This is a genomic window from Clostridium sulfidigenes (assembly GCF_052067195.1).
Classification (GTDB): Bacteria; Bacillota; Clostridia; order Clostridiales; family Clostridiaceae; genus Clostridium_J; species Clostridium_J sulfidigenes.
Map to the genome: position 1 here is coordinate 57,672 of NZ_JBQHQR010000009.1, position 57,671 is coordinate 115,342.

61 protein-coding genes (1 of these 61 only partly in view) are annotated in these 57,671 nt (G+C 29.6%); 53 read left to right on the forward strand and 8 right to left on the reverse strand.

Features of this window, described 5'->3' with window-relative positions:
* Positions 1–31: 31 nt before the first annotated feature.
* On the reverse strand, positions 32–940 hold the full coding sequence (locus tag ACTNBA_RS11755) for a patatin-like phospholipase family protein (RefSeq protein WP_441074278.1): 909 nt from the start codon (positions 938–940) through the stop codon (positions 32–34).
* A 244-nt stretch (positions 941–1,184) separates the two neighbouring features.
* Between ACTNBA_RS11755 and ACTNBA_RS11760 the strand changes: the two genes are divergently transcribed.
* The 21 genes from ACTNBA_RS11760 to ACTNBA_RS11860 all read left to right on the forward strand — a co-directional run bounded on the left by ACTNBA_RS11760 (position 1,185) and on the right by ACTNBA_RS11860 (position 20,947).
* On the forward strand, positions 1,185–1,838 hold the full coding sequence (locus tag ACTNBA_RS11760) for a pentapeptide repeat-containing protein (protein ID WP_441074280.1): 654 nt from the start codon (positions 1,185–1,187) through the stop codon (positions 1,836–1,838).
* A 65-nt stretch (positions 1,839–1,903) separates the two neighbouring features.
* Complete coding sequence (gene yaaA, locus ACTNBA_RS11765; RefSeq protein WP_441074282.1) at positions 1,904–2,677, forward strand: peroxide stress protein YaaA; 774 nt, start codon at positions 1,904–1,906, stop codon at positions 2,675–2,677.
* Between the two features lie 162 nt (positions 2,678–2,839).
* Complete coding sequence (locus tag ACTNBA_RS11770) at positions 2,840–3,745, forward strand: alpha/beta hydrolase (RefSeq protein WP_441074283.1); 906 nt, start codon at positions 2,840–2,842, stop codon at positions 3,743–3,745.
* Positions 3,746–3,808: 63 nt separating this feature from the next.
* Positions 3,809–4,756, forward strand: a complete 948-nt coding sequence (locus tag ACTNBA_RS11775) for a patatin-like phospholipase family protein (RefSeq protein WP_441074285.1) — start codon at positions 3,809–3,811, stop codon at positions 4,754–4,756.
* A 154-nt stretch (positions 4,757–4,910) separates the two neighbouring features.
* On the forward strand, positions 4,911–5,189 hold the full coding sequence (locus tag ACTNBA_RS11780; protein ID WP_441074287.1) for a chorismate mutase: 279 nt from the start codon (positions 4,911–4,913) through the stop codon (positions 5,187–5,189).
* Positions 5,190–5,226: 37 nt separating this feature from the next.
* Complete coding sequence (aroE, locus tag ACTNBA_RS11785) at positions 5,227–6,039, forward strand: shikimate dehydrogenase (RefSeq protein WP_441074288.1); 813 nt, start codon at positions 5,227–5,229, stop codon at positions 6,037–6,039.
* Positions 6,040–6,057: 18 nt separating this feature from the next.
* On the forward strand, positions 6,058–6,501 hold the full coding sequence (gene aroQ, locus ACTNBA_RS11790; RefSeq protein WP_150846162.1) for a type II 3-dehydroquinate dehydratase: 444 nt from the start codon (positions 6,058–6,060) through the stop codon (positions 6,499–6,501).
* 52 nt (positions 6,502–6,553) lie between these two features.
* A complete protein-coding gene (locus tag ACTNBA_RS11795; protein ID WP_035130165.1) occupies positions 6,554–6,832 on the forward strand; it encodes a hypothetical protein in 279 nt (92 codons plus the stop codon).
* 534 nt (positions 6,833–7,366) lie between these two features.
* Positions 7,367–7,906 (forward strand): helix-turn-helix domain-containing protein, encoded by a 540-nt coding sequence (locus ACTNBA_RS11800; protein WP_441074290.1) that lies wholly within the window; start codon positions 7,367–7,369, stop codon positions 7,904–7,906.
* A gap of 63 nt (positions 7,907–7,969) precedes the next feature.
* On the forward strand, positions 7,970–9,019 hold the full coding sequence (potA, locus tag ACTNBA_RS11805) for a spermidine/putrescine ABC transporter ATP-binding protein (RefSeq protein ID WP_035130170.1): 1,050 nt from the start codon (positions 7,970–7,972) through the stop codon (positions 9,017–9,019).
* Between the two features lies 1 nt (position 9,020).
* On the forward strand, positions 9,021–9,857 hold the full coding sequence (locus ACTNBA_RS11810) for an ABC transporter permease (protein WP_035130173.1): 837 nt from the start codon (positions 9,021–9,023) through the stop codon (positions 9,855–9,857).
* Positions 9,851–10,633 (forward strand): ABC transporter permease, encoded by a 783-nt coding sequence (locus ACTNBA_RS11815; protein ID WP_346847365.1) that lies wholly within the window; start codon positions 9,851–9,853, stop codon positions 10,631–10,633. Before ACTNBA_RS11810 ends, ACTNBA_RS11815 begins: the two co-directional genes overlap by 7 nt.
* Positions 10,634–10,637: 4 nt before the next feature.
* The gene (locus ACTNBA_RS11820) at positions 10,638–11,687 is read left to right on the forward strand and encodes an ABC transporter substrate-binding protein (RefSeq protein WP_346847366.1); all 1,050 of its coding nucleotides are present in this window, start codon (positions 10,638–10,640) and stop codon (positions 11,685–11,687) included.
* A gap of 223 nt (positions 11,688–11,910) precedes the next feature.
* On the forward strand, positions 11,911–13,341 hold the full coding sequence (locus ACTNBA_RS11825) for a potassium/proton antiporter (RefSeq protein WP_441074293.1): 1,431 nt from the start codon (positions 11,911–11,913) through the stop codon (positions 13,339–13,341).
* 181 nt (positions 13,342–13,522) lie between these two features.
* A complete protein-coding gene (gene gcvT, locus ACTNBA_RS11830) occupies positions 13,523–14,629 on the forward strand; it encodes a glycine cleavage system aminomethyltransferase GcvT (protein ID WP_441074295.1) in 1,107 nt (368 codons plus the stop codon).
* Positions 14,630–14,641: 12 nt separating this feature from the next.
* A complete protein-coding gene (gene gcvH, locus ACTNBA_RS11835; RefSeq protein WP_035130183.1) occupies positions 14,642–15,037 on the forward strand; it encodes a glycine cleavage system protein GcvH in 396 nt (131 codons plus the stop codon).
* A gap of 1 nt (position 15,038) precedes the next feature.
* On the forward strand, positions 15,039–16,379 hold the full coding sequence (gene gcvPA, locus ACTNBA_RS11840) for an aminomethyl-transferring glycine dehydrogenase subunit GcvPA (protein ID WP_441074367.1): 1,341 nt from the start codon (positions 15,039–15,041) through the stop codon (positions 16,377–16,379).
* Positions 16,379–17,833 carry an aminomethyl-transferring glycine dehydrogenase subunit GcvPB gene (gene gcvPB / locus ACTNBA_RS11845; RefSeq protein WP_441074297.1) on the forward strand — a complete coding sequence of 485 codons (1,455 nt, stop codon included), beginning with the start codon at positions 16,379–16,381 and terminating at the stop codon, positions 17,831–17,833. The genes gcvPA and gcvPB overlap by 1 nt, the downstream gene beginning before the upstream one ends.
* A gap of 159 nt (positions 17,834–17,992) precedes the next feature.
* Positions 17,993–19,372: a dihydrolipoyl dehydrogenase gene (gene lpdA / locus ACTNBA_RS11850; protein ID WP_441074298.1), complete on the forward strand. Its 1,380-nt coding sequence runs from the start codon at positions 17,993–17,995 to the stop codon at positions 19,370–19,372.
* 53 nt (positions 19,373–19,425) lie between these two features.
* Positions 19,426–20,409 carry a lipoate--protein ligase gene (gene lplA, locus ACTNBA_RS11855; protein WP_441074300.1) on the forward strand — a complete coding sequence of 328 codons (984 nt, stop codon included), beginning with the start codon at positions 19,426–19,428 and terminating at the stop codon, positions 20,407–20,409.
* Between the two features lie 160 nt (positions 20,410–20,569).
* Complete coding sequence (locus ACTNBA_RS11860) at positions 20,570–20,947, forward strand: PH domain-containing protein (protein ID WP_346877270.1); 378 nt, start codon at positions 20,570–20,572, stop codon at positions 20,945–20,947.
* A gap of 163 nt (positions 20,948–21,110) precedes the next feature.
* Here the strand turns inward: ACTNBA_RS11860 and ACTNBA_RS11865 are convergent, their stop codons facing one another.
* Entirely contained in the window at positions 21,111–21,800 is a 690-nt protein-coding gene (locus ACTNBA_RS11865; RefSeq protein ID WP_441074302.1) for a YjjG family noncanonical pyrimidine nucleotidase, read from the reverse strand.
* Between the two features lie 94 nt (positions 21,801–21,894).
* Between ACTNBA_RS11865 and ACTNBA_RS11870 the strand changes: the two genes are divergently transcribed.
* Positions 21,895–22,587 (forward strand): Crp/Fnr family transcriptional regulator, encoded by a 693-nt coding sequence (locus ACTNBA_RS11870; protein ID WP_441074303.1) that lies wholly within the window; start codon positions 21,895–21,897, stop codon positions 22,585–22,587.
* Between the two features lie 95 nt (positions 22,588–22,682).
* Positions 22,683–23,195 (forward strand): ferritin family protein, encoded by a 513-nt coding sequence (locus tag ACTNBA_RS11875; protein ID WP_346879492.1) that lies wholly within the window; start codon positions 22,683–22,685, stop codon positions 23,193–23,195.
* Positions 23,196–23,293: 98 nt separating this feature from the next.
* Here ACTNBA_RS11875 and ACTNBA_RS11880 read toward each other — a convergent pair whose 3' ends face one another.
* Together ACTNBA_RS11880 and ACTNBA_RS11885 are read right to left on the reverse strand one after the other, a co-directional pair.
* The gene (locus ACTNBA_RS11880) at positions 23,294–24,319 is read right to left on the reverse strand and encodes a DUF3885 domain-containing protein (protein ID WP_441074304.1); all 1,026 of its coding nucleotides are present in this window, start codon (positions 24,317–24,319) and stop codon (positions 23,294–23,296) included.
* 11 nt (positions 24,320–24,330) lie between these two features.
* Positions 24,331–24,801 carry a hypothetical protein gene (locus ACTNBA_RS11885; RefSeq protein ID WP_441074305.1) on the reverse strand — a complete coding sequence of 157 codons (471 nt, stop codon included), beginning with the start codon at positions 24,799–24,801 and terminating at the stop codon, positions 24,331–24,333.
* A gap of 256 nt (positions 24,802–25,057) precedes the next feature.
* Between ACTNBA_RS11885 and ACTNBA_RS11890 the strand changes: the two genes are divergently transcribed.
* The 6 genes from ACTNBA_RS11890 (at position 25,058) to ACTNBA_RS11915 (ending at position 32,719) form a co-directional block, all read left to right on the forward strand.
* A complete protein-coding gene (locus ACTNBA_RS11890) occupies positions 25,058–25,480 on the forward strand; it encodes a GNAT family N-acetyltransferase (RefSeq protein WP_441074307.1) in 423 nt (140 codons plus the stop codon).
* 183 nt (positions 25,481–25,663) lie between these two features.
* Positions 25,664–26,698: a M42 family metallopeptidase gene (locus ACTNBA_RS11895; protein ID WP_441074308.1), complete on the forward strand. Its 1,035-nt coding sequence runs from the start codon at positions 25,664–25,666 to the stop codon at positions 26,696–26,698.
* A gap of 197 nt (positions 26,699–26,895) precedes the next feature.
* Positions 26,896–28,272: a hypothetical protein gene (locus tag ACTNBA_RS11900; RefSeq protein WP_441074309.1), complete on the forward strand. Its 1,377-nt coding sequence runs from the start codon at positions 26,896–26,898 to the stop codon at positions 28,270–28,272.
* A gap of 282 nt (positions 28,273–28,554) precedes the next feature.
* Complete coding sequence (gene hydE / locus ACTNBA_RS11905; RefSeq protein WP_441074310.1) at positions 28,555–29,607, forward strand: [FeFe] hydrogenase H-cluster radical SAM maturase HydE; 1,053 nt, start codon at positions 28,555–28,557, stop codon at positions 29,605–29,607.
* Positions 29,608–29,625: 18 nt separating this feature from the next.
* The gene (hydF, locus tag ACTNBA_RS11910) at positions 29,626–30,816 is read left to right on the forward strand and encodes a [FeFe] hydrogenase H-cluster maturation GTPase HydF (protein ID WP_441074312.1); all 1,191 of its coding nucleotides are present in this window, start codon (positions 29,626–29,628) and stop codon (positions 30,814–30,816) included.
* 241 nt (positions 30,817–31,057) lie between these two features.
* Positions 31,058–32,719, forward strand: a complete 1,662-nt coding sequence (locus ACTNBA_RS11915; protein ID WP_441074369.1) for a SulP family inorganic anion transporter — start codon at positions 31,058–31,060, stop codon at positions 32,717–32,719.
* Between the two features lie 53 nt (positions 32,720–32,772).
* On the opposite strand, the gene pdxR is transcribed toward ACTNBA_RS11915, so the two are convergent.
* Positions 32,773–34,323 carry a MocR-like pyridoxine biosynthesis transcription factor PdxR gene (gene pdxR, locus ACTNBA_RS11920; protein ID WP_441074313.1) on the reverse strand — a complete coding sequence of 517 codons (1,551 nt, stop codon included), beginning with the start codon at positions 34,321–34,323 and terminating at the stop codon, positions 32,773–32,775.
* Between the two features lie 224 nt (positions 34,324–34,547).
* A complete protein-coding gene (pdaA, locus tag ACTNBA_RS11925) occupies positions 34,548–35,564 on the reverse strand; it encodes a delta-lactam-biosynthetic de-N-acetylase (RefSeq protein WP_441074315.1) in 1,017 nt (338 codons plus the stop codon).
* A gap of 369 nt (positions 35,565–35,933) precedes the next feature.
* Between pdaA and nagA the strand changes: the two genes are divergently transcribed.
* The 7 genes from nagA (at position 35,934) to ACTNBA_RS11960 (ending at position 41,902) form a co-directional block, all read left to right on the forward strand.
* Positions 35,934–37,043: an N-acetylglucosamine-6-phosphate deacetylase gene (gene nagA / locus ACTNBA_RS11930; RefSeq protein WP_441074317.1), complete on the forward strand. Its 1,110-nt coding sequence runs from the start codon at positions 35,934–35,936 to the stop codon at positions 37,041–37,043.
* A 34-nt stretch (positions 37,044–37,077) separates the two neighbouring features.
* Positions 37,078–37,389: a hypothetical protein gene (locus tag ACTNBA_RS11935; protein WP_441074319.1), complete on the forward strand. Its 312-nt coding sequence runs from the start codon at positions 37,078–37,080 to the stop codon at positions 37,387–37,389.
* A gap of 125 nt (positions 37,390–37,514) precedes the next feature.
* Positions 37,515–38,255: a tRNA pseudouridine(38-40) synthase TruA gene (gene truA, locus ACTNBA_RS11940; protein ID WP_441074320.1), complete on the forward strand. Its 741-nt coding sequence runs from the start codon at positions 37,515–37,517 to the stop codon at positions 38,253–38,255.
* Between the two features lie 89 nt (positions 38,256–38,344).
* Positions 38,345–39,619 carry an MFS transporter gene (locus ACTNBA_RS11945; protein WP_441074322.1) on the forward strand — a complete coding sequence of 425 codons (1,275 nt, stop codon included), beginning with the start codon at positions 38,345–38,347 and terminating at the stop codon, positions 39,617–39,619.
* A 141-nt stretch (positions 39,620–39,760) separates the two neighbouring features.
* Entirely contained in the window at positions 39,761–40,771 is a 1,011-nt protein-coding gene (locus tag ACTNBA_RS11950; RefSeq protein WP_441074323.1) for a substrate-binding domain-containing protein, read from the forward strand.
* 26 nt (positions 40,772–40,797) lie between these two features.
* Positions 40,798–41,553 (forward strand): exodeoxyribonuclease III, encoded by a 756-nt coding sequence (locus ACTNBA_RS11955; RefSeq protein ID WP_441074324.1) that lies wholly within the window; start codon positions 40,798–40,800, stop codon positions 41,551–41,553.
* Positions 41,554–41,629: 76 nt separating this feature from the next.
* Positions 41,630–41,902, forward strand: a complete 273-nt coding sequence (locus ACTNBA_RS11960; RefSeq protein WP_441074326.1) for a hypothetical protein — start codon at positions 41,630–41,632, stop codon at positions 41,900–41,902.
* An 82-nt stretch (positions 41,903–41,984) separates the two neighbouring features.
* Here the strand turns inward: ACTNBA_RS11960 and ACTNBA_RS11965 are convergent, their stop codons facing one another.
* On the reverse strand, positions 41,985–42,356 hold the full coding sequence (locus tag ACTNBA_RS11965; RefSeq protein ID WP_035130245.1) for a hypothetical protein: 372 nt from the start codon (positions 42,354–42,356) through the stop codon (positions 41,985–41,987).
* A 423-nt stretch (positions 42,357–42,779) separates the two neighbouring features.
* Here ACTNBA_RS11965 and ACTNBA_RS11970 point away from each other — a divergent pair, with 423 nt between their 5' ends.
* From ACTNBA_RS11970 to ACTNBA_RS11980, 3 genes are read left to right on the forward strand one after another with little or no spacing between them, the layout of a single operon-like run.
* On the forward strand, positions 42,780–43,142 hold the full coding sequence (locus ACTNBA_RS11970) for a DUF2089 domain-containing protein (RefSeq protein ID WP_035130549.1): 363 nt from the start codon (positions 42,780–42,782) through the stop codon (positions 43,140–43,142).
* 16 nt (positions 43,143–43,158) lie between these two features.
* On the forward strand, positions 43,159–43,551 hold the full coding sequence (locus tag ACTNBA_RS11975) for an SHOCT-like domain-containing protein (RefSeq protein ID WP_035130552.1): 393 nt from the start codon (positions 43,159–43,161) through the stop codon (positions 43,549–43,551).
* Between the two features lie 27 nt (positions 43,552–43,578).
* Entirely contained in the window at positions 43,579–43,848 is a 270-nt protein-coding gene (locus ACTNBA_RS11980; RefSeq protein ID WP_441074329.1) for a hypothetical protein, read from the forward strand.
* A 58-nt stretch (positions 43,849–43,906) separates the two neighbouring features.
* On the opposite strand, the gene ACTNBA_RS11985 is transcribed toward ACTNBA_RS11980, so the two are convergent.
* Positions 43,907–45,025, reverse strand: coding sequence for a hypothetical protein (locus ACTNBA_RS11985; RefSeq protein WP_441074330.1), 1,119 nt, complete (start codon positions 45,023–45,025; stop codon positions 43,907–43,909).
* 490 nt (positions 45,026–45,515) lie between these two features.
* On the opposite strand from ACTNBA_RS11985, the gene ACTNBA_RS11990 reads away from it, so the two are divergent.
* The 14 genes from ACTNBA_RS11990 to eutD form a co-directional block, all read left to right on the forward strand.
* On the forward strand, positions 45,516–46,649 hold the full coding sequence (locus ACTNBA_RS11990) for a 1-propanol dehydrogenase PduQ (protein WP_441074331.1): 1,134 nt from the start codon (positions 45,516–45,518) through the stop codon (positions 46,647–46,649).
* Between the two features lie 245 nt (positions 46,650–46,894).
* Positions 46,895–47,242: an ethanolamine utilization microcompartment protein EutS gene (eutS, locus tag ACTNBA_RS11995; RefSeq protein ID WP_346884772.1), complete on the forward strand. Its 348-nt coding sequence runs from the start codon at positions 46,895–46,897 to the stop codon at positions 47,240–47,242.
* Between the two features lie 8 nt (positions 47,243–47,250).
* Positions 47,251–47,682, forward strand: coding sequence for a EutP/PduV family microcompartment system protein (locus ACTNBA_RS12000; RefSeq protein ID WP_441074333.1), 432 nt, complete (start codon positions 47,251–47,253; stop codon positions 47,680–47,682).
* Between the two features lie 21 nt (positions 47,683–47,703).
* Entirely contained in the window at positions 47,704–48,276 is a 573-nt protein-coding gene (locus tag ACTNBA_RS12005) for an ANTAR domain-containing response regulator (RefSeq protein WP_441074335.1), read from the forward strand.
* Entirely contained in the window at positions 48,269–49,693 is a 1,425-nt protein-coding gene (locus ACTNBA_RS12010) for a GAF domain-containing sensor histidine kinase (protein ID WP_441074336.1), read from the forward strand. Before ACTNBA_RS12005 ends, ACTNBA_RS12010 begins: the two co-directional genes overlap by 8 nt.
* A gap of 131 nt (positions 49,694–49,824) precedes the next feature.
* A complete protein-coding gene (eutA, locus tag ACTNBA_RS12015) occupies positions 49,825–51,258 on the forward strand; it encodes an ethanolamine ammonia-lyase reactivating factor EutA (RefSeq protein WP_441074338.1) in 1,434 nt (477 codons plus the stop codon).
* Positions 51,259–51,275: 17 nt separating this feature from the next.
* Entirely contained in the window at positions 51,276–52,640 is a 1,365-nt protein-coding gene (locus tag ACTNBA_RS12020; protein ID WP_346847399.1) for an ethanolamine ammonia-lyase subunit EutB, read from the forward strand.
* A 13-nt stretch (positions 52,641–52,653) separates the two neighbouring features.
* A complete protein-coding gene (gene eutC / locus ACTNBA_RS12025; protein WP_441074340.1) occupies positions 52,654–53,544 on the forward strand; it encodes an ethanolamine ammonia-lyase subunit EutC in 891 nt (296 codons plus the stop codon).
* Between the two features lie 17 nt (positions 53,545–53,561).
* Positions 53,562–54,215, forward strand: a complete 654-nt coding sequence (eutL, locus tag ACTNBA_RS12030) for an ethanolamine utilization microcompartment protein EutL (protein ID WP_035130583.1) — start codon at positions 53,562–53,564, stop codon at positions 54,213–54,215.
* Between the two features lie 15 nt (positions 54,216–54,230).
* Positions 54,231–54,911, forward strand: a complete 681-nt coding sequence (locus ACTNBA_RS12035; RefSeq protein WP_441074341.1) for a BMC domain-containing protein — start codon at positions 54,231–54,233, stop codon at positions 54,909–54,911.
* On the forward strand, positions 54,911–56,389 hold the full coding sequence (locus tag ACTNBA_RS12040; protein ID WP_441074342.1) for an acetaldehyde dehydrogenase (acetylating): 1,479 nt from the start codon (positions 54,911–54,913) through the stop codon (positions 56,387–56,389). Before ACTNBA_RS12035 ends, ACTNBA_RS12040 begins: the two co-directional genes overlap by 1 nt.
* Before the next feature lie 49 nt (positions 56,390–56,438).
* Positions 56,439–56,729 (forward strand): ethanolamine utilization microcompartment protein EutM, encoded by a 291-nt coding sequence (eutM, locus tag ACTNBA_RS12045; RefSeq protein WP_035130585.1) that lies wholly within the window; start codon positions 56,439–56,441, stop codon positions 56,727–56,729.
* A gap of 72 nt (positions 56,730–56,801) precedes the next feature.
* The gene (locus tag ACTNBA_RS12050) at positions 56,802–57,581 is read left to right on the forward strand and encodes a cobalamin adenosyltransferase family protein (protein WP_441074343.1); all 780 of its coding nucleotides are present in this window, start codon (positions 56,802–56,804) and stop codon (positions 57,579–57,581) included.
* 16 nt (positions 57,582–57,597) lie between these two features.
* Positions 57,598–57,671, forward strand: partial view of an ethanolamine utilization phosphate acetyltransferase EutD gene (eutD, locus tag ACTNBA_RS12055; RefSeq protein ID WP_150846124.1) — the start only. 553 nt of this gene lie beyond the right edge of the window; 74 of the gene's 627 nt are visible here — the first part of the coding sequence; the start codon lies at positions 57,598–57,600; its stop codon lies beyond the right edge, outside the window.

A 57,671-nucleotide genomic window follows, 5' to 3' on the forward strand; every position in this document is an offset into this window, starting at 1 on the left:
GAATAACTTTTTATATTAAATAAATTTTGCACTAATGTAAAAAATGATTTTCTATAAAATTAAAGGTATCGGAAAGATCTAGATTGTCCACAGCATTTTTAAGTAATGGAACTTTTGAATAGTCATCAAGAGAAATTTTATATTTCAGTATAGGATTTATTCTAAAGTAGTTTGGACCGATAAGCTCTTTGCAATATAAGTCTTCTAGAGGTGTATCATTTAGTAGTATTGAAACCAAAGGTGTTTTAACATTACATTTCGGTCTGAGCATCCACTGGAGAGCACCCCAAGAAGATGTATCTGATTTTATTTGGTTAAGTGTGGAGCCGGTACCAATAGATAATATACGAAAATCAGATAGTGAATGTTTAGGTTTAAGGAGCTTCATTACGGAAATCATAGAGGCGGCTGTAGGATTATTTACAATTACACCTCCATCTATAAAGTTCTTGTATGAAGGGAAATAAGTAGGAGCGGCAGAGCTAGCTAAAGCCACATCTACAACCTTAGATGTGTATGTTGAACCACGAGAAAGGTTATTAAAAAATACAGATTGCCAGTTATCGGATGAAAAACCTTTTACATTAAAGGATGGGATGAATACATACTTTTCAAGATCCCCAAGGGTAAGGTCTTCTGTAAATACAGATAATATGACTTCTCTTAAGTTTTTATTATTAAATTTAGGTCTGAAAAGGTTAAGATGAGAAGGATAAAATATACTTTTTACAGTCTCATAGTTGTACAAGTTATCAACATAATTTCCATCCTTTCCAGAAGCTAGAGCTAAGGCTATTAAAGCACCTGTAGAAGTACCAGCAAATAAGTTTGTATACTTTAAGATATCAGGATATTTATTATAAATGCGTTTTAATATACGTGTGGATAGAGCACCACGAATTCCTCCACCATCAAATACAATAATTCTGAATGTAGACATTAGACACCTCCATTGTAGCTTATATGATTATTGTATTAATGATTATCTAGGTATGTGAATATGTTATTATCTGTTTTAAAATATCTTTGACTTATAAAGAAGCTAAGAACTCTGTTTATGAAGGTTTTTGAAATTACCTGGGGAATATTTAAATATGCTAGATAATAATCAGATTAAATGAAAACAGTGAAGGATGGTGAAGATTAGCTATGTTAAGTATATATAGTACATAGCTAGAAGAAATATGGAAGAAAGAAAAGTAAAAAATGTATTATTACCTAAAATTACAGCAATAAATGAAGAGGTATATTCTTTAGAGAAGAATATAGATGATGAAGATTATTTTAATAATGTAATGATGCTTAATTGTGACATAAGTAATGAGCGTGCATCACATGTTGAATTTTCGGAAGTTATATTTAAAAATGTAGATTTTAGAAATGTAAAATTTCCTCATATTGAATTGATAGATGTAAAGTTTGATAACTGTGATTTATCAAATTCTAATTTAAATAATGGAATTCTGCATAGGGTAGAAATGATAAACTGTAAGCTTATAGGTATAGATTTGACAGATACAAATATTCAAAATGTCACATTAAATCAGTGTAACGGTGACTATAGTAACATATCTTTCTCTACTCTTAAAAATGTAAATTTTATAGATTCATCATTTAATAATGTAATATTTGAAAATAGTAAATTTAATAAAGTAAACTTTGAAAATGTAAGTATGAGACAAATTGATATATCTAAGGCTATGGTGAAAGGAATTGATTTTAGAAATAGTGATATAGAAGGACTTATTGGAGATGTAAGAGATTTATATGGAATAGTAGTTACTCCAATGCAAGCACTATCGCTTTCGAGAATTTTAGGGATTGTAATTAAGGAATAGATGTATTAAAGAGACTGCCAGAGTAATGAATTTTAATTAGGATATTTAAAGTTAGGAGATAACATATGATAACAATAATATCATCAGCTAAATCTTTAGATTTTGAAAAAGAAATATTTATAGATGAAAGTACCGAACCTGTATTTATGAATGAAGTAAGACAATTAGTAGATATAATTAAAAATTACAATGTAGAAGAAATAGCTAAGATAATGAAAATTAGTAATAAGTTATCAAAGGTAAATTATAATAGATTTCAATGCTTTTATGACCAACAAGTAAATACTAGACAGGCTATTTTTGTCTTTAGTGGGGAAGTATATAGATCTATAAATCCTTTTGAATATGACAGATCAAACATAGAGTTTGCACAAAAGCACATTAGGATTTTATCAGGTTTATTTGGGATTTTAAGACCTTTAGATAATATAAAAGAATATCGGCTAGAGATGGCTACAAAGTTAAGAGGTATACCTGAAGAAGATTTATATAAATTTTGGACAAAAAAGATTACTCAAAATATAGTTCAAGATTTAAATCTTAAAGAAGATAAGACAATTTTAAATTTGGCCTCTCTGGAGTACTCTAAATCCATAGATAAAAGTAAGCTAGGTACTATTAATGTCTATGATGTTGAATTTAAAGAAAATATAGAGGGAAAATATAAGATTATAGGAACATATGCTAAGAGGGCTAGGGGGCTTATGGTAACTTATATTGTTAAAAATAATATAGATAATATAGAAGATTTAAAGAATTTTAAAGAAGAAGGTTATTGTTATAATAAAGAAATAAGTAGCAATACTAAATTAGTTTTTACTAGAGAAAAAATACTTTAGGTCTATGACTTTAGTATTAAATAATGTGACATTATAAAAGAAATTAAAGGTGCATTAATTATAAAAAGTAGGGTATTACTAAAATATATAAAATAAAAACTTGTATTTTAAATACAAGTTTTTTTATTTAAAAATATTATAAGATGATAATAGGAGCAAATTATGATAATAGCTAATATATTAATTGTAATGACAGTACTTTTTATAATATTTATCAAAACTATAAATTGTTTATTTTATTATGCTACTCTTGGTAAAAAGCGTGATAAGATAGAAACCTTTAATAGTCTTTACACCATGGGATTATATTCTCTTGATGAGTATGAAAAGTTAAAATTGGAAGAGCTAATTGTACAAAGTAAAGATGGATATAAGTTAAAAGGATATTATCTAAACTGTAATTTACCTTCAAAAAAAATAATAATATTATTGCATGGATACTTGGTTGGCCACTACAGGTCTTGCCAATATATAAAGTTTTTTATAAAAGAAGGATTTAATATTCTTTTAGTAGATCAAAGAGGTCATGGTAATAGTGAAGGAACTTATGCTACCTATGGAAGATATGAGTGTGAAGATTTAGATTTATGGGTAAGCTGTATAAGACAAAAAGTTGGGGAGAAATGTTTTATAGGTGTACATGGCCATTCTATGGGAGCTGCTACTGGTCTTATGTATTCAGTTTTAGGAAAGAATAAAATAGATTTTATAATATCGGAATCAGCTTATGCAAATGCAATAGAGGTTATAAAAAGAAAGTTAAATAAATACAAGATTCCTTTTTTCCCTTTCTATAATCTCACTAATCATAAAATAAAAAAAGTATGTGGCTTTTCTTTAGGAGAAATAAGTCCAATGGATATGGTAAAGGAAAGCAAAGTACCAATTATGTTCATTCATGGAGATGAAGATGAATTAATACCATGTTATATGTCCATGGAAATGTATGAAATTAAAAAGGGAATAAAAAGCTTATGTATAATTCCAAGAGCTAAGCATAATACTTGTTATGCCACTAACCGAGAGAAATATGAAAATGAAGTAAAAAACTTTCTTAAAATGATATAATAATAAAAGTGGCTAATAAATATTATAAAATCAAGATAATATTTTAATGGGGGATGAAGGGGAATGAGAGTAGGGTTAGTATTATCTGGTGGAGGCGGAAAAGGAGCTTATGAGATAGGAGTATGGAAAGCTATAAAAGAGTTAAATATAGATAAATACATAAAAGTAGTTTCAGGTACTTCTATAGGTGCTATAAATGCAGCTTTATTTGCTCAAGATGATTTTGAAGAAGCTAAGAAGATGTGGCAAGAAGTTACAATAGAGAAGTTGTTACCGGTAAATAATAAAGTCCTAATCAGGAAAGGCGTAACCCTCGCTATTGGTAGTAGAAATATGAATTTAGTAAAAAAGTATATGACAAAGAAATTAGAGCAGGGTGACATTCCTAGGGATGGAGCTAAGGAGATTATAGAGAAATATATAAATATTGATAAATTAAAAAAGTCAAATAAAATATGTTATGTATCATGTACTGAAATGCCGGAGTTCTCTGCTAAATATTTTAAAATAAATGACTATGAAGAAGAAAAGGCTAGAAGTATATTATTAGCAACGGCTTGTCTTCCTATGATATATGAAAGTGAAGAAATTGGTGGAAAGACATATTTAGATGGGGGACTAGTAGATAACACTCCTATAAAACCAGTATATGAAGAAGGGTGTGATATAATAATAGCTGTACTATTATCTAAAGAAGCTAAAATAAAAAGAGAAGATTTTCCAGATGCAAAAATTATAGAACTAATTCCTTCAGACATAGAAACAAAAATATTAGATGGATTATTAAATCTAGATGAAGAGTCTAAAAACAAGAGAATTCAAAGGGGTTACTATGATACTAAAAATCTTTTAGAACCTGTTTTTGAAATGGCAAGATATCAATTAAAAGAAGAATTAGAAAGACAGGCTATGGACAGGGAATTACAAGAACTTGAAGAAAAAAATAAGGAAAGTTGGATAGCTAGAAATACAAGAAGAATAAAGAGAAAACTTGGAATAAATAAATTTTAATAAATATTATGTAAAGTAAAAATATATAGATAAAAAGATAGATTCCTATAGGAGTCTATTTATTTTTAGTGGAAATACTATATAAATAAGTGTTATTATATATTAGTAAAATTTAATTAATGTATATAGATAATTTAGAAAAGGGTGAATTGCAGTGAATGAATTAGAGCAATGTAGAAAAGAAATCGATGAGATTGATAAAGAGCTTATAAATCTATTTGAGAGAAGAATGGATATTGCTATAAGAGTAGCTAATTATAAAAAAGAAAATGATTTACCGATATATGATGAGGAAAGAGAATCAAAGGTTATTAAAAAAAATGTAGACAATTTAAAAAATAAGAACTATGATTTATTAGCAAGAAGATTTTTCTTAAGTATAGTGGAGTTAAGTAGAAGTTTGCAAGAGAGCATTATAAAAAAGCATAAGTAAAGTTATTTAAATTAATCATATATAAAGGAGTAATGTTATGGAGTTTTACGGCATACTAGGTGAGAAATTAGGACATAGCTTATCACCGAGAATACATAAGATAATATTTCAGGCTATGGAAGTAGAAGGTGCATACAAACTATTTGAAATACCTAAAGGAAATTTAGAAAAATTCATAGACGCACTTAAACTTTTAAAAATTAAAGGAGCCAGTGTAACTATTCCTTACAAGGAAGAAATTATTAAGTATTTAGATGAGATATCACCAGAAGCACAAAGAATAGGTGCTGTTAATACAATATCACTAGAGGATAATAAACTATATGGTTATAACACAGATTACTATGGCTTTGGATATATGTTAAAGGTACATAATGTTAAGATACAAGACTCAATAGCTGTAATTTTGGGAAATGGTGGAGCTACAAAGGCTGCTGTGTGTTATTTATTAGACAATGGAGCTAAAAATGTTTATATAGTAAGTAGGACACCAGAAAAAAATAAGGGAATAAATCATGAAAAAGTTCAACTAATAAGTTATGAGCAGTTAAAAGAAATTCAAGGAGATATGATAATTAATACAACTCCAGTAGGTATGTTTCCTAATGAAGATGCCACTCCTGTTAATGATACTATCATAAATAATTTTCAAACAGTTGTAGATATAGTATATAACCCATCAGAGACAAAATTTTTATTAAAGGGAAAAGAGTTAGGAAAAAAAATTGTAGGGGGATTATCTATGCTCATAGGACAAGGCGTAAAAGCACAGGAAATATGGCAAAAGAATTCTATTGATGACCAAGTAATTAAAGATATATATGAAATTTTAAATAGAGAGTTTAGTTAATTATAAGAGGTGATTGCTATGAAAATTATGGTTATAAATGGACCTAACCTGAATTTTTTGGGCATAAGGGAAAAACATATATATGGCTCAAAAAGCTTTGAGAAGATTGAAAATTACATAAAGGAATGTTCTAAATCCTTAGGACATGATATAGAGATGTTACAAAGCAATATAGAGGGGGAAATTATTAACTTCATCCAAAGGGCATACTATGAAAAATATGATGGAATAATAATTAATCCAGGTGCCTTTACCCATTATAGCTATGCAATCTATGATGCTATAAAAAGTGTAAACATAGATACTGTGGAAGTTCATTTATCACAGATTTATGATAGAGAAGATTTTAGACAAAAATCAGTTACAGCTCCAGCATGTATAGGTCAGATATGTGGTTTTGGAGAATATGGATATATAATGGCTATGAATGCTCTAGAAAATAAAATGAAGATTTCTAGCTAAAGTAGGTTATAATACTAATTAAACATTTGTAACCTAGGAGGAAGGGAAACTTATGGATGAGCTTAATAATAGGATAATAGACATATATACAAGTCTTTCTGAAAGTGGAGTTAGATTTTATTATGAGGATGATATTAACCCTTTTAGCGAAATAAAAGAATTGAATTCTTGTAATGAAAAATACCTATGGTTCACGACTGAGGGAGAAAATGAAGTTAAAGTATCCATAGAAGATTTCAGAGTATATCATTCAAAGGAAAACATTAATCTTTATGATTGGGTTGAAATAAGAGAATTTGATAGGCTTTTAGAAGAATTAAATGAGAATTAGTAGAATTAAATAAAAAATAAACAGCTAAGGTATTAATTACTTAGTTGTTTATTATTTTTTTTAATTTATAAATTGTGGATAAAATAAAGTAAATTTTCAGAAAAAAGGTTGATAATCTAAGATTTATCCACTTAGTGTTAATTATATTGTGGATAGAGTTGTGGAAAATGTTAATAATTACATTATTTTACAATGGGAAATATATAGTATTTATTGTGGTTATAAAGTATTTTTTTAAAATAGTTAAAGTAAATTGTCTTTCTAGTATTTAGTTGAAGGTTAGTACAATTAATATTAGGAAGTTTTTATTATGGAATATACTTAGTATTACTAAACATGAAGAATATTAATATAAACATATTTTCATAAACATAAGGTATATTCAAAGGTTCATTATGAAAAAAAAATCATGAAAATATAAAAAAAATTTAATAAATCTATTGATTTATTAATAAAAAAAATATAGAATAATATTGTTTGTTTAGTAAATGTAAACTTAAGGTTTAGTATAATACATAAGATTGAGGTGGAATCGTGCAAATTGGAGAGAAGATAAAAAGTCTTAGAATCGAAAAACAGTTAACACAAGAAGAACTTGCAAACAGATGTGAATTATCCAAGGGGTTCATCTCTCAAATTGAGAATGATCTCACATCTCCATCTATTGCAACACTTATGGATATTCTTCAGATACTAGGCACAAATTTAAATGAATTCTTTAGTGACAAAATTAATGAAAGAGTTAAGTTTACAAATGATGATATGTTTGAAACTGAGGATGAAGATCTAAAGTATAGATTAAAGTGGCTCGTACCAGATGCTCAAAAAAATCAGATGGAGCCTATAATGCTCACATTAGAACCAAATGGAAAATACAAAGAAGAAACTCCTCATGAGGGAGAGGAATTTGGACTTGTGCTTCATGGTATTGTAAACCTGCATTTAGGAGATAAGGTATATAAAATACGTAAGGGAGAAAGCTTTTATTTTAAGCCAAAGTCTAATCATTACATTTCAAATACAGGAAAAACTGAGGCAACAGTAATATGGGTAAGTACACCACCGTCATTTTAAGTAGACAGATTTAATAAGGTGACACAAAAGTATAATTAGCATTATGTTATAAAAGAGGTGTTTATGTTGGGTGATAATATAATTGAAATTAAAGGTATATCTAAAACCTTTGAAGACAACAAAGTTTTAGACAATATAACTTTAGGGATAAAAAAGAATGAGTTTATAACATTACTTGGTCCAAGTGGCTGTGGTAAAACTACTACATTAAAAATCTTAGCAGGTTTTGAAACTTGCGATGAAGGTGAAGTTATATTTGAAGATAAGAAAATCAATGACTTACCTCCATATGAAAGACAGATTAATACAGTGTTTCAAAAATATGCACTATTTCCTCACATGAATGTATATGAAAACATAGCTTTTGGATTAAAAATAAAAAAACTTTCTAAAAGCGAAATTGATAAAAAAGTAAATGAAGTTTTGAAATTAGTAGATCTTAAGGGCTTTGAAAAAAGAAAAATTGAATCTCTAAGTGGTGGTCAGCAACAAAGAGTAGCTATAGCAAGAGCTATTGTTAATGAGCCAAAGGTATTACTTCTTGATGAGCCTTTAGGTGCTCTTGACTTAAAGCTTAGAAAAGAAATGCAAATAGAGCTTAAAAGAATACAAAAGCAATTGGGAATTACTTTTGTATTTGTAACTCACGATCAAGAAGAAGCACTAACTATGTCTGATACTGTGGTAGTAATGAACAAGGGAGTGATTCAACAAATGGGTACTCCGGAAGATATATATAATGAACCTGAGAATAAGTTTGTAGCTAGGTTTATAGGAGAAAGCAATATTACAGACGGAATAATGTTAGAAGACTTTAAGGTTAAATTCTGTGGACGTATATTTGAATGTGTTGATAAAGGCTTTGATAAAGATGAAGATATAGATGTGGTAATAAGACCAGAGGATATAAAAATAGTAAATAAAGAAGAAGGAAACTTAAAAGGGATAGTAAAATCTTCTGTATTTAAAGGAGTTCACTATGAATTAGAAGTAGAGGAAGAGAGTATGAACTTTATTCTTCATAATACTAAAAACTTTTCTATAGGTACAGAAATCGGAATGGATATTTATCCAGAAGACATTCACATAATGAAAAAGTCAGGAGAAGCGTAGAATGAAAAAGAAATCATATTTAGCTTATCCTTATGTATTGTGGAGCTCCTTGTTTATAATAGTACCTCTTCTTCTAATAGTATTTTTTAGTTTTACAGAAAAAGTGAGTGGAAGCTACCAATTCTCTATAAATAATTTTAAAAGATTAATGGATCCTTTATATATAAAGGTATTTACTAGATCTATTAGCTTAGCCTTACAATCAACAATTTTATGTTTAGTAATGGGATATCCCATTGCTTATATGATATCAAGAAAACCAGAGAATAAACGTGGAATGCTTATAATGTTATTTATTCTTCCAATGTGGATGAATTTCTTGCTTAGAACCTATGCATGGCTTGCAATTCTAGGAAAGAATGGTTTGCTTAATAACTTACTTAATATCATTGGGTTAAACTCAGTAGATATACTATATACAAATGGTGCAGTACTTCTTGGAATGGTGTATAACTTTCTTCCATTTATGGTACTGCCAATATATACATCTCTATTAAAGATGGATCAAGATTTAGTTAATGCTGCTTATGATTTGGGAGCTGGAAAAATTACAGCTTTTATGAAGATAATTTTTCCTTTAAGTATACCAGGAGTTATCTCAGGAATAACTATGGTATTTATGCCAGCGGTATCTACCTTTGTAATCTCGCAACTTTTAGGTGGTGGAAAGCACATGCTCATAGGAAATTTAATTGAGCAGCAGTTTACTTCTGTTGGAGATTGGAACTTTGGTTCTGCAATATCTATCCTTATGATGATATTAATTTTATTAGCTATGGGATTAACCTCTAAGTTTTCAGATGATGATGAAAAAGGAGGAGGTAGAGTATTATGGTAAAAGCAAAAAAAATATTTTCAAATATATATTTGATTTTAATATTTATATTTTTATATGCTCCTATTTTTGCCCTAGCACTATTTTCTTTTAATGATTCAAAATCCATGGCAAGATGGCAAGGGTTTACTTTTAAGTGGTATCAGCAATTGTTTCATAATGATAGAATAATTTCAGCTTTAATAACCACTGTAGTAGTAGCAATATTGGCATCAGCAATAGCTACAGTCATAGGAACAATAAGTGCTATAGGGATAGATAGAATGAGAGGGCCTAAAAAGGCAATGCTTCTCAATATAAACTATCTACCTGTATTAAATCCTGATATAGTAACAGCAATAGGTCTTATGATACTTTTTATATTTTTTAATATGAAGTTAGGATTTTTAACTATGTTACTTGCACACATAACTTTTAATATACCATATGTAGTTTTATCTGTATTGCCAAAGTTAAAACAACTTCCAGACAATGTAGAAGAAGCTGCTATGGATTTAGGCGCAAAACCTATGTATACCCTTAGAAAGGTAATACTTCCACAGATAAAACCAGGTATAATTTCAGGATTTTTAATTGCTTTTACTATGTCTATAGATGACTTTATTATAAGCTTTTTTAACACTGGAAATGGAGTAACTAACTTATCAATCGAGGTTTATTCTATGGCAAAGAGAGGTATTAAACCAGAGATTAATGCACTGACTACATTAATGTTTATAACAGTATTAATACTATTATTATTATCTAACAGAAAGCAAGCAATGGTAGGGAAGGAGTAATAAGATGAAAAAATTAAAAAAAATTATAGCGCTAGTATGTACAGGGGTAATGGTGACAGCTATGCTTACAGGTTGTGGGACAAAATCCTCTAGTGATGTTTTAAATATTTATAACGTTGGGGATTATATAGATGAATCTCTAATAGAAAAGTTTGAAGAAGAAACTGGTATAAAGGTAGTATATGAAACCTACGATACCAATGAAATCATGTATCAAAAGATAAAGAGTGGTGGATCAAAATATGATTTAATAGTTCCATCAGATTATATGATTGAAAAGATGAAGGATGAGAAATTAATCCAGAAGATAGATTATTCTAATATTCCTAACTATAAAAATATAGATGAAAGCTTTAAAAAGCCTAGCTATGATGAAAATGATGAATATAGTGTACCTTATTTCTGGGGAACTTTTGGTATTCTTTATAACAAAAATATGGTAAGTGATCCTGTAGATAGTTGGGACATTTTATGGAATGAGAAATACTCTGGAGAAATCCTAATGCTTGATTCAGTTAGAGATACTATGGCTATTGCCTTAATGAAGTTAGGATATTCTCAAAATAGCATAAATGAAAAAGAACTAGATAAAGCTAAGGCTGAATTAATAGCTCAAAGACCTTTAGTTCGTGCTTATGTTAATGATGAAGGTAAAGATAGACTTTTAGGAGAAGAAGCTGCTATGGGAATAGTTTATTCTGGAGATGCAATAACTCTTATGGAACAAAATGAAAATCTAGCTTATGGAATCCCTAAAACCGGTACCAATAAGTGGGTAGACGCATTATGCATACCAACAGATGCAGAAAATAAAGATTATGCAGAGAAATTTATAAACTTTATGTTAGAGCCGGGAAATGCTGTCCAAAACATAGATTATATAGGATATTCTACACCAAATAAAGCAGCTCTTGAAATGCTTTCACAAGATGTTAAATCTAATCCAGTAGCTTATCCAGATAAGACTCTTCTTGATAAATGTGAATCATTCATAGACCTTGGTGACAACATTAAGCTTTATGATGAAAGATGGATTGAAATAAAATCTAAATAGTATAAAAATAGTAGCTAACCTATTTATGGTGAGCTACTATTTTTTATATCATAATGAAAATTCATTAAAATTTTTGTTAAATTTAATAGACTTTACACAAATATAATTTGATTAGGGAGGAATTTTTATGTATTGAATTCAATTTTATTGTATAATATATATATGAGAATATCTAAAATTAAAAAAATTAATTATAATAAATAATATAAATTAAGGAGGTAATATGCTTGAGTTAATGATTATATGTGGATTAGTATTACTAATTTGCATAACATCCAGTAAAGTATTATATAAGTTTGGTGTACCAATGTTACTTATATTCATCATTTTAGGAATGTTATTTGGCTCAGATGGTGTAGTAGGAATATATTTTGATAATTATGAGCTTACAAGAGAATTATGTTCCTTTGGGTTGGTATTTATAATGTTCTATGGTGGGTTTGGTACCAATTGGAAAGAAGCTAAACCTGTTGCAAAAGAATCCATTTTAATGTCTACATTTGGGGTAATAATCACATCAGGATTGACAGGATTATTCTGTTATTTTGTCCTTAAAACAAGTCTTTTAGAAGGGTTGCTAATAGGCTCCATAGTTGGGTCTACAGATGCAGCATCAGTATTTTCTATATTACGTTCACAGAAATTAAACTTAAAAGGAGAAATTGCATCTATACTAGAGGTTGAAAGTGGAAGTAATGACCCTATTGCATATATGCTAACATTAATAGTTTTAACATTAATGAATAATGGGGGTATCAGCTCAATAGTACCTACAGTAATTGGACAAATTATTTTTGGTATATTAATTGGGGTGATATTATCTAAGCTAACGGTCTATATAATGAGAAATGCAAATTTTGAAGTAGATGGATTTTATACAATATTCATAACGGCAATTGCTATTTTATCTTATGCATTAAGTGAATGGGTAGGCGGTAATGGATATTTAAGTGTTTATATAGCTGGTATTATTATTGGAAATAGTAAAATTCCACACAAGAGAAGCTTAGTTCATTTCTTTGATGGAGTATCGTGGATAATGCAAATTATGCTATTTTTTGTATTAGGTTTATTATCATTTCCTTCTGAATTACCAAGCGTTATAGGGAGCTCTATATTAATATCAATATTTATGATAATAATTGCACGTCCAATCGCAACCTTTAGCGTTTTAAGTTGGTTTAAGATACCATTTAAACAACAGTTGTTTGTTTCGTGGGTAGGATTAAGAGGGGCAGCTTCAATTGTTTTTGCAATATATGCAATAACATCAGGGATACCATTAGAAAATGATATATTTCATATAATATTTTTTATAGCTTTATTATCAGTAGCTATTCAAGGCACATTAATCCCTAAAGTAGCTAGAAAGTTAGATTTAGTAGATGATACAAAAACAGTATTAAAAACATTTACCGACTATCAAGAAGATAGGTCTACAACATTAATAGAGTATAATGTTGACTCTAACAGTAGTTGGAAAGAAAAGACTATAATGGAAGCGGATATTCCAGAGGAGATACTTATTGTAATGATAAAAAGAGATAGTGAAATAATAGTTCCAAAAGGCTCTACACTAATTAATCAAGGTGATATATTAGTTTTAAGTGGAAATAATATAGAATATTTATTAGAAAAAAATGTTGGATCGTAGATTTTGTACAAAGTGGCTATAGAACTTATAGCCACTTTAGTTTTGAAATTTATATGAGGATTAATATAGTTATGAATTATTTTATTCTTAAATATTGTATTTTGAGTAAAATATTGCATATAAATAAATTAGCGTTATAATAGACTTATATAAATTATTTTTAATTTAAGGAGGGAGTTAATTGGACAATTTAAAAGTTACTCCTTTAAGAGGAGAATATGAGAAGAATGGTGGAAAAATTGTAGAGTTTGCTGGGTATGAATTACCTACTCAATTTAAGGGAATTCTACATGAACATGAAACCGTAAGAGAAAGAGCAGGTTTGTTTGATGTTTCTCATATGGGTGAAGTACTAGTAAAGGGAAAGGATGCTGAAAAATTTGTTAACTATCTTTTAACAAATGATGTGAAAACACTAAAAAATGGAGATGTTATATACAGTTTCATGTGTTATCCAAATGGTGGTGTTGTAGATGACTTACTAGCTTATAAATTTTCAGAAGATTATTATTATTTAGTTGTAAATGCAAGCAATAAAGAAAAAGACTTTAAATGGATGTTAGATAACAAAGGTAATTTTGAGATAACCATTGAAGATATTTCTGATAGTGTAGCTCAATTGGCACTTCAAGGGCCAAAAGCTCAAGAAGTATTACAAAAATTAACACAATTTAATTTATCAGAGATAGGATTTTTCCAGTTTAAAGATGATATAGACATATGTAATAAAAAAGTTTTAATTTCAAGAACAGGATACACTGGTGAAGATGGCTTTGAAATATATGCAAAACCTGAGGATGTAGTAGTCTTATGGAGAGAAATACTTAAAGCTGGAGAAAATGAAGGTGTTGAACCTATTGGACTTGGCGCTAGAGATACACTAAGATTTGAAGCTACACTTCCATTGTATGGAAATGAAATGGATGAAACTATAACTCCATTAGAAATGGGTTTTGGATTTTTTGTGAAACTTAATAAAGAAAATTTTATTGGTAAAAATGTTTTAATAAAACAAAAGGAAAATGGAGTAACCAGAAAATTAGTAGGATATGAATTGATAGATAGAGGTATAGGAAGACATGGCTATATAGTAATTAAGGATAATGAAGAAATAGGACATGTAACCACTGGATATATGTCTCCTACCTTAAACAAAACAATAGGATTTGCGTTAATTGATGCTAAGTACGCAGCATTAGGTACAGAAATTTTTATAAAAGTTAGAAATAAAGAATTAAAGGCAATGGTTGTCAATAAAAAGTTTTATAGTAAAAAAACTCAAAAATAAGGGGGATTAATCATGTTAGTATTGGAAAATTTATTATATACAAAGAATCATGAATGGATAAGAGTAGAGGAAGATAAAGCTTATATAGGAGTTACAGATTGTGCACAAAAATTATTAGGTGATATAGTTTTTGTAGATTTACCATCAGAAGATGATGAGTTTTCTAAGGGAGAAGCTTTTTCAACAATTGAATCTGTTAAAGCTGCTGAAGATATTTTCATGCCTGCAAGTGGTAATGTACTACAAGTTAATGAAGAGTTAACTGATAATCCTATTCTAGTAAATGAAAATGCATATGACGCTTGGATGATTTGTGTAGAATTATCAAATAAAGATGATTTAAAAGATTTATTAAAAGCTGAAGAGTATGAAGAATTATGTAAAGACCTATGTAAAGAAGGTGAATAATATGTTTCCTTATATTCCTATTACAGAAAGAGAAAAAAATCAAATGCTTGATTTTATTTCTGTAAAATCAATAGAGGATTTATTTAAAGATATTCCGGATAATTTAAAATTAAATAGAGAATTAAACATTGATAAAGGTTTATCTGAGTTAGAAGTTGAGAAAATAATGACTAACTTAGCTAAAAAAAATAAATCTATAGAAGATTTTATTTGTTTTTTAGGTGCAGGCGTGTATGATCATTATGTTCCTTCTATATGTAAACATTTAACTGGAAGAACAGAATTTTATACAGCTTATACTCCATATCAACCTGAAATTAGCCAAGGAACTTTACAAGCAGTTTTTGAGTATCAAACTATGATTTGTAACTTAACAGGTATGGAAGTTTCAAACTCATCTATGTATGATGGGGCTACAGCAGCAGTAGAAGCTTCTGTAATGGCTATAGAAAATACAAAGCGAAATACCATAATAGTTTCTAAAACAGTACATCCGGACACAAGACAAGTTTTAAAAACTTATCTAAAATATAAAGGGTACGATTTATTAGAAGTTGATGAAAGTAATGGAGTTACAGATATTGAGAAGGTAAAATCATTATTAAATAAAGATGTAGCAGGAGTTATTATACAAAGTCCAAACTTCTTTGGAATTATAGAAGAGGTAGAGGAATTAGAGAAGGATGTCCATTTAAATAAATCTTTACTTATTATGAGTGTGGATCCATTATCTTTAGGTGTTTTAAAAAGCCCTGGTGAACTAGGGGCAGATATAGCTATAGGGGATGGTCAAAGTCTTGGTGCTAATATTAACTTTGGAGGACCGGGTCTAGGATTTCTAAATACTACTAAAAAGCTTATGAGAAAAATGCCAGGTAGAATTGTTGGAGAAACTGACGACAGTCATGGTAACAAAGGATATGTATTAACACTTCAAGCAAGAGAACAACATATAAGAAGAGAAAAAGCTACCTCTAATATATGTTCTGATCAAACATTGATGGCAATAGGTGCTGCTGTATATATGGCTACCATAGGAAAAGAAGGTATAAAAGAAATAGGAGCTCAATGCATCAAAAAGTCTCACTATGCTTTTAATCAATTAATAGAGAGTGGTAAATATAAGCCACTATTCAATAAACCATTTTTTAAAGAGTTTGCAGTGAAATCTGATACTTGCTTATGTGAAATAAATAACAAATTACTAGATAATAATATTTTAGGCGGATATATTTTAGAAGAAGATTACCCTCAATATAAGAATTCTATGTTACTTTGTGTAACAGAAAAAAGATCGAAGGATGAAATAGACAAATTAGTTAAAGTGATGGAGGAGATATAATGAAAAGTTATAATAAAGTTATCTTTGAACTATCATGTGAGGGTAAAGTAGGTTATACGCTTCCACAAATAGATGTGGAGGATATAAATATAGAATCTGTTATACCTAAAAATATGTTAAGAGAAGAGGAGGCATATCTTCCACAAGTAAGTGAAGTTGATGTAGTTAGACATTACACTGCTCTTTCTAATAAAAACTATTGTGTAGATAAGGGGTTCTATCCTCTAGGTTCTTGTACTATGAAATATAATCCTAAAATTAATGAAGATGTGGCTATGTTTTCTGGTTTTAGTAAAATTCATCCTAAAGAATCAGCAGAAAATGTACAAGGTGCATTAGAACTTATCCACGACCTTTCCTTAAAGTTATGTGAAATTACAGGTATGGATGATTTTACATTGCAACCCGCTGCTGGAGCTCATGGTGAATTCACAGGACTTTTATTAATAAAAGCATATCATGAAAGTAGAAATGATTTTAAACGTAAAAAAATAATAGTTCCTGACTCAGCTCATGGTACAAATCCTGCAAGTGCAAAAGTGGCAGGTTTTGAAATAGTTGAAATTAAATCTGATAAGGATGGATTGGTTTCAATAGAAGAACTAAAAAAAGTTTTAAATGATGAAATAGCGGGACTGATGCTTACAAATCCAAATACTTTAGGTTTGTTTGAGAAAAATATAGAGAATATAAGTAAGTTGGTTCATGAAGCAGGCGGACTTTTATACTATGATGGAGCAAACTTAAATGCTATTATGGGAAAAGCTCGTCCTGGTGATATGGGATTTGATGTGTGTCATTTAAATCTTCATAAAACATTTTCAACACCACATGGTGGTGGTGGTCCAGGAGCAGGTCCAGTAGGCGTATGTGGTAAACTTTCTAAGTTTCTTCCGGTTCCAATTATAAAAAAGGAAGAAGAGAAGTTTGTATTTGATTATGATAGACCTGATTCTATTGGAAAAGTAAGAAGTTTTTATGGGAATTTTGGAGTGTTAGTTAGAGCCTATACCTATATACTAACTATGGGAAGTGAAGGACTGAAAGCTGCTTCAGAGAATGCTGTATTAAATGCAAATTATATAAAAGAAGCTTTGAAAGATTATTATAAGGTAGCTATCGATGAGGTATGTAAGCATGAAGTTATCTTTGCTGGTTTAAAAGATAACCCAAATCATATATCAACTTTAGATGTAGCTAAAAGATTGATTGACTATGGTGTACATCCGCCAACAGTTTATTTTCCTCTAATAGTTGAAGATGCTCTTATGATAGAACCAACTGAAAGTGAAAGCTTAGAGTCCATCAATGAGTTTGTTGAAGTTATGAAGATAATAGCTATAGAAGCTAAGGAGAATCCAGAAGTTTTACATGAAGCTCCTCAAAATGCTTTAGTAAGAAGGTTAGATCAAGTTAAAGCAGCAAGAACACCAATCTTAAAGTGGAGTAAGTAACTTTTTAAGAATTAAAATTTATAGGCATTAATATAATAATGTCAAAGATTATATTAATGCCTTTTTATACAGATTTGTTAAAGTTTTAACTAAAATAAGCTTGCATATATAGTTAATATAGTATTTCATACAGAACATATTAATACGAGGAGTGTAGTTATGAAAGATATAATTGTAATAGGTGGAGGACCAGGTGGTTATGTGGCTGCCATTAGAGCAGCGCAATTAGGAGCAAAAGTGTGTCTTATAGAAAAAGAAAATTTAGGTGGGACATGTTTAAATTATGGGTGTATTCCAACTAAAACCATATATAGAACTGCAGAACTTTTTAATAACTTAAGGCATATTGAAGACTTTGGTATTAAAGCAAATAATCCTGAAATAGATGTAGATAAAATTCAAGAAAGAAAAGGAAGCATTATAAAAACTTTAGTAACTGGAATAGAAGCTCTTTTAAAGGGAAATAATGTAGAACTTATAAGGGGTAAAGCTACATTAATTGATAAAAATACTGTAACAGTATGCAACGAAGAAGAAATAACTATTAAAGGCAAAAATATAATTATAGCTACTGGATCTCAAGCTGAAATCCCATCCATTGAAGGAGTATATGATAGTAAAAATATTATAACAAGCACTGAACTTTTAGATTTTAATCATATACCAAAATCCTTAGTAGTTATAGGTGGTGGAGTAATTGGAATGGAGTTTGCCAGCATTTTTAATGCTATGGGAAGTAAAGTTACAGTGATAGTTGCGAGAAATTCTATACTATACGATATAGATAAAGATATTTCAAAGAGATATTCAGCTATGGCAAAAAAGTCTGGAATAGAGATTCTTACTTCAACTAAAGTTATGAGTTTTAGAGAGACTGAAGAAATAGTTATACAATGTCAGGGTAAGAAAGGTGACTTTGAAGTAAGAGGGGAGAAAGTACTTCTTGCAAAGGGAAGAAAACCTAATTTTGAAGGTATTGATGTAGATAGATTAGGAATAAACACATATAAAAAAGGCATAGTGGTTGACGAAAATTATGAAACTTCTTTAAAGGGTGTATATGCGGTTGGAGATGTTAATGGGATTTCACTTCTTGCTCATGCAGCTTCCCACCAAGGGGTAGAAACTGTGGAACATATATTATTAAATAAACCTTGTCATAAAGCAGTGATTCCTTCTTGTATTTTTACTTTTCCTGAAATAGCAGTAGTAGGAATTACAGAAGAAGAAGCTAAAGAAAAGGGAATAAACTATAAAAAAAATAAATTCTTGTTTGGTGCCAATGGAAAAGCTTTAGCTTTAGGTGAAGGTGAAGGTTTGGTAAAAGTTATAAGCGATGAAAATAATGTGATTTTAGGTGTGCACATTCTTGGACCCCATGGGTCAGATTTAATACTAGAAGGCACTATAATGGTTGAAAAGGAAATGACGGTGTCAGAGCTGAAAGAAGTGGTTCATAGTCATCCAACGTTAGGCGAGGCACTACATGAAGCTGTCTTAGGATTAAATAAAGAAGCTATACACAGTATAAATAGGTAACTACTATTTTTAAAATATGCATTATATTGTATTCAAAATAAAAAGGAGAAAAAATGAGATATATTGATAATAATTGCACAGATCCTTATTTCAATTTAGCTCTAGAGGAGTATTTATTAAGAGAAAAGAATGGTGAATATTTTGTACTTTGGAGAGATGAACCTTGTATAGTAGTTGGAAAAAATCAAAATACTTTATCAGAGATTAATGAGGAATACATTAAAAAGCATGATATAAAAGTTGTAAGGAGACAAAGTGGAGGTGGAGCTGTTTTTCATGACCTTGGGAATTTAAACTTTACATTTATAGTTGAGGATGATGGAAAAAAATTCAATGATTTTAAGACCTTTGTTATTCCAATCATAGGTGTATTAAATGAATTAGGAGTAAAGGCAGAGTTTTCAGGGAGAAATGATCTTTTAATAGATGGTAAAAAGTTTTCTGGAAATGCTCAATGTAAATATAAAAATAGAGTAATGCATCATGGGACTTTATTATTTTCTTCTGACATAGTTAACTTAAGTGATGCTTTAATTTCTAAACCCATAAAATTTTCAGATAAAGCAGTTAAATCTGTATCTAGTAGAATTACAAATATTAGTGAACATTTAAAGGAATCCTTTAGTGTTACAGATTTTAAAAATAAAATATTCGAGTATATCGGTAGAGAAGAAAAAGATAAGGTTATAACTACTTTAGATAATGAGGAAATTGAAGAGGTTAAAAATCTAGTTAAAACTAAATATGAAACTTGGCAGTGGAATTTTGGACAGTCGCCCAAATATAACTTTTATAATGAGAAAAAGTTATCTGCTGGAACTATAGAGTTAAGTATTGATGTTGAAAAGGGTATAATGCAGCACATAAGAATTTTTGGAGATTTCTTTGGAGAAGGAAATATTGAAGATATTGAAAAAGCTCTTATAGGTAAAAAGCATAATACTGAAGAAATTCATAGAGTAATAGATAATATTAATATAAAGAATTATTTTGGAAATGTAAGTAAACAAGAGCTTTTAAGCTTATTTTTTGTATAAGATTATTTAAATTAGGCGATAGAATTTAATTACAGTATATACAAAGGAAATATAGGGACACAAAAAACACATTTAAGGTAAGATAAACTATATAAAAATATTTACTAATATTTGTTATTTAGGGTATAATTAAATTAATTTTATAAAGGGAGTGATGGTAATGGGATTATTTAGTAGTGTAATAGGAAATGCGTCAGAGGTGGATATCAATAAAATCAAGGAAGACTATATGAAATTATTAGGTTCTAATGAACAAATAGAAAAAGCATACAAGTTAGTAAGAGATATGATTATATTTACAAATAAAAGATTAATTATTATTGATAAGCAAGGGGTTACTGGTAAAAAGGTAGAGTATCATTCAGTACCATATAGAGCAATTACTAATTTCAAAGTGGAAACATCAGGACATTTTGATTTAGATGCAGAACTTAAAATATTTGTTTCAGGGATGAGCATGCCGATAGAAAAGACCTTTAGCAGCAGTTGTAACATTTATGAAGTACAATCAATATTAGCAGAATATTGTAGTAGATAGTATAAACATAAGAGTGCTTGATAATGAGTAGTGGAAGCTAAGATTAAAATTAAAGAAAAAATAGTTTGCATATTTAAAAGTGGATTCTTGATGAATCCACTTTTATATCTCCAATTAAATTAAATGTATAAACTTTATATTGCTAGTTATGAATTAATATTATCTATTTTTCAACTATACTCTTAAGCTCCATAAGATTGGAAATCTCATATGTAGGGTTTATAGCACTTTTGTTTATAATCTTATTAGAATTAAACCAGCAGGTATCTATACCAAAATTTATTCCCCCTTGTATATCTGAAGTTAAGCTATCGCCTACCATTAATACTTTGGTTTTATCAGTATGATTTATATTTTTTAAAGTATGTTCAAATATTCTCGGATCTGGCTTAGATACTTCAATTTCATCAGATACTACTATATCATCAAAGTATCCTCCTATGACAGATTTTCTTATTCTATTATCTTGTACATCCTTAAGACCGTTAGTGATTATAATAAGCCTATAATTTTTATGTAGACTTTCTATAAGAGCTATACTATCATCATATAAAAATGATGCACTGGATAAATGTTTTACATATGATTTTGCAAAATTAACTTCATCAAATTTAGCATTTAATTTATATAATAGTCTTCTAAATCTTTCAATATTCAAATCACTCTGAATGATAAGTCCATTTTCAAACTCTTTCCATATAATTGTATTTATATCCTTATATACTTTTAAATGATAATTTTCATCATAATCTATGCCAAACTCAATCATAGTATTTTTAAGAGCGTATCTCTCAGATTTTTTAAAATCAAATAAAGTTTCATCTGCATCAAAAATTATAACTTCGTAATTCATAATAAACCTCCATCTATACTTTACATCCTCTATTTCATAAGTTACCATATTGATGTATATATCTATAGGACATATGTCATGATAAGGAGAATTTATGAAAAAAATATTGAATCAGCAACTCTTAAACAAGTATTTTGCTAAGTATAATATAGAAGATCTATTTGATGAGGATATAATAAACTATGCTCAACTCCATTTTTATGAAAAAGATGAAATTATATTAGAAGCGGAGGATGAACTTGAATATTACTATTTGCTTGTAGATGGGAAAATTAAAATATCATATCTTTTTGAAAATGGTAAATCAATGCTATTAAAGTTTTATAAAGACTTTAATACTATAGGAGATTTAGAGTTTTTAAAAAATAAGCCCATACAATGTAATGTTGAAGCTATAGAAAATACTTTTTTAATTGCCATACCATCAACTATACTTAGAGCAAATTATATTGATAATGTGAACTTTTTACATCATTTAGTAGGTTCTTTAAGTGAAAAACTTCATGAAACCATTAATAATAGTTCATATAACTTTGTATATCCTCTTGTAAATAGGCTAGCTAGCTACCTAGTTGAGCATTTAGAAGATGATAGAAATTATATACTTTTAAACTCACCATTTAAAGAGATTGCTGAATTTTTAGGAACAACTTATAGGCATTTAGTGAGAACATTTAAAGAGCTTGAATCAAAATCAATTATAAAATGTGATAATAAAAAAATATATATATTAGATGAGGATAGACTTAATGAGTTATCTAAAAATGTGTATATGAAATCCCTTTAGATATAGAAGCAATACGTCTAAATGTAGAAGAAGCATTCATAAGATAAAATTATTTATAATATATATAACATAGATAAATAATTAAGGGGGCTATTATGAGTTATACTACTGAAAGACAACCACAAGGTATTGCCAAAAGTGCAGAAGGATTTTTAAGAGAAGGGCTTGTTGCAGAAGTTGTAGCAATAAATGATTATAGTCATTTTATAACAATTACAGAAAATAAAGAACTTAAGGAATTATTTCATCATATTATGGAAGATGAAAAGAGACATTATGCAATGTTTTTAAATGCTCTAAGATGTATTGATCCAGAGCAAGCTGCTTTAGAAGAAGAAGCTAGGGAACATGTAAATATATCATCTAAGGAAAAGTATAAAGATTATACTAATAAATATGATAAGGATGTTAATCTACTTGTAACTATTAGAGAGGGAATAAAGGGAGAGTTAGAGGCTATTTTGCTTTATGAACAATTTGTTAGAAACTTAGATAACAGTACTTTAGTTAAAATAATAAATGAAATAACTAGAGATGAAAAGGAACATGTGGAAGAATTAACTAGAGCTTTAGTTATTTTAGATAAAGATAATTATGGAACATTATAAGAAAGTATAAAATAATCTGTGTAAACCCAATAAGAAGAATATGATTATTCTTATATAATTTGGGGAGCACAGATTATATTTTTAATGTAATAGAGACTTTAAGTGTACTGAGTTAATTCCTCAAAAATATCAATACCTCTGTCGTCATATAAGAAAAACACAGTTCCTGTTTCAAGGTCTATGATGTAAACAGAACAATCAAGCTCTGTGTTATCCCCTAAATCAGAGGTAATTATTTTACGAAAAAGTGTTTCAATATCAATTTTATTGGTTTTCCATATATATCTTATACCATGAAAGGTTTCTTCTTCGTCAGTCCAATGAAAGGGAATGGTTTGGTTTTCGGCCGCTGCAAGGCATGACTCAACAAATTCTTTTTCGTTCTTTACCGCACGATTGTATTTATCTTCATAAATAACGGCTAAATTATTAGTAAAATGTTTCTGTATATAGAGCTTTATGGCAAGCTGAGAGCAAGTATCAATATATTCCGTTCTTGTATTTAGAGCATCATCATAGGGATTATCACACTCTAATGGAAACTCTTTACAGAAGTGGGTAGTTAATAATGATTGGTTTAACAATTGGTTTCTAAACATTCCAATTGCTTCATACGTATGATGTGACCATTCGCTCCAAAAGGCAAAATATCCATCTCTTTCATAAGGTTCGTCTGGTAAAATTTTAGGTGAACACTGGTTATAAAACTTCTCAACAGCCCTAGAAAATCGTAAAACCTCATTTCGATATTTTAGCAATGAAACCGTGTAGGTGGTTCCTTCTTCCGTTTGGATAACAACCACATCTGTCTTGTGCGTAACAGAATAATCAATACCATTATCGCATCCAATTATTGTTACTTCACTCAAATTGTCAGATGCAAATAAACTGTTACCACAACAAGGAAGCATCTGTTCATAAGGAGTAATCGCATGATCATGTGTTAAGGTTCTAAGCATCTGTAGTGCAGAAGCACTTGTACAGCATGAGTAATTTAACCGTGTATCTCCGATTGTGACTGTAACATCTCCGTGTAGGCATAAATCTTTTGGAGCGTCTTCAGAATCATCAATCCAGCAGAGATTTGACCAAGAAATTACAAATGGTGTGTCTTTCATTATCATAAGCCATCCTCCTAAAAGAGAGTTTCTAATGTAATGTCATGGAATATATGCATAAACTGTTGATTGCAGAACACAGCATTTTCAATTAGGGATTCTATGCTATCAAATGCCTGCTCATCCTCGGATATCCACAAAGAAACCGTCTTGGCAGAGCCGTTTTTTGAAATAAAGCATTTTATCTCCTTGTATGAAAACTCAAGCTCACGCCCTGCATTTATCAAATATAACAATGCAGCTAAGGAATGATACTGAAACAACTCATTTGCTAGGTTATCATACAAGTTTTCGGACATATCCTCAAGTACATATTTTCCTTTTGTGCCATCAGCATTAATATAAAATCCATCAATGATTTCATTGATACCTCCACCAAATGACCAGTTGTTGGATTCAATAAAACCAATAAATTTATTGAAAAATTCATCTTCAGATAGATTCATTGGCACTTCTACGCAGCCTTGTATCTCAAATTCTTTGCTCAAAATAATCACCACCTATCATATAAATTCAATTTATAAGCGTAAATCTCATCAACTACCTTTTAGTAAATATTTGCATGGTTGTATTTTTTATCATTTTACCATGACCAGACAAATACATCAACGGCTTAAATATGAGCAGCAAAGAAGAAGAAATTGTAAAGAAACAAGAATAATGCTATGCTTATATAAAACCTTAAAAATTGATAAATATAAGAATGAATAATTAACATGAAAGAACATAATTGGGAGCGATATTATGAATATAAAAATAGAAAAAAACTGTGATAATGTAGATTGGAGCTTGATTCCAGAAATATTAAAGCTGGGAGGTATGGGGTATTTTGATGAAGAAACCCATAAGAAAGCATTTGAAAATAGTTATATTACTGTGTTTGTATATGATAACAATAGGCTTATTGGATTTGGAAGAGCATTATCAGATGGAGTTTATCAAGGTGCAATTTATGATGTAGCTATATTACCACAGTATCAAGGTAAAGGTATAGGAAAGTTAATAGTAAGCACTATACTTGAGTCATTGCCAGGATGCAATGTGATTTTATATGCTGCTAAGGGAAAAGAAGGATTCTATAATAGCTTTAATTTTAGAAAGATGAAAACTGGCATGGCTTTATTTAATAATGCTGAAAAAATGAAAGAAAAGGGATTTATTGAATAGAAAACTTTACAAAAAATATTATTATAAACCCTTTAATAATTTATAGATGAATATTATAATATTTAGAGAGACTAAATTATATGACTATTATAATTATTTAGATATTTTAAAAATTAATTACTTTTATATCTAAGATTAAAGAATAATAGGAATATAAAATTTATATTATCGGGAGGGCGAAAAATGATAACAGTAAACAAAGAAAAGGTTCTAAATACAGCAAAAGAAATATTGCTTATTGATAGCCCAAGTGGATTTTGTTATGACGTTATGGACAAAATCCAATCAATGACAGAAGAACTAGGTTATGCTTTTGAAAAGACTGTTAAAGGCTGTGGAGTTATAACTGTTCCAGGAAAAAGTAGTGATAAAGTAATAGGGTTATCTGCACATGTAGATACATTAGGAGCTATGGTAAGATCTATTTCTAGTGAAGGTACTTTAAAGTTTACTTTAATTGGAGGACCAATAGTTCCTACTTTAGATGCTGAATATTGTAAGGTTAGAACTAGAGATGGAAAAATATATAATGGAACATTCTTAAGTACTAGTCCTGCTATTCACGTGTATGAAGATGCAAAATCTAAAGCTCGTGATCCAAAGAATATGGAAGTAAGACTTGATGAAGTTGTAAAATCTAAAGAAGATGTAGAAAAACTAGGCATATGCCCTGGAGATTTTATATTTATAGATCCTAAAACTACTATAACAGAAAGTGGATTTTTGAAATCTAGATTTATAGATGATAAAGGTAGCGTTGCATGTTTAATGAATCTTCTTCATATATTAAGTAGTGAAAAGATAGTTCCTACCTATACTACTAAAGTATTTATATCTGTTTATGAAGAAGTTGGACATGGTTCAGCTTATATACCATCAGATATAACAGAAATGATAGCTGTAGATATGGGATGTATTGGAGAAGATTTATCTTGTACAGAATATGATGTTTCTATCTGTGCTAAGGATTCTAATGGGCCATATGATTTTAATATGACTACAGACCTAGTAAATCTTGCTAAAAGCAACGAAATAAAATATGCTGTAGACATTTATCCAATGTACGGTTCAGATGTTGGAGCAGCACTTAGTGGTGGAAATAATATTAAAGGAGCACTAATAGGACCTGGAGTTCATGCTTCTCATGGAATGGAAAGAACTCACTACACAGCTTTAGAAGGAACAATAAAATTATTATATGCTTACTTAACAAGATAGGTATTAAGACTCAATTTATCATTAGATATGGTAGGTTGAGTCTTATTTCTACAAGAAATTTTCCCCATGATTAAAGATATTGAAAAATCTATAACAACATATAAGCAAAGTATAATTTGGTTTACATATAATTCAATATTAAGTATAATTTAGATATATTATGGATATGAATTTTACGATAAAAAGGGGGAGACATATTGAATTTTAAAATAAAAAAAGAAATTATTATTACCATTGCCTTTGTGATAGGATTTATCCTTTTAATAGGAGGAATGTACATATCATTGCCAGCTAATGAGAAAAGCTATATAGGCAAAAATTCTTCTAATATAGATTTCACTAATTATGAGGATTATTCTGCATTAGAAATTTTTGATGATAGTGTAAAGGATAAAAAGATAGTTTTGACTAATGAGGAAATTGGAATAAAGGAGAATGCGCAAATTCAATATAAATTTATATCTTACTTAATGGATACATGGAAGTTAAAATATTTTTTAGTTGATGTAGGGTATGCAGAAGCTGCAATTATAAATGAATACTTGCAGACTGGAGATGAAGCCTTACTAGAATCATATAATAATAGTTCTATGGGATATGCATTTATTGGAGATTCAAAGCAGGAAATGCTAAAAAAATTATACCTAAAAAATAGTCAGCTTTCCGATAATAAAAAATTAAATATAATGGGAATAGGAATAAATGAGTCCTTTCAATCTGTTGACTTATATTTTAAAAGGATAATTAGTAGAAATCCAGATTTAACAGATAAGCAAATAGAAAATATAAATAATATTTTGGAAAACTTAAAAAGTGAAGAGATTATAACAAATATAAGTAATGATGAGGAATTAGAAAAAAGAAATGAAATAATTTTAAAGCATATTGATAATTTTTATAGTGATATTAATGCTAATGAAGAAGAATATAAAGAAGCTTTAAATGATGATTTAAATAACATAAAAATTGTTTTAGATAATATAAGAAATTTGCAAGAAATTATGAAAACATATTATCAAGATGATTCAAATAATACAAATGGAAATGAAAAGTATTCTCAATATTTATATGATAATTTGAATAGTTTCTATAAAGATATGAATATGAAAAGATGTTATATTCATGTATACCAGATATATAGCTATCAACATAAAATTTTAGATGTAGATTTTTTAGGAGCAAAAATTGCAAAGGATAAGAAATTTAAGGATAAGGTTTTAGGGATTAATGTTATATACCAAAAAGGTAAATTTAATTTTGATAATACACATATGCAAATAAATGCAGCAAGAGAAGATTTAAATACGCTCCTCGAAGAAATAAAGTTAGATAAAGAGGATATGGTAATAGATTTAAACAACTCAAGAAGTCCATATAAAAGAAAATTTACTCCCATATATTTTCCATTTCCAGATGATATCTTATATTCACAAGAAGATGTAGCTGGGGAAGAAGTTGGAGGAATTATAGGAAAAAAACCAGGGGTAACTACTGATTATTTTCAAGGAGTAATTATTATAAAGAATCCTTCTATAGATGAAACTTATTATAATAGATTATATAATAATCAATAAATAATTGCTTTATTCAAGTCACTGCAATAAATGGCTTGAATTTATTATAATAAAGTATTATTCTAAAGATGGAGTACTAAATTTAAATTTTCATAAAATTAAATGTAAAGGTTTAAAAATCTAACGGAAAAGATAGAATAATCTAATCTGAAAGAAAACTATAAAACCAGAACCATAGGTATTATTATATATTATGGGTCTAGCTTTCTTTCTATATTAAGATGGCTAGACTTTTATTTTAGGTTAAGGATATTATAGAATTATATTGTAAAGGGGAAAATTATGATAAGAGATTTAATAGATAAGTTGGCTTTAACTAATGATTTATCTTCAGAGGAGTTATTGTACATATTAGATAATTTGGATGAAGAAAGTAAAAAATATTTAATAGAAAAAGCTCATGAAACTAGGATGAAAGTATATGGAGATAAAGTATATATAAGAGGTCTCATTGAATTCACTAATTACTGCAGCATGAATTGTGTTTATTGTGGAATTAGAGCAGAAAATAAAAATGCTGATAGATATAGACTTACTCTAGAAGAGATATTAGAATGTGCAGACCTAGGAGATGAACTAGGATATAAAACTTTTGTATTACAAGGTGGAGAAGATCCATATTATACAGATGAAAGATTAGTACAAGTTATTAAAGCTATAAAGCAAAGATATCCTGAAAATGCTATAACAATTTCTTTAGGAGAGAGAAGTTATGAATCCTATAAGAAACTTTATGATGCAGGTGCAGATAGATACTTATTAAGACACGAAACTGCTACAAAAGAACTTTATGATAGATTTCATCCAGGTGCTACCTTTGAGAATAGAAGACAATGCCTATACAATCTAAAGGAAATAGGATATCAAATAGGGGCAGGATTTATGGTGGGGTTACCTGGACAAGAAAATAAGGATTTAGTTAATGACTTAAGATTTATAAAAGAACTATCTCCTCATATGTGTGGATTGGGTCCTTTTATACCCCATAAGGACACAGTATTAAAGGATTGTAAATCAGGTACTTTAGAAAAAACTATTACTATGCTAGCTTTAGTAAGACTTTTAGTCCCAAATATTTTATTACCTGCTACTACAGCACTAGGTAGTATTAATCCTTTGGGAAGGGAGATGGGAATTAAAGCTGGAGCAAATGTTGTTATGCCTAACCTATCACCAAGAAGTGTGAGAGAGAAATATTCTCTTTATGATGGAAAGATATGCACTGGAGATGAAGCAGCAGAATGTAGATATTGTATTGAAAATAGAATAAAAAGTGCAGGATTCCAGTTAGATATTACTAGAGGAGATAATTTAGACTGGATACGTAAGCAATAGATTAGAAGGAGAGAGAGAATGAATACTACACCTAATTCTAATAGAACGCATATAGCTATATATGGTAAAACTAATGTAGGAAAATCATCATTATTAAATAAAATTCTTAGACAAGAAATTTCTATAGTTTCAGATGTAAGGGGAACTACTACAGACCCAGTTTCAAAGGCAATGGAGTTAATTCCAATTGGGCCAGTTCTATTTATTGATACAGCAGGACTTTGGGATGATACCAAGCTTGGAGCTGTAAGGAGTGAGAAAACTCTTGAAATAGTTAAGAGGACAGATTTAGCTCTATATGTTATGGATTCTGATGATATAGACATAAAAGCTTACGAAGAAGTAAAGTTAAATTTTAAAAAGTATAATGTGCCGCATATCCTTGTCATTAATAAGATAGATGTTTTAAATAATAATAAAATAATAGATTTGAAAAATGAGTTTTCTGAAGGTGTATTTGTATCTTCCATAACTGGTGAAGGAATTGAAACTTTAAAGGGAAAAATTATAGCTATGGTACAAGAGAATCAAGAGGAACTTCCCATAATAGGTGATTTATTACCTTATAATAGTAAGGTTGTTCTTGTAGTACCTATAGATTCAGAAGCACCGAAAGGAAGGTTAATATTACCTCAGGTTCAATGCATAAGAGATTGTTTAGATTATGGAATAAAAAGTTATGTAGTAAGAGATACAGAATTGGAATCTGCTCTGGTAGATATTAAGGATATAGACTTAGTAATAACAGATTCCCAAGCTTTTAAGAAGGTAGATAAAATAGTTCCATCTAATATTAAATTAACTAGTTTCTCTATGCTCTTTGCAAGACATAAAGGAGACCTATCTGTATTTGTAGAGGGGGCTAATAAAATCAAAGACCTTAATGAAAATTCACGAATACTTATATCAGAAAGCTGCTCTCATAATGTGTCTCATGAAGATATAGGAAAAGTTAAGATTCCAAAGCTTTTAAATAAGCATGTAGGATTTGATCTTAATTATGAATATAGAGTTGGTCATGATTTCCCAGAGGACATTGAAAAATATGATTTGATAATTCATTGTGGAGCATGTATGATAAATAGAAAAACTGTTATTAACAGAATAAATCAGTGCAAAGATAAGAAGGTTTCTATAACTAACTATGGAGTTATACTTGCGTATTTAACAGGTATTTTAGATCGAACCTTATCAATTTATAAAATGTAAATTATTCCATATAGAATATAAATTTGACAATTCAAATAGCAAGGTATAAAATATCTATGGGTGTAAAGCTTATTTTGCACCCATAAATAATAGCATAAGCATTAGGCTTCAGAGGACGATAATCTTCCACTGAGGCTATGTTCGTTGCCACGATACTCTACTTTAGTACTTAGTGGTAGAAATAAGTATTAAAATAGAATATTGTTGAGTGACTAAAGCTAAAGTAAAGGATGGAGAAAAGATGTCACCAAAGATTTTTACTCTTATTAAAGAGAAAAAGATTACTAAAGAGCAAGTAATGAAGGATGTTATGGCTGGAATTATAGTAGCTATAATAGCATTACCACTTTCAATTGCACTAGGTATATCTTCTGGAGTATCTCCGGAAAAAGGCCTCATCACTGCTATAGTTGCTGGATTTATAATTTCTTTTTTAGGTGGAAGTAGAGTGCAAATAGGAGGTCCCACCGGAGCTTTTGTAGTTATAGTTTATACTATAGTACAAATGTATGGTATTAATGGTCTTATAATAGCAACCCTTATGGCTGGAATTATGCTTGTTATAATGGGAGTATTAAAATTAGGAGATCTTATAAAGTATGTTCCACATACTATAACTGTAGGTTTTACTAGTGGGATAGCCATAACTTTATTATCTACACAAGTTAAAGATTTTTTAGGACTTAATATTAAAAATGTACCAGCAGAGTTTATACCTAAGTGGCAAAGCTACTTTTCTAATATGGGCACTTTAAATATTACTGCACTTTTAGTTGGAATTGGATGTATACTGATAATGGTGTTTTGGCCAAAGGTAAATAAAACTATTCCGGGTTCCGTTATAGCACTTATTGTATCTACTCTAGCAGTTCAGTTATTTAATTTACCAGTAGAAACAATAGGTAGTAGATATGCACAAATATCATCTAGTATACCAGTGCCTTCAATTCCCATGTTTGAAATAGAAACAATAAAAGTTTTATTTAAGCCAGCTATGACTATTGCCATATTAGCAGCTATAGAATCCCTATTATCAGCAGTTGTAGCAGATGGAATGATAGATGATAGTCATGATTCCAATATGGAGCTCATTGCTCAAGGTATTGGAAATATAGGTTCAGCTTTATTTGGAGGAATTCCAGCTACAGGAGCCATTGCAAGAACAGCAGCTAATGTTAAAAATGGTGGTAGAAGTCCAATTTCAGGAATGGTACATGCTATAACCTTATTATTAATAATGCTATTATTTATGCCTTTAGCTAAAATGATACCTATGACAACTTTGGCAGCAGTATTAATTGTAGTTTCTTATAATATGGGTGAGTGGTCAACCTTTAAATCCCTTCTTAAAGCACCAAAAAGTGATATTATAATTTTACTTTTAACTTTTATATTTACTATAGTATTTGATTTAGTAGTAGCTATAGAGATAGGAATGATTCTAGCTATGTTCTTATGGATAAGAAGATTAGCTGAAACTACAGATATTAAAAAAGTTCAAGGAATAAAAAGCAAAAGAAATAAAGATGGAGAAGTAATACAGATTGATAATAATAAAATTTTAATATATGAAGTAAACGGACCTTTCTTCTTTGGAGTAGTTCAAGATTTTATTAAGATGATAAGTAAAATTGAGACTGCAGCAGAAGTATTATTATTAGACATGAGGCATACTCAAGCATTAGATGCCAGTGCAATTTCAGCGCTAGAAAGGTTACACAATCATTGTAATAAGCACAATATAAAACTGATAATATCCAATCTACAACTACAACCTAAAAAAGCACTTACTAAAATGGAGTTTGTAAAATCCTTAGGTGAAGAAGCGGTGTTTAATACGAGAGAAGAAGGATTAAAGGCTGCACATGAGTATATAAATATAGAAGAAAAGCTTTTGGGATAAAATTAAAGGTTCTGTATAAATAGTTTACTATTTGCATACAGAACCTATTTTTATTATATAAGAGGACTTATATAAGAGGTTCTTTTACCTTTATTTATAAGCATTGATAGGCAGTCAGCGATTATACTCATGCCAACTTGAATTTCTTCTAAATTAGTGGCAGCATAACTAAGTCTTAAAGTGTTATCTATATTTTTATCTTTATTTACATAGAATACATTGCAAGGAACAATTAATACATCTTTTTTTGAACATTGAACATATAGCTCACTAGCAGAAACACCCTTAGGAAGTGTTACCCAAAAGTTAAGACCACCTTTAGGATCTATAAAATCTATGCCATATATTTTAAGCTTTTTTAGTTCTGATTTCATGGCATCATATTTTATTTTATACATCTCTATCATATATTTTAGATGTTTTTCCCAGTAACCATTTTTAAAATAAAGTTGCAGTGCTCTTTGAATTAATCCAGAAGAAGAAATATCAGTAGTATGTTTTGCTGCTAAAAGTTCATCTTTTATAGCTTGAGGAGAAATTATAAATCCTATTCTAAGTCCAGGCATTAAAAGCTTTGAGAAGCTTTTGATATAGATAACCCTATTTTTACTATCCATAGATTTAAGGGTTTTGCTCTTAACAGAACTATCATAGGAAAGTCCAGATAAAGAATCATCCTCCACCAAATATAAATCGTATTTATCAGCTAAAGCTAATAGCTGATTAAGTTTTTCTTCAGAATAAGAGGCTGTAGTAGGATTTTGAAATTGAGTCATTACATATATTAATTTAGGTTTATATATTTTAATATTTGCTTCTAATAACTTTAAATTTATGCCATCAGCTTCCATGGGTACACCGATGATATTAGCTCCTCTAGATTTAAATACTGCAACAGCTCCTGTATAAGTAGGATTTTCTGTAATAACATAATCACCAGGACTTAGTAGAGCTTTACCAATTATATCAATACCCTGTTGAGCACCAGAAACTATTTGAATGCTATCTGGAGTAGCACTTATTCCATACTCTTGAAGAAAATAATCACATAAAGAAGATCTAAGAGGTTCATAACCATTGCTTTCTTGGTATCCAAATGCGTAACCTTTATCTCTATCTAGGACTTCATTTAAAGCAGATTTAAAGGCTTCAAAAGGGAAGATACCTGGATCAGGAGTAGCACTAGCAAAGTTAATAGTAGTTGAAGACATAGCAATTTGACCATTAGACATAAGCTTAAAGTCTTCCTGGTAGTTAGGAGAAGCTACATAGGTATTATGTGAATCTAGATTTTCAGAATTTATACCTCTACTATTGGAGGGGGAGGATGAAATATCATAACTCATATAGATATTATCTTGCTCTGCTACATAATATCCACTTCCTTTTATAGCGTTAACATATCCGTTTATCTCAAGTTGTTTATAGGCATTAACTATAGTTACATTATTAACTTCTAATTCATTAGCTAATTTACGAATAGGGGGAAGCTTATCACCAATTTTTAAAGTGTTAGATTTTATTAATGCTTCAATTTTATTAGCTACTTGAAGGTACATAGGTATTGTTGAAGATTTATCTAATTCTATTGAAATAGAGTTCATTATTAATACTCCTTTCATTATTCTAAATATAATTATTGTATCGTTACAATAATTATATATTTAAGTAATGATATTGTAAAGAAAAGATTGAAGATAATTATAAGAAAAGAGCATTAATACTGCTTATAAATGTATTAATACTCCTTTTCTTGCTTATTATATTTTAGGAAGAATGCATTTTAAAAATATTTTAAGAGCATCTTTAAAGTAATATATTTTATAATCTACTGGAATAGTTGAAATTCATAGCCTTGTGCTTTGGCTTCTTTTAGTACAGAATCAAGGATTTCTGTGTTGGTCTTAGAAACTGCATGAACAAGAAGAATTGCGCCATTGTGTAAGCCGTTCATTATAGTATCTTTTGCTTTAACTGGATCAGGTTGTTTGTTTATATCCCAATCATGATATGCAAAACTCCAGAATAATGTTTTATAACCTAGATTTTTTGTCATAGCTAAAGATTTCTCGGAATATTCACCCATTGGTGGTCTGAAATAAAGTGGCATATTTTCACCAGTAATTTCTTTAAACTTTGATTCTACATCTGAAAATTCATTGTTAAATTTCTCCTCTGATCTAGTAACATCTGGCATAGAAGGATGATGATTTGTGTGATTACCAACAATATGACCTTCTTCTACCATTCTTTTTATAATATCTGGATTATCTTTTACATAAGGTGAAGTTACAAAGAATATAGCCTTAACACCATTTGCTTTTAGTATATCTAAAATTTTAGGGGTATATCCATTTTCATAACCTTCATCAAAGGTTAAATAAAGTACCTTTTTACTAGTATCTCCTACGTAATGAGCATCATATTTATTTAAATCAAAATTTAATTTTAAATTTACTTCTGGTGTTACATGTTGTTTATTTGGTTTAAACCACCATGCTATTTTTTCATTGCTAAGATTAGTAGTATCTATTTTTGAAGCTATTGGAGCAGGATCTTCATTAGATGGGCTATTAGAGCTATCATTGGATATATTTTCATCTCCCTCTGATGGCTTAACTGCTAAATCATCTTTTGAGGATGAAGGATTTCTCTGATTATTTTGAGAAGATCCCTTAATTATTTCATCATCAATTTCTTTCACAGTATTAAATACACTTTTATTTTCATCCTTGTCTGTAGTTGAGTTTGAGGTAGACCCTGTGTTAGAAATACATCCAACAAACATAAAAGAACTTATAATTACAAGGACTAAACTTAAATTACGTATAAATTTTTTACTCATTTTAATCCTCCTTTTTAAAATATCATTTGTGACTTTAGTAATTAATATACGAATAGCATGTGTTTATAGTTAATAAAAAATACAAAAAATTTTTCTACTTTAGTAATAAAAATATGTTTAACCTTTAGTAAGATTATCTTATAATGAAATGTAGAATATCGTACTATTTCCATAGTTCACTATTTAGATAGGTAAATAGGTAAATAGCCAAATAGCTATATAGGAAACTATTTAACTATTTAACTATTTGTTCTATTCATGCGGGTTTCGAGGCATTTTTCATTTAAATAGTAAGATTGGAAATATATAAAATATGAATATTAATAATTGCTTTGTTAGTGAAAAATAAAGGTTTAAGGGGCAATGGGAATGATAAAGGTATTAACAGATACAACAATATATATTAAAGATGGAAAAATTGCAGACCATGGAGAGCCTTTAGTTATAGAAAAAGGATGTTACGCAGTACCTGGCTTTATAGATGAGCATACCCATGGTGGATACGGAATAGATGTCATGGACACTGATTATGAAGGTTTAAGAAATCTAACTAATAAATTGCCAGGAGAAGGAGTTACAGCTTTTCTTCCAACCACCATGACTGCAAGTTTGAAAAAAATAAGAGAAGCTATTGATAATACTTTAAAGGTTAAAAACCATAATGATAATAATGAAGTAGTTGGAGCAGAAATAATTGGACTTCATTTGGAAGGTCCCTTTATAAATAAAAAGTATAAGGGAGCTCAGGCTGAGAATTATATTTTAACCCCAGATAGTGAGATAATGAAGGAGCTTATAAAACATTCTCACAATAACATTAAAAAGGTTACTTATGCTCCTGAATTAGACAATAAGTTCGAATTTATAAAATGTCTTACAAATAAAAATATTATTCCATCAGTAGGGCATAGTGATGGAACTTTTTCTCAAATAGAAATAGCAGTAGAAAAGGGTCTTTCAAGTGTTACACATTTTCACAATGGACAAAGCCCTCATCATCACAGAGAACCTGGAGTAGTTACTGCTGGTTTTACTTTTGATGAATTAGGTGTAGAAATAATATGTGATGGAATACATCTTCACAAAGACACCATAAAAGCTGTTTATAAAATAAAGGGAAGGGAAAAAATAATATTAGTAACAGATTCGATGGAAGCTAAAGGGTTAAAAGATGGTGAGTACAAACTTGGTGGACAAAAGGTTATTAAAATTAGAAATGAAGCTAGACTTGAAGATACAACCTTAGCTGGAAGTTGTTTAACTATGATAGATGCTGTAAAGAATATAATAAAATTCACTGGATGTACCTTAGAAGACGCTGTCACTATGGCAAGTACAAATCCAGCTAGGAATTTAAATATACTTCATAGGAAGGGTAGTTTAGATAAAGGCAAGGACTGTGATATTGTAATATTAGATAATAAGTATAATATTGTAAAGACTCTATGTAAAGGAAAAGTTGTGTTTAAAAATAGATAAAAATTTTAAGGATTAAGAAGGGAGAAATAATATTATGGCAAAGAAAAATAGTAAAAATAATGACTTTTTAAATACTCATAGAAATAGCTCATCACCTAAGATATATTCTCTTTTATTGGATTTAGTAAATAATGATAGAGAAGACTTAGCCAAAATTGTATTAAAGGTAGATTATTTGCTTCAATATACCAGTAATGCTATAAAACAAAGGGATTATGCAGAAGCAAAAGAGGCTATAGAAAAGGCTAGAGAAAGAATTGATAGTTTAAAGGCTGAAAATGTGGATGTAGAGTATTTAGAATACCTCTACCAAGGGATAATTAAAAATTGCAAGACAGTTAAATAATATAACTACATAATTTTATAGCTTTATTTTAGTAAAGAGTATATACTTAATTGGAATGAGCTAAGAGTTAGAACTCTGTTTATTCTATAGGGAATTTAACTAGTAGAGATAATAAAGGAGATTTTATGAGAAATTTAAAAATGGTAATAGAATATGATGGAACTAGATATAAAGGATGGCAAAAGCAAAAGGATAATGTTGCTACTATACAAGATAAAATTGAAAATGTATTAAGTAAGATGACTAATGAGGATATTCAAGTTATAGGTTGTGGGAGAACAGACACAGGAGTACATGCTAAAAACTATATAGCTAATTTTCATACTAAATCTACCCTTACCAATGAAGATATTTTGAACTATCTTTATGAATTTTTACCAGAGGATATAGTTGTAAAATCAGTAGCTGATGTTCACGAAAGATTTCACTCTAGATATAATGCAAAGGCAAAAACCTATGAGTATACTATAAACAATGGAAAATATAGAAATGTATTTAATAGAAAATTTACATACCACATTGAAGAAGAAATAAATTTAAATGCTATGATGGCAGCTGCAGATGTTTTGGTTGGTACCCATGATTTTAAGAGTTTTACAAGCTTAAAATCAGATAATAAATCCACTGTTAGAACTATAAATTATATTGATATAACAAAGGATGATGAGATTATTAAAATAGAGGTCAATGGAGATGGATTCCTTTTAAATATGGTTAGAATAATAGTTGGAACTCTTTTAGAAGTTGGAAAAAGTCAGTTAAAGCCAAGTGATGTTGCTAAAATTTTAGAGGCAAAAGAGAGAGCACAAGCTGGACCAATGGCTCAAGCTAAAGGATTATGCTTAAAAGAGGTTGAATATAATTAATTTTAAGAGAGCAATAATGCTCTCTTTTGTATAAGTATTGAAATTTTGTTTACCCTAAATAGAGAATGATTATTTAAGGTGGACATAAAATGGGTAAATTAAAGACGTTACAAATAATAAAGACATTTCCTAGAAATATACATATAATGGTAGCGAGTGAAGCTCTATGTGCTCTGGGCATGGGAATGTTTTTCTTTTTGCAAATTTTATATTATGATTTTATAGGTTTATCAGCTGAAGCTATAGGAACAATATTTTCTATAGGCTCCCTATTTACTTTGACAGGCTTTTTTGTAGGACCATTTATTAAAATACTTGGAAGAAAGAGAATTTTATGTATAGGATTATTAATTTGTGCCATAGGAGTTGGGTTTCATATGGGGTTTAGAGCAATGATAATTCTTATGTTTGGTCAAATTCTTATAAATATAGGTACGTGTCTTATAAATGTTACAGAGTTACAATTGTTGTATTCATATACTATAGGTAAAAAGGAATGTTGTGCCTATAGCTATAAGTATTCCGTAAATTTAATAGCCGGAGCTGTAGGAGCACTAATAGCTGGAAATATAACAGGAATAGAATATTTTGCGAGAATAGGGTATAAAAAGTTATTTCTACTAGCAGCTATAATTCTAATAGTGACTTCAACTATTAGATGCTTATTGCTACCTAAGGATATAACTAATGTAGCAGAGAATGAAGAAGTAAAGAAAAGTATGAGGGAAACAATAGAATGCTTAAAGTCTGATAAGCAAATTAGACTTTTTTCTATGCTTTTATTTATTAATGCCATAGGATTTAGTGGTGTAGCACCTTATAATAACTTAATATTAAAGAATTATTTTGGTTTAGGAAATAATATAATATCTTATATAACTTTTTCATTAACTATTTTAAGTATGTTTGGGCTTATTTTAATGCCAGGGATTATAGAACGGATGGGGGTAAAGAAATTTAACCTGACTGTATTTATAATTGCAATTATCAGTTGTTTTATGTTAGCAGTGGTTTCTAGCAGTGAATTGTTTATACTTTTCTTAGTTATTAGAGGTATATCTGTTGGTCTTATAATTTACTCTTTAGATAGTCTGATGATGAGTAATATAGCCATAGAGCATCGAGATATATTTGCATCATTAAAGATGCTAGCTAATGGATTCTCATTAGCTATAGGGAATTTTCTTGGTGGAACTATTTTGAATAACTTGGGATATAGATATAATTATTTATACGGTTTTATTATACTTATTTGTGCTACTATATTTTTCTATCTTAAGGTTAGAAGATATATGACAAGTACTACAATAAATAGATCTTGTTCCTGTAATTTTAAGGCTAGACATATTGAATATAAGAAATAGTAGAAGTTGATAAAATAATTAACATAGACCATGTGCTTACTTGATAAATGTGGGGGAGCATATGGTCTATTGTAGTTTAATAGAGTATCATATATAATATATTTATAGCTTAATAAATGACATAAAGTAGGAGGAATCTGTATGGGGGTTACAATAAAGGACATTGCGAAGATTGCCCAAGTGTCGGCAACTACGGTTTCTAATGTTATTAATGGAAAGACAGCAAAAACTACAGAGGAGACAAAACAGAGAATACTAAATTTAATTAAGGAGCTTGACTATAAACCGAATGCCATGGCTAGGAGTTTGGTTAATGGAGAAACTAAGCTTATTGGGGTTATTTTGCCGGATATTTCTAGTTTTTATTTTTCACGAATAATTAAGGGTATTGAGGAAACGGCAGAGGAGCATGGATACAGCATATTAGTTTGCAGTACATATAATGATGCAGAAAATGAACATAAGTATATTAACCTAATGAGAGAGCACTGTGTAGATGGTATTATAATTGCGCCTAGTTTAATAAAGGAGAGTTGGCAATTTGAAGATTTATTAAGAATTAAGTATCCTATGGTGGCTATTCATCGTAGCATTAGTAGCAGTGAAGACGTTTGCAATGTATATCTAGATAGTTATAGGGATGGTTATGAAGCAACTAAATATCTTATTGAATTAGGACATAAAAATATAGGATGTATTAATGGAACACCTTGGTTAGCAAATTGTGGAGATGGCATGGAAGGGTATAGACAAGCTATGAAAGATCATAGCTTAGAAATAGATGATGAATGGACATACTCTTCTATGCATGATGTAGAAACTGGTATTAAGGGAGCAGAGAAACTTTTAAGGTGTAATAATAAGGTTACAGCTATAGTAGCTTGTTCTGATGTTATTGCTTATGGAGTTTATAAAGTTGCCAATAAGGTTAAGATATCTATACCATATGATTTATCTGTTATAGGTATTGATGATTTGGTTTTTTCTGAAATTATAACGCCAGCACTTACAACCTTTAAACAACCTATAAAAGAAATGGCTAGAAAAGCCACTGAAGAGTTGATATCTATAATTTTACGACAACCAAGAGAACAATCAGAGTATAGGTATACATCTGAATTAGTTGTGAGAGAAAGTGTAGAAAGAATATAGTTTATTTTTGAAAAGAGGTAGTATATATGAAGTTGATTTCGTGGAATGTTAATGGCATTAGAGCTTGCGTTCAAAAAGGATTTTTAGATTTCTTTAAAGAAGTAGATGCAGATATGTTTTGTATTCAAGAAAGTAAAGTTCAAGGTGGGCAGATAGAACTTGCTTTAGAAGGATATCATCAATACTGGAATTATGCTGAAAAAAAAGGATATTCAGGAACTGCTATATTTACAAAGATAGAACCTATAAATGTATCATATGGCATTGGAATAGAAGAACATGATAAAGAAGGTAGAGTAATTACTTTAGAGTTTGAAAAGTTTTATCTTGTAACAGTATATACTCCAAACTCTAAGTCGGAGTTAGAAAGACTTGATTATAGAATGGTTTGGGAAGATGAATTTAGAAAACATCTTAAAAATTTAGATGAAAATAAACCAGTGATAGTCTGTGGAGATTTAAATGTAGCTCATAAGGAGATAGATCTTAAAAATCCTAAAAATAATAGAAGAAATGCAGGATTTACTGATGAAGAAAGAAATAAATTCACTGAATTATTAGATTCTGGATTTATAGATACCTTTAGAAATTTTTATCCTGATTTAGAAGGAACATATTCTTGGTGGTCTTATAGATTTAAAGCTAGAGAGAAAAATGCAGGATGGAGAATTGATTATTTCTGTACCTCAGAAAGATTAAAGGAAAATTTAATTTCAGCTAAGATACATACAGAAATATTAGGTTCAGACCATTGTCCAGTAGAACTTGAAATTAATATTTAACATTTAATGTAATATTATTCCATAAACTTAAATATAATATATAAAATTATACTTAAGTAAATATGGAGGGGTTACTATGATAATAGATGCTAGTTTAAGAGATTTAAAAATTAAGGGAAGAAAATTTAGAAATGAAGGAAGAACTGTGGGAATGATACTTAGAAGTAATGGGGATACTTTGCCGATTAGTATTAAACGTTCAGATATGGATAAATTTCTAAAAAAATATGGAGACCATAGTGATGTAACTTTAAGGGTTGATGGAGAAAATATTAATACATCCATAATAGAAGTACAAAGAGATCTATTACTTCATTATGCACATAATGTGCAGTTTAAAGAAATTTAAATTATAGTTTGAAAAATCCCCAGTTAAATTGATAATTCTCAATTTAACTGGGGATTTTTCTTATTTTAGTATCATTTATATACTAAAGTGGTATTCTTGCAAGAACCATATGTTTATTTTTCATATTATATAACTGTTCCTTAGTGATTTCTTGAATAGTTGTAATCTTAGTTACATTGTGGATCATACCAACTCTAATTTTTGCATCTTCTAAATCTCTTGCTAATAATGTTCCACAGTATCTAGCATCTTCAGTATCCACATTAAATAAGAATACATTTAATTTCTCTATTGGTACAACATCTTTCTTTAAAAATTCATCATCAAATTCAACTTCACTATCAAGAGAGATTAAACCTTCTCTAACTATAAGTTTATCCCACCCTTTATATTCACAAAGTCTACCCCATAGTCCTAAATTCATAATGCTTCTTACAGTAAGTTTTACCATCATAAAAATTCACTCCCTCTCAATTTTAACTCTCATATATTTTAATTATTATTGTACCATTATTTTGAAGAATATTCAATCAATTTACTGAATATTTAAATTATTTATAGTTTGTATACAATATTTATTGATTATACATTAATAAATATATTATATTTATCAATAATTATGATTACCAATTTAAAAAGATTTATGTTATTAGATCTTTGGATATTTATTCTAAGGTTTGTAATGAATATTTTATAATAAGATTTTTATATATTATCAATAAATGAGTATAATTAATTATATTAACATTAAAATTAATTATATTAATATAATACCCATTTAAAATTAATTTTTTGAATAATAATATTAATTATTTTTAATGTATATATTTACAATTAAAAGAATATGCTGTATAATTTTATTTAGGAGGTGACAAGAATGTATAAGGCATTAACAAGATGTCCTGTTTGTTCAGGAAAATTGAATATAAAAAGGCTACAGTGTGATGAATGTAATACTGTAATTGAAAATAATTTTACTTTTTCAAAGTTTGAGAAGTTAAATCATGATCAATTAAGGTTTGTGGAAACCTTTTTACAATATAGAGGAAATATAAAAGATGTAGAGAAGGCATTAGGAATTTCTTATCCAACAGTAAGGGGGAAGTTAGATGAAATAAATGAAGTATTAGGGCTATCTAGTAAAAAACAGCATGAAATTGATAGAAAACATGTAATTACAAAGTTAGAAAATGGTGAGATAACTTCAGATGAAGCTATCGAACTTTTAAATAAAATATAAATTAGGGGGAGTAATCATGGAAGATAAGTTAAGAATTTTAAAAATGGTAGAGGAAGGAAAGCTTACAGGGGAGCAAGCAAGTAAACTTCTAGAAACCTTAGAAAAGAACGATGGAGATAAAGTAAAAGGCGAAGATGATGATGAATTTTTTAAAATACCAAAATCAACTAACGGGACTAGAATGCTTTATATAAGGATTAAATCTCACGATGGAGAAAATGTTAAAGTAACAATACCACTAGAGGTTATAAAAATAATGGCTTCAGCTGGTAGTAATGTAATTGAAAGTATGGACAAATATGATATCAAAATTGATATGATATTAGAAGCTATTGATAAAGGTGTTGTAGGACCAATTGTACAAGTAGATACAGATGAGGGAGATAAAATATTGATAGAAATAGCTTAAAATAATTTATTAAGGGGATTTGAGTAAATGATTATCAATATAAAAGAACCAGGGGAAAATAAGAGTAAAAATATATGTATACCAAGGGTTTGTATTTCACTAGGAATATTTGTACTACCTTTAGCATTAAAATCTATGTATAGGAAAAAAAATAATAGTAAAACCAAGGTATCAATTAACAATAAAGAAATGAAGAACTTGAAAAAAGCAATTAAGTATCTTAATAAAAATTATAAAGGCTTAGTTCTTGTAGATATAAAAACCAATGAAGGAGAAAGTGTAAAAGTAGTTATATAGATAATATATGTATGTATTTTAAAGAGATTATCAGTTTGATTAAAGTCATTATGTAAAACTACATAATGACTTTAATACCTTTAGATTCAGCCTGTTTTATGAAATCCTCTAAATTTACAATATAGCAATTTTTTAAACTAATAGTTTTCAGTGTAGGTATATCAAAAAGTTTAGAATAATCTGATATGTAAGCGTAGGATAGATTCAAAGTTTTTAGATTATTTATAACTTCTATTCCATCTACAATTAAAGGACCTTCTAAACATAGAGAGAATTCCTCTACATTAGGAAAATTTTTCAAAGTTGAAAGCTGAAAATCACTGCTAAAGTTAATGGTTAAATTTTTTACCTTTGGGAATAATGGCAGACTATTTATAGAATCAGTTTTAGGATATATAAGTTTAAAAGTATCTATTTTATCAAATAAGGCTACTTCACTTAAAACATTTAAGTTGCATCTGTGTATACTTAAAGTCTTTAAATTATACAACTTAGTAATAGGTAAATAATCTAAAATTAATCCATCATCATTAATTTCCAAAGTGTTTAAATTTTCAATATATTCTAAGCCTTTTAGATTAGATACATTTTTGATTTTAAGTTTATTTACATTTGAAAGGTTAGCTTTATTCAAAGAATTTAGAGAATATATATTCATACCTAGGGCTTTTTTTACAGTAGTATTAAGGTTAGAATCTTTTATAATTCTCTTAGAATATGTGTAATAATTAATTGAAAAGAAAGTACATATAGATAAAATCACCATAATAATTCTTAAATATTTTTTATTATGGAATTCTTTTGTAACTCTATAGATTATAGACATACCTAAAGATAATATAAGAATTATATGACTAGGTATGTATATGTATAATTTAAACAATAAATAATTTAAAATCATGGGAATGGTTATAATATAACTGATAATAATAAAATTAGAAGAGTGAAATTCATTAAAATTAGTAATAGTTATAATTACAGTTATACATAATAATACAATCCATGGCAAAGGAAATTTACCATCTAGGACTAATAGATTTGAAAAGAATATATTAAATATCATAAAAGCAATGAGAAAACTTACAGAAATAATATACCAAACATTACATTTAGATTCTTTAGGATATAAAGTAATAATATTATTTTTTACATTAGTTTTATAAGAAAAGTTTTTCATTCTGTCCTCCTAGTATAAAGGGTTATAATGTTATACAAATATTATATTTTAAAAATAGTTATATGTAAACGTATAATAGACTCGAGAAAATGTAATATTTAACGGCAAATTTAGAGGATTTTATCATAAAAAATATTTTAAACAAAAAAATTTTTAATATTTATTAATATAAATAAAAATATTGTAGAAAATAGTAGTTTAAGAGATAAATATTATAGTGTAAATATAAAATTCAATTAATTAATAAGTTTACATTTTAATTAATTGAATATTTATTGACTTTTATTTTTTAAAATAGTATATTGAAAATATGTACAATGAAGTACTTAAAGAGCAGTGAAGCTCCATAGGATTATTCCTATGGAGCTTTTTGTGGTTGTTTTTAGGGTAAATTTAATAATGAATTTTCTTTTAATAAACTTACTGCATAAATAGTTAATTAATTTTAAAGACTATATTGTAAATAAGATAGTCTTGAAAGGAGTTTAAGATGAACAATTTTAAAATTAAAACTCAGATTTATTTTGGTCAAGGAGCTTTAGAACGGTTAGAGGAAGTAGGAAATAAAAAAGTTTTTGTAGTTACAGATCCTTTCATGGTGAAATCAGGAATGATTAATAACATAACAGAAAAATTAAAAAGTGCTAACATAACTATATTTAGTGATATAGTTCCAGATCCACCTATAGAGCTCATAGTTCAAGGTATAGAAGAGCTTCAGAAAGTTAAGCCAGAAGTGTTGATTGCTCTAGGAGGAGGTTCTTCAATAGATGCAGCTAAAGCAATAATGGATTTTGCGAAGAAAATTACATCTGTTACAGATATGGAATTTATAGCTATCCCAACTACAAGCGGTACAGGTTCAGAGGTTACATCCTTCTCAGTAATAACAGATAAAACTAAGGGAACAAAGTATCCATTAGTTTCAGATGATCTATTACCAGATGTGGCTATATTAGATCCAGAACTAGTGAAAAGTGTACCTGGATCAATTACTGCAGATACAGGTATGGATGTAATAACCCATGCGCTTGAAGCTTATGTATCTACAAATGCTTCTGATTTTTCAGATGCTTTAGCTGAAAAAGCACTTATACTATCATTTAAATATCTTTTAAGAGCATATAGTAATGGTGAAGATATAGAAGCTAGAGAAAAAATGCATAATGCATCATGTCTTGCTGGAATTGCATTTAATTCAGCTTCTCTTGGATTAAATCATGGGATAGCCCATGTTCTAGGCGGCAAATTCCATGTACCTCATGGAAGAACTAATGCTTTATTATTACCTTATATAGTTGATTTTAATGCTGACATAGTAGGATATGAGAATAATGAGTTTTCTAGAGCTGCTATTAAATATGCTAACATAGCAAAATTATTAGGATTACCTTGTAGTAATGCTAGAGCAGGAGTTAGAAGTCTTGTAAATGAAATTAAAAAATTACAAAAGGAAATGAAAATGCCTACCACTTTAAAAGCTTGTGGTGTATCTATGGAAGAATTAGAAAAGCTTAAAGAAGAAATTGCAAACAGTGCATTATTAGATGCATGTACTGCAACTAACCCTAAAATACCTACTCCTCTTAATGTTATTGAAATTATCGGAAAAATTAAAGAATAACATCAAAAAATGGGTTGACAGTATAAAATTTTGAATATATAATCGAAATATACACAAAGTAGTGTAATGGTTTTAAGCAAAGGGGCTTCTTGAAAATGTTATGTTTTCGAGGAGCCTTTATTATTTTTATAAAATTATAGATTTATTTAAGAATAGTTGTTAAAACACAGGTAATACTAAGACTAATAATTTATATGAAAATATTATTTTAGTGTTGTCTCTAAATGCAAAGGTAAGGTGAGTATATGAGTGACGATAAGCAAAGGATCATACAGGAGTTTGTTCCAGGAAAACAAGTAACCCTTGCACATATAATAGCCAATCCTACAGAAGAGCTTTATAAAAAGCTAGGTCTTGTAGCAAGTACTAGAGATGCTATTGGTATTTTAACTATAACTCCAAGTGAAGGTTCTATAATTGCTGCAGATGTAGCTACAAAAGCTGCTGGAGTTAATCTTGGGTTTGTAGATAGATTTAGTGGTTCACTTGTTATAACAGGAGATATTAGTTCTGTAGAATCAGCATTGAAGGAAGTTACTTCTGTACTTGAAGGATTATTACAATTTACCTCTACAAGAATTACTAGAACCTAGGAGGTAACATGAAAAAAGTAATATTTATAGGAAAGACTGGTAGTGGCAAGACTACTTTGTGTCAAAAGATTCATGATTTAGATTTAGAATATAAGAAGACTCAATCGGTAGAAATTTATGATGAGTCTATAGATACTCCAGGAGAATATCTAGAAAATAGATCTTACTACAAAGCTTTGATAGTAACATCAGCAGATGCAGATGTAATTGCTCTAGTATATGATTGTACTTCAGAAGAATCGTACATAGCACCAGGTTTTTGTAGTATGTTTGCTAAAGAATGTATTGGGATAGTGACAAAGATAGACATTGCTCAAAACAAAGATACAATAAAACATGCTAAGGAAATCTTAGATGAGGCTGGAGTATCTAGAATATTTGAAGTAAATACTTTAGATGGAACTGGCATAGAGGAATTAATTAAATATTTAAGTTCATAATATAGAGGAGAATAATTAAATATGAGTAAAAAAATCATAATAGTCGACGATGAGCCTATTATTAGAATGGATATCAGAGATATCTTAGAAGCGGAGGGTTACAATGTAGTAGCAGAAGCTTCAGATGGGTTTAGTGCTGTAGAACTTTGTAAAGAGCATAAACCTGATTTAGTAATTATGGATATACAGATGCCTATACTTGATGGCATAGGAGCTAGTAAAAGAATTAGACTTGAGCATCTTTCAGGTGGAATACTTTTATTGACAGCCTTTAATGATACTGAATTTATAGAAAAGGCTAAAAGTGTAGGAGCATATGGATATCTGGTGAAACCTTTAGATGAAAAATCATTTATCCCAACAGTGGAAATGTGCTTAGCTAAAGTAGAAGAATTTGAAGAGTTAGAAAATAACCTGGAGAAAGTTACATCAAAGTTAAACGAAAGAAAATTAATAGAAAAAGCAAAAGGTATACTTATGAAAGAATTAAATTCCGATGAAGAAGAAGCTTACAGATACATTAGAAAATTAAGTATGGATAGAAGATGCTCTATGATAGATATTGCAAAAACCTTAATAGTGGCTTATGAATAAGATAAAAGAATTATGTAATATTTATACTAATCTTACTGATGAAGATGTTAATAAAATCATAGAGGTTTCTAGCTCTATTGAGTTAATAGCTAATTTAGAGGAATGTGATGCTTTTATAGATGTGCCATCAAAAAAACCAGAAGAAGCTATAGTGGTTTCAGAAGGAAGAAAAAAAGAATCTATTTATACTAATTCTGTAGTAGGGAAAAAAGCTTTAAGAATTAATGAGCCTGGTGTAATAAGAACTCTAAAAACTGGTGAGGTTTTTAAAGGAGTAAGAGCTTTAACACAAGAAAATAGATTTGTAAGGCAAAAGGTATACCCGATTTATAATAAAGAAAAAATAATAGGAGTAATTATTGTTGAGGATGATATAAGTAATGAGATAAAAGAAGATTTTACTATTCCTAATGATGGCTCCAAAAGCAAAAGACAAAAGACACATCAGCTTATGAACTTGATAAATTCCAATAGATTGATAAATGATAACTTAGAATCTGCCATTTTAGTTTATGATGAAAATGGAATATTAAGAATTAAAAATAGAAAAGCTGATATGATTTACATAGGTAGAGGATATAATGAGCTTGAAGGAATGCATTATGATGATTTGTCCTTAGATAATACCCTATTTACTAATATTAATAAAATATTAGAGATTACAGAAGATAATAAAGTAATAACAAAGGAAATAAAAGTTGGTAATTTTTATTATGGAATAAAAAGAATACTGATTAAGGAAGAAGACTTGAGAGTTATTGAAATAGTTCAAGATATAACAGATATAAAGAATAAAGAAGCCGAAATAATCTCTAAGTCTGTTGCTATAAGAGAAATTCATCATAGAGTAAAGAATAACTTACAAACTGTAGCTTCACTTTTACGTATTCAAGGGAGAAGATGTGATAGTGAGGAAGCAAAGGTAAGTCTTCAAGAAAGTGTGAATAGGATTCTAGCTATCGCAGCAACTCATGAACTTTTATCCAAGGATATAAGTGATGAGGTAAAGATTATGAAGGTTATAAATGCTATAGTAGATAATGCTAAAAGATGTTTTTTAAACATTCAAAAGGAAATTAACATAGAAGTATCAGGTGATGATTTTTATATTGATACAGATAGAATTACTGCAATATCTCTTATAATTAATGAATTAATACAAAATTGTTATGATCATGCTTTTAATCATAGGGAATGTGGCACTATAAAAATTATTGTTACTGAGCAGGAAGAGTTTAGAGAAATATCAGTAGCTGACGATGGAGTTGGTTTTGATACTTCCATAGATAAATCTTCTAGCTTAGGAATGTCTATAGTAAAAAACTACATATCTGATAAATTAAAAGGTGATATAGATATATTTTCTAATGATGAGGGAACTAGAATTAAATTTAGATTTCCTATAAAACTTGAATAAAATAGAACTACATTGAAGTAGTTTGATTTAAGCAAAGAGGCTTAAAGTTAAAAAAATTAATTTTCATAGTTATTTGAAAGATTAATTTGATAGCTTTAAGCCTTTTTATATTTGTATTTGGAGGTGATTTAATGAGAGAAGAACTTTTAAGTGTTGGAATTGATATTGGAACTAGTACAACTCAACTTGTATTTTCGAAACTAATCATAGAAAACACTGCTTCAAGTTTTTCAGTACCTAGAATATCAATAGTTGATAAAGAAGTAGTTTATAGAAGTGATGTTTATTTTACGCCACTTAAATCTATGACAGAAATTGATGCTGAGAAAGTTAAGGATATAGTATCTTTAGAATATAAAAAATCTGGTATCAATAAGGATGAAATACAAACAGGAGCTGTAATTATAACAGGTGAAACTGCTAGAAAAGAAAATGCCAACGAAGTACTACATACTTTAAGTGGATTTGCAGGAGACTTTGTAGTTGCTACAGCAGGTCCAGATCTCGAAAGTATTATAGCAGCTAAAGGTGCAGGAGCTCACATTTACTCCAGTGAACATTCTACAAGTGTAGTTAATCTAGATATTGGTGGAGGAACTACAAATTTAGCTGTGTTTACTAGAGGAGATTTGAAGGAAACTGGATGTCTAGATATAGGTGGAAGACTTATAAAACTCGATAAAGACACAAATAATATAGTATATATTGCACCTAAAATACAAAATATTATAAATCAAAATAATTTTGATATAAAAGTTGGCTATGAAGCAACTAAAGAAATGTTGATTCCAGTTGTTGATGAAATGGTAAAGCTTTTAGAAGAAAGCGTAGGAATTAGGACTCAAACATCTATCTTTGAAATGATAGTTACTAATAAGTCTATTGCCTTAAATGAGGAGATTAAGTGTATATCTTTTTCAGGAGGAGTAGCTGACTATGTATATAATGAATCTCCTATAGAAGATTATTTTAAGTATGGAGATATAGGAATACTTCTTGGAGAAGCTATTAAAAACTCAGACTTATGTAAAAAATTAAAATTGGTGAGATCAATAGAAACTATAAGAGCAACGGTAGTGGGAGCTGGCTCTCACACTATGGATATTAGTGGAAGTACAATTACATATACCCATGACAACTTCCCTATAAAAAATTTACCAATTTTAAAGCTCAGTTTAGAAGATGAGAATAGAGGTTCTGAAATTTTAGAAAAAGCTATATCAGAAAAAATTAACTGGTTTAAATATGAAAATGAACTTCAGAGTATTGCCATAGCCCTACATGGAAAGAAGAATCCTTCTTTTGCAGAAATACAAGACATGGCAAAGGGACTAGTAGGTGGGATGAAAGAACTGATTGATAGAAAGCTTCCACTTATTATAATTGTTGAAAATGATATGGCAAAGGTATTAGGTCAGGCTATTTACTCCCTTTTACATCTTGATAAAGACATAGTTTGTATAGATGGTATCAAGGTGGAAAATGGAGATTATATAGATATAGGAAAACCCGTAGCGGAAGGTAAAGTATTACCTGTAGTTATAAAAACATTAGTATTTAATTAACCGAGAGGAGGATTATCATGATTTTAAAAACTAAATTATTCGGAAAAGTATACCAGTTTAATTCAGTAATGGAAGTTATGGCAAAAGCAAACGAAGAAAAATCAGGAGATAACTTAGCAGGAATAGCTGCACAGTCAGCAGAGGAAAGGGTTGCAGCAAAAGTTGTACTTTCTAACCTTACATTGTCTGATTTAAGAAATAATCCTGCAGTACCTTATGAATTAGATGAGGTTACTAGAATAATACAAGATGACGTAAATGAAAAAATATATGCAGAAGTTAAAAATTGGACTGTAGCAGAATTTAGAGAGTGGCTACTAGATGATAATACTACAGGAGCAGATATAAGAAGAGTTTCAAGAGGAATAACATCAGAAATAGTGGCTGCTGTTGCAAAAATAATGTCTAATATGGACTTAGTATACGCAGCTAAGAAAATAAAAGTTACAGCACATTGTAATACAACTATAGGAGAACCAGGTACATTATCTGTTAGATTACAACCAAACCATCCAACAGATGATCCAGATGGAATACTTGCATCTTTAATGGAAGGATTAAGCTATGGTATTGGAGACGCAGTGCTTGGATTAAACCCAGTTGATGACTCTGTAGAGAGCGTAACAAAAGTCTTAAAGAGATTTAATGAATTTAAAGAAAAATGGCAAATACCAACTCAAACTTGTGTACTTGCACACGTTACTACACAAATGGAAGCAATTAGAAAAGGTGCGCCAGCGGATCTTATATTCCAATCAATTGCTGGTTCTGAAAAAGGAAATGAAGCATTTGGATTTACTGCTGCAACAATAGAAGAAGCAAGACAACTTGCACTTAAAGAAGGAACTGCTACAGGTCCAAATGTAATGTATTTTGAAACTGGTCAAGGTTCAGAACTTTCTTCAGATGCACACCATGGTGCTGACCAAGTAACAATGGAAGCTAGATGCTATGGATTTGCTAAGAGATTCCAACCATTCTTAGTAAATACAGTTGTTGGATTCATAGGACCTGAGTACCTATATGATGCAAAACAAGTTATAAGAGCTGGTCTTGAAGACCACTTTATGGGTAAACTTTCAGGACTTCCAATGGGATGTGACGCTTGTTACACAAACCATATGAAAGCTGATCAAAATGATATAGAAAACTTAGCGGTATTACTTGCTACAGCAGGATGTACATACTTCATGGGAATTCCTCATGGTGATGACGTAATGCTTAACTATCAAACAACTGGATATCAAGAGACAGCTACATTAAGAGAGTTATTAGGAGTAAAACCTATTAAACCTTTTGAAGAGTGGATGGAAAAAATGGGAATTATAGAAAATGGCAAGTTAACCAGAAGAGCTGGCGACGCTTCAATATTTTTAGGATAAGGGGGGACTACTGATGAACGAACAAGAATTAAAATTAATGGTTGAAAAGTTATTAGGAGAAATGGTAGAAAAATCAGGTAGTACTGACATAGTAAATCAAGTAGCAAATAAAATGAGTGCTGTAATAGGTTCAGTAGATGAAAATGGATGTATTCCAGATATCACAGAAATTGACCTTAAAAAACAACTTTTAGTTGAAAACCCTCATGATAGAGAAGGATACCTAAAAATGAAGGAAAGAACTCCAGCAAGAATAGGTATTGGAAGATCAGGTCCAAGATACAAAACTATAACTCAGTTAAGAGTTAGAGCTGACCATGCTGCTGCACAAGACTCTGTATTCTCTTATGTATCTGAAGACTTTATAAAAGAGAATAATTTAATACCAGTAAATACAATGTGTGTTGATAAAGATCAATATATAACTCGTCCTGACCTAGGAAGAAGATTTGACGAAGAAACTACTAAGTTTATAAAAGATAAGTTCTCAGGTCAAAAAGTGTTAGTAGTAGTTGGAGATGGACTTTCTTCTGCAGCTATTGAAGCTAACCTAAAAGATTCAGTTCCTTCAATTAAGCAAGGTTTAAAAATGTATGGAATTGAAATTGGAGATATATTATTCATTAAACATTGTAGAGTTGGAGCTATGGATGCTATTGGCGATGCAACAGGAGCAGAAGTTGTTTGTATGCTAGTAGGTGAAAGACCAGGTCTTGTTACTGCTGAATCAATGAGTGCTTATATAGCTTATAGACCAACAGCTAATATGCCAGAGGCTAACAGAACAGTTATATCAAACATCCATAAAGGTGGTACTACAGCAGTTGAAGCTGGAGCACATATAGCTGAACTTATAAAGAAAATGCTTGATAAAAAAGCATCAGGAATAAATTTAAAAATATAATTTAGGGGGAATTTATTGTGATTAATGAAGCATTACGTCCAACCGTATTAAGCGTTAAAATAATTTCAAATGTAAGCCCAGAACTAGTTAAAAAATTAGAATTACAACCTCATCACAAAAGTTTAGGTATCATTACTGCTGATAGTGATGACGTAACTTACACTGCCCTTGATGAAGCTACAAAAGCTGCTGAAGTTGATGTAGTATATGCAAGATCAATGTATGCAGGTGCTGCTAATGCATCTACAAAACTTGCTGGTGAAGTTATTGGAATAATAGCTGGACCAAGTCCAGCAGAAGTAAGAAGTGGTTTAAATGCTACTATAGACTTCATGGAAAATGGATCACACTTTGTAAGTGCTAATGATGATAACTCTATAGCTTACTATGCACACTGTGTTTCAAGAACTGGAACTTATCTTTCAAAAGTAGCAGGAGTTAAAGAAGGAGAAGCAATAGCTTATCTAGTAGCTCCACCACTTGAAGCTATTTATGGATTAGATGCAGCTCTTAAGGCAGCAGATGTTGAAATGAAAGAATTCTTTGGGCCTCCAACTGAAACAAACTATGGTGGTGGATTACTTACAGGTAGTCAATCAGCATGTAAGGCAGCATGTGACGCTTTTGCAGAAGCTGTCAAATCAGTTGCTCAACAACCAGTAAACTTTTAGGCGAAGGTTTAGTAAGTGAGTAAAGCATTAGGTCTAGTAGAAGTAAGAGGATACGTTGCAGCAGTAGAAGCTGCAGATTCTGCTCTAAAGGCTGCAAATGTTACTTTGATTGGACTAGAAAAAATAAAAGGTGGAATAACCACTATTAAAATTATTGGAGATGTAGGAGCGGTAAAGGCTGCAGTTGATGCAGCCAAGGCTTCTGTAGAAAGTTTAGGTACTTTTAGAACTGCTCATGTGATACCAAGAGTAGATTCACAAGTTGAAGATTTATTCTTTGAAGGACATAAAAAATCACAAGAGGTATCTATAGAACCATCCAGTGAAAAAAGTGATACAAAAGATAAGGAAAAAACAGAAACTCCAGTTAAGAAAAAAGAAGAGGCTTTAGTTAAGGAAAAAGTAGAAACTTCTGAAGTGGGAATTGTAGAAAAAGTTACAGAAGAAAAATCAGAAGCTAAAGAAGAAACCAAAGAAGAAAATAAGGAAGTAGAGCCTCAAATAATCAATGTAGAAGAAATTAAAAAAAATGATTTCAAAGATCATATAGATTATAACTCTATGAAAGTAGAAGAGTTAAGAAGATTAGTTAGAACTTTAAAAATTCCGAATATGACAAATAAACAAATTAAATTTGCCAAAAAGGATGTGCTTATTAAAACTATACTAGAATATAACAAAGCAGGTGAAAAATAATGGAACTTACAGATAAAGATTTAGCGTCTATACAAGAGGTTAGAAATCTAATTAAAACAGCTAAAGCTGCTCAAGCAAAATTGGCTAAAAAATCTCAAGAAGAGATTGATAGAATAGTTAAGGCTATGGCTGAGGCTGCTGCAGCAAATGCAGAGAAGCTAGCTAAAATGGCAGTTGAAGAAACTGGATTTGGAATATGGCAGGACAAAGTAATTAAAAATATTTTTGGGTCTACATATATCTATGATTATATCAAGGATCTAAAAACTATTGGTATAGTTGCAGAAGATGAAGAGAAAAAAGTCATGGATGTTGCAGTACCTATGGGAGTAATTGCAGGATTAATTCCTTCAACTAATCCAACATCAACAACTATGTATAAAGCTCTTATATCATTAAAATGTGGAAACGCAATAGTATTTTCACCACATCCAAATGCTAAAAAAAGTATATTAGAAACAGTTAGAATTATTAATGAAGCAGCTGTAAAGGCTGGATGCCCAGAAGGAGTTATTGGATGTATTACAATTCCAACCCTTCAAGCTACAGATGAATTAATGAAAAACAAAGATACAGCTATGATACTTGCAACTGGTGGTTCAGCAATGGTTAGAGCAGCGTACTCTTCAGGTACACCAGCACTTGGAGTTGGACCAGGAAATGGTCCAGCATTTATCGATAAGAGTGCTGATATTAAAGTTGCAGTTAAGAGAATAATGGATTCTAAAACTTTTGATAATGGAACAATCTGTGCTTCTGAGCAATCAGTAATTATAGAAGAAGCTATTAAAGATAGAGTAGTGACTGAATTCAAAAATCAAGGAGCATATTTCTTAAGCCCAGAAGAAGCAAAACAACTTGGTAAATTTATAATGAGAGCTAATGGAAGTATGAATCCACAAATAGTTGGTAAGAGTGTAGAAACTATTGCAAAACTTGCTAATTTAACTAACGTACCTTCTTCAGCAAGAGTACTTATTGCTGAAGAAACAGAAGTAGGACACAATGTTCCATATTCAAGAGAAAAACTAGCTCCAATTCTAGGATTCTATGTTGAAAAGAGTGTAGATGATATAGAAGCTAAGTGTAGAGAAATACTTATTAATGAAGGCGCTGGTCACACATTCTCAATGCACTGTGAAGACAAGGAACTAGTTAAAAGATTTGCTCTTAGTATGCCGGTATCAAGAATACCAGTAAACACTCCAAGTACTTTAGGAGGAATAGGTGCTTCTCTAAATATAGTACCTGCTTTAACTTTAGGTTGTGGAGCTATTGGTGGAAGTGCAACATCTGATAATGTAGGACCACTTCACCTTGTAAATATCAAAAAAGTAGCTTATGGATTTAGAGAAATTGAACATTTTAGAGGTGGAAGTAGCAATTTAGTTAATGGAAATAATAGTTCACTTTCATCTGCAGACACAGAAGAGCTTGTTAATTTACTTGTTAAGAAAATAATAAGTGAATTAAGATAATAAAATAAAATTTCAAAGTATATTGGTTAAATTTAAGGAGGAATTTATAATGGCAAACGCAAATGCATTAGGAATGATTGAAACTAAAGGATTAGTAGCAGCAATAGAAGCTGCAGACGCAATGGTTAAAGCTGCTAACGTACAACTAGTAGGAAAAGAACAAGTTGGTGGCGGTCTTGTAACTGTACTTGTAAGAGGAGATGTTGGAGCTGTTAAAGCTGCTACAGATGCTGGAGCAGCTGCTGCTGAAAGAGTTGGAGAATTAATATCAGTTCACGTAATCCCAAGACCACACTTTGAAGTAGATGCTGTTTTACCAAAAACACAGGAAACAGTTTAATTTAGATTTGTGTAGAGATGTATTGCTAAAATAAGCAATACGTCTCTTACATCTAATGAGGGATGTGAAGATATGTCAGTATTAACTGAAAGTGAAGTTAGAAGACAGTTAAAGGGAACAGACTTTAAGGAATATACCGAATTTAGAGTTCTAAAAGGGCAAATAGTAACCCCATCTGCAAAATCATTTTTGTCAGAACATAATATTAAATTGAAGTATGTAGATTCTTTAGAGGAAGTAGTACATGAAGTAAAAAAGGTAAAAGAAGAAGTACCTGTAAAGTTACAAACGAGAGAAGAAAAAAGTAAATATATAACTGTATTTGGTGCTGAATTAATGGAAAAACCTGAGCATATGACACATTTAAATGGAAACTTATTAGTGTTTAAAGATCATAAGATAATAGCGCTGAGAGGAAAGTTAGATTCTCTTGAGTCTAAGATATTGGAAACTCAAGTTATTACTCATAAATTAGGAGCTTCAAAGCTAACAGAAGACCTTGAAGAGATATTAAAGTTTGTAAGAGGTCTCCTTAGATGTGAAGTAGTTAATGAACCAGTAGGAGAATTTAAACTTCTTGGTATGACTCCAGAAGAATTGAGAGAAAAATCTCATTATCCAAAGAAATATTATGGGATTGGTCATGAGCCAGTAGCGTTTTCTATGGGTGAGGCTGTTGTGGCATTAAATTCTTGTAGAACAACTATAAGAGAAACTGAACTTTTAGCTTATACCGCATTTAAAGGGGAGTATGGTGATGTTCAAAGGCCGGATATAATAAAGGCATTAAATAGATTATCATCCTTGTTTTGGATAATGATATTTAAATATAGAACTGGAGAATACAGTTAAAGCAGGAGGGTGAAATATGAATAATCTTTTAGTAGAAGATATCATAGATGAAGTAATAAAGAGAGTAAAAAAAGAAGCTTTTATAGAAGT

Excerpts from the sequence above, each read along its gene's own strand:
- ACTNBA_RS11755 (WP_441074278.1), bottom strand. The coding sequence starts at position 940 with ATGTCTACATTCAGAATTATTGTATTTGATGGTGGAGGAATTCGTGGT.
- ACTNBA_RS11760 (WP_441074280.1), top strand. The coding sequence starts at position 1,185 with ATGGAAGAAAGAAAAGTAAAAAATGTATTATTACCTAAAATTACAGCA.
- yaaA (WP_441074282.1), top strand. The coding sequence starts at position 1,904 with ATGATAACAATAATATCATCAGCTAAATCTTTAGATTTTGAAAAAGAA.
- ACTNBA_RS11770 (WP_441074283.1), top strand. The coding sequence starts at position 2,840 with ATGATAATAGCTAATATATTAATTGTAATGACAGTACTTTTTATAATA.
- ACTNBA_RS11775 (WP_441074285.1), top strand. The coding sequence starts at position 3,809 with ATGAGAGTAGGGTTAGTATTATCTGGTGGAGGCGGAAAAGGAGCTTAT.
- aroE (WP_441074288.1), top strand. The coding sequence starts at position 5,227 with ATGGAGTTTTACGGCATACTAGGTGAGAAATTAGGACATAGCTTATCA.
- aroQ (WP_150846162.1), top strand. The coding sequence starts at position 6,058 with ATGAAAATTATGGTTATAAATGGACCTAACCTGAATTTTTTGGGCATA.
- ACTNBA_RS11795 (WP_035130165.1), top strand. The coding sequence starts at position 6,554 with ATGGATGAGCTTAATAATAGGATAATAGACATATATACAAGTCTTTCT.
- potA (WP_035130170.1), top strand. The coding sequence starts at position 7,970 with ATGTTGGGTGATAATATAATTGAAATTAAAGGTATATCTAAAACCTTT.
- ACTNBA_RS11810 (WP_035130173.1), top strand. The coding sequence starts at position 9,021 with ATGAAAAAGAAATCATATTTAGCTTATCCTTATGTATTGTGGAGCTCC.
- ACTNBA_RS11815 (WP_346847365.1), top strand. The coding sequence starts at position 9,851 with ATGGTAAAAGCAAAAAAAATATTTTCAAATATATATTTGATTTTAATA.
- ACTNBA_RS11820 (WP_346847366.1), top strand. The coding sequence starts at position 10,638 with ATGAAAAAATTAAAAAAAATTATAGCGCTAGTATGTACAGGGGTAATG.
- ACTNBA_RS11825 (WP_441074293.1), top strand. The coding sequence starts at position 11,911 with ATGCTTGAGTTAATGATTATATGTGGATTAGTATTACTAATTTGCATA.
- gcvH (WP_035130183.1), top strand. The coding sequence starts at position 14,642 with ATGTTAGTATTGGAAAATTTATTATATACAAAGAATCATGAATGGATA.
- gcvPA (WP_441074367.1), top strand. The coding sequence starts at position 15,039 with ATGTTTCCTTATATTCCTATTACAGAAAGAGAAAAAAATCAAATGCTT.
- gcvPB (WP_441074297.1), top strand. The coding sequence starts at position 16,379 with ATGAAAAGTTATAATAAAGTTATCTTTGAACTATCATGTGAGGGTAAA.
- lpdA (WP_441074298.1), top strand. The coding sequence starts at position 17,993 with ATGAAAGATATAATTGTAATAGGTGGAGGACCAGGTGGTTATGTGGCT.
- lplA (WP_441074300.1), top strand. The coding sequence starts at position 19,426 with ATGAGATATATTGATAATAATTGCACAGATCCTTATTTCAATTTAGCT.
- ACTNBA_RS11860 (WP_346877270.1), top strand. The coding sequence starts at position 20,570 with ATGGGATTATTTAGTAGTGTAATAGGAAATGCGTCAGAGGTGGATATC.
- ACTNBA_RS11865 (WP_441074302.1), bottom strand. The coding sequence starts at position 21,800 with ATGAATTACGAAGTTATAATTTTTGATGCAGATGAAACTTTATTTGAT.
- ACTNBA_RS11870 (WP_441074303.1), top strand. The coding sequence starts at position 21,895 with ATGAAAAAAATATTGAATCAGCAACTCTTAAACAAGTATTTTGCTAAG.
- ACTNBA_RS11875 (WP_346879492.1), top strand. The coding sequence starts at position 22,683 with ATGAGTTATACTACTGAAAGACAACCACAAGGTATTGCCAAAAGTGCA.
- ACTNBA_RS11880 (WP_441074304.1), bottom strand. The coding sequence starts at position 24,319 with ATGATAATGAAAGACACACCATTTGTAATTTCTTGGTCAAATCTCTGC.
- ACTNBA_RS11890 (WP_441074307.1), top strand. The coding sequence starts at position 25,058 with ATGAATATAAAAATAGAAAAAAACTGTGATAATGTAGATTGGAGCTTG.
- ACTNBA_RS11895 (WP_441074308.1), top strand. The coding sequence starts at position 25,664 with ATGATAACAGTAAACAAAGAAAAGGTTCTAAATACAGCAAAAGAAATA.
- hydE (WP_441074310.1), top strand. The coding sequence starts at position 28,555 with ATGATAAGAGATTTAATAGATAAGTTGGCTTTAACTAATGATTTATCT.
- hydF (WP_441074312.1), top strand. The coding sequence starts at position 29,626 with ATGAATACTACACCTAATTCTAATAGAACGCATATAGCTATATATGGT.
- ACTNBA_RS11915 (WP_441074369.1), top strand. The coding sequence starts at position 31,058 with ATGTCACCAAAGATTTTTACTCTTATTAAAGAGAAAAAGATTACTAAA.
- pdxR (WP_441074313.1), bottom strand. The coding sequence starts at position 34,323 with ATGAACTCTATTTCAATAGAATTAGATAAATCTTCAACAATACCTATG.
- pdaA (WP_441074315.1), bottom strand. The coding sequence starts at position 35,564 with ATGAGTAAAAAATTTATACGTAATTTAAGTTTAGTCCTTGTAATTATA.
- nagA (WP_441074317.1), top strand. The coding sequence starts at position 35,934 with ATGATAAAGGTATTAACAGATACAACAATATATATTAAAGATGGAAAA.
- ACTNBA_RS11935 (WP_441074319.1), top strand. The coding sequence starts at position 37,078 with ATGGCAAAGAAAAATAGTAAAAATAATGACTTTTTAAATACTCATAGA.
- truA (WP_441074320.1), top strand. The coding sequence starts at position 37,515 with ATGAGAAATTTAAAAATGGTAATAGAATATGATGGAACTAGATATAAA.
- ACTNBA_RS11945 (WP_441074322.1), top strand. The coding sequence starts at position 38,345 with ATGGGTAAATTAAAGACGTTACAAATAATAAAGACATTTCCTAGAAAT.
- ACTNBA_RS11950 (WP_441074323.1), top strand. The coding sequence starts at position 39,761 with ATGGGGGTTACAATAAAGGACATTGCGAAGATTGCCCAAGTGTCGGCA.
- ACTNBA_RS11955 (WP_441074324.1), top strand. The coding sequence starts at position 40,798 with ATGAAGTTGATTTCGTGGAATGTTAATGGCATTAGAGCTTGCGTTCAA.
- ACTNBA_RS11960 (WP_441074326.1), top strand. The coding sequence starts at position 41,630 with ATGATAATAGATGCTAGTTTAAGAGATTTAAAAATTAAGGGAAGAAAA.
- ACTNBA_RS11965 (WP_035130245.1), bottom strand. The coding sequence starts at position 42,356 with ATGATGGTAAAACTTACTGTAAGAAGCATTATGAATTTAGGACTATGG.
- ACTNBA_RS11970 (WP_035130549.1), top strand. The coding sequence starts at position 42,780 with ATGTATAAGGCATTAACAAGATGTCCTGTTTGTTCAGGAAAATTGAAT.
- ACTNBA_RS11975 (WP_035130552.1), top strand. The coding sequence starts at position 43,159 with ATGGAAGATAAGTTAAGAATTTTAAAAATGGTAGAGGAAGGAAAGCTT.
- ACTNBA_RS11980 (WP_441074329.1), top strand. The coding sequence starts at position 43,579 with ATGATTATCAATATAAAAGAACCAGGGGAAAATAAGAGTAAAAATATA.
- ACTNBA_RS11985 (WP_441074330.1), bottom strand. The coding sequence starts at position 45,025 with ATGAAAAACTTTTCTTATAAAACTAATGTAAAAAATAATATTATTACT.
- ACTNBA_RS11990 (WP_441074331.1), top strand. The coding sequence starts at position 45,516 with ATGAACAATTTTAAAATTAAAACTCAGATTTATTTTGGTCAAGGAGCT.
- eutS (WP_346884772.1), top strand. The coding sequence starts at position 46,895 with ATGAGTGACGATAAGCAAAGGATCATACAGGAGTTTGTTCCAGGAAAA.
- ACTNBA_RS12000 (WP_441074333.1), top strand. The coding sequence starts at position 47,251 with ATGAAAAAAGTAATATTTATAGGAAAGACTGGTAGTGGCAAGACTACT.
- ACTNBA_RS12005 (WP_441074335.1), top strand. The coding sequence starts at position 47,704 with ATGAGTAAAAAAATCATAATAGTCGACGATGAGCCTATTATTAGAATG.
- ACTNBA_RS12010 (WP_441074336.1), top strand. The coding sequence starts at position 48,269 with ATGAATAAGATAAAAGAATTATGTAATATTTATACTAATCTTACTGAT.
- eutA (WP_441074338.1), top strand. The coding sequence starts at position 49,825 with ATGAGAGAAGAACTTTTAAGTGTTGGAATTGATATTGGAACTAGTACA.
- ACTNBA_RS12020 (WP_346847399.1), top strand. The coding sequence starts at position 51,276 with ATGATTTTAAAAACTAAATTATTCGGAAAAGTATACCAGTTTAATTCA.
- eutC (WP_441074340.1), top strand. The coding sequence starts at position 52,654 with ATGAACGAACAAGAATTAAAATTAATGGTTGAAAAGTTATTAGGAGAA.
- ACTNBA_RS12040 (WP_441074342.1), top strand. The coding sequence starts at position 54,911 with ATGGAACTTACAGATAAAGATTTAGCGTCTATACAAGAGGTTAGAAAT.
- eutM (WP_035130585.1), top strand. The coding sequence starts at position 56,439 with ATGGCAAACGCAAATGCATTAGGAATGATTGAAACTAAAGGATTAGTA.
- ACTNBA_RS12050 (WP_441074343.1), top strand. The coding sequence starts at position 56,802 with ATGTCAGTATTAACTGAAAGTGAAGTTAGAAGACAGTTAAAGGGAACA.